Here is a 57,671-nt window from a genome sequence, read left to right as displayed (position 1 = left end):
TGGGCAATCAGAGATTAATATCATGAGCAATGATTCCGATAAGACATTTTTTGGCGGACGTCCTGGGGGAGGAGATGATCGAACAGTCATCGTCCCCATACCTGGCGGTCGTCCTCAGCCTCAGTCCAGACCCGCGCCTGCTCAACCGCAACAGGCCGCGCCGTCACCGATGTCCATGCCTCAGGGGGGCGGGCAGGCAATGGATATTGATCAGGGGTTAAACCCACTGATTGCCAGTGCCACAGAATTGGTCGCCCTTCTAGGCGAAATTCGTCAGACTGTCCAAGTTCAGAACGCTAGTCAACTCCGTTCCCAAGTCGTTACAGCGATCAAAGGTTTTGAGAAAAAGGCACAGGCAAAGGGGGTTGCTGCGGATATTACGTTGTCTGCCCGCTACATCTTATGCGCAGCACTTGATGAGGCTGTCCTCAATACCCCGTGGGGTGCTGAGGTCGGCTGGGCCAGGGCGTCACTTCTGAGCACATTTCATAACGAAACATTTGGGGGGGAGAAGGTCTTCCTTATTCTGGATAGAGTGCAAGCTGCACCAGCCAAATATATTGACCTGATCGAACTGATATATGTCTGCCTCAGTCTCGGCTTTGAAGGGAAGTACAAGCTGGATCCGCGTGGTCGGGATCATTTGGAAACCATTCGCGACAATCTGTCCAGAATGATTCAGATGCAGAGAGGAGAATTTGAGCGTGAATTATCTCCACGTTGGATGGGGTCCTCGCAGCAGAAAAAACGCATTCTTGAGTTCATTCCCATTTGGGTGATCGCCTCTGTGGTGGCTGCTTTGCTCCTGGTGAGCTACAGCGGTTTCCGATATTGGCTGGAAACCGTAACTGATCCGCAGGAACAGCAGTTACTGGATTTTGCGGAAAAATATAAAGAATAGACCATAGACCCGTTTTGTTACTTATACGACGGTCTTGTGCAGTTTCAGGGGCGATTACCCGGAAGCTAACAGGTTAGGAATACATCAGAGGACAGTATGTCGCGCTTTTTTCGATGGCTCATTCATCCATTATTTCTTGCACTGGTAGGCGTGGTCGCCATTTCATTGGTGATTTGGTTCGGGGCGGATTACGTCAAATTCGGTGACCCGGCAGAGGCTCTGTCTTCCATGGGAAGGCTGGTTGTCATTCTGGCAGTGTGGATGATTGGACTGATTATCTTCATGGTCAAACTGCTGACGCAGCGTAAGAAGAATGATGCCATGGTAGAGGCTATACAAGAGGATACAGGGCCCTCAGCCTCTGACGAAGAAGCCCAGGTGATTACGGATCGCTTCAAGCAGGCCATGGGCATTTTGAAAACGGCTCGATTTGAGGGGCGGCAAGGACGGCGGTCGGTATATCAGTTGCCATGGTATGTCATTATTGGCCCTCCAGGTGCTGGTAAAACCACAGCGCTGGTGAACTCCGGGCTGCATTTTCCGTTAAAGGAAAAGCTTGGGATCCAGCAGATTGGTGGAATTGGCGGAACCCGTAATTGTGACTGGTGGTTTACAGACGAGGCGGTCATTATTGATACGGCTGGTCGATATACCACTCAAGACAGTGATGCGACACAAGATAAATCCGCCTGGAACAATTTCCTCGGGCTACTGCGTAAATACAGAACGCGTCGACCAATCAACGGTGTCATCCTGGCGGTCAGTGTTCAGGATTTGTTGTCTTCCAGTGAAGCAGAACGACAGCAGCATGCTGAGCGTATTCGTTTACGCCTGCAGGAGCTGCCAGAGCAATTCAGTGTTAAGTTCCCTATTTATATCCTCTTTACAAAAGCAGATCTTATTGCCGGCTTCAATGAATTCTTTGAAGACCTGACTAACTCCGAGAGGGAGCAAGTCTGGGGGATGACCTTTCCGTTTGCGGACAACCAAAATGCGTCGCAGACCGCCGATTACTTTATCCCTGAATTCGATGCACTTGTTCGCCGTTTGAACGATCGGGTGATTTGGCGCGCTCATCGCGAAAGGGATACAGCCAGACGTAGCAAAATACTCGGTTTCCCGGGACAGGTTGAGAATCTGAGAGGGGTGCTGGATAACTTTATAAAGTCAGTCTTCACCACCAGTCGATTTGAGAAGCAGTCAATTCTGCGCGGTGTTTATTTTACCAGTGGTACCCAGGAAGGCCGTCCTATTGATCGTATTCTGGCAAACCTGTCTTCCAACTATGGGATTAACTATAACGTCGCAGCTACGCCTCCGGGGTCAGGTAAGAGCTTCTTTATTCATCATTTAATGAAGTCTGTAGTATTTCCTGAGTCAGAACTCGCCACTCTTAATGTTGGCTACGAAAAGAAAGTCAGATGGGTTCGCCGTGTAGCATTTGCGTTAATGGCGCTAGTGTTTGCTGGTGCAGTAGGTGCGTGGACAACAAGTGTTCTGAGCTCTCAGGCATTGATGGAAGATGTTCAAGTTGCTCTTGATGAACATAGCCGCTTGGCAACGGAAACGCCTGAACCCCAGGAATTTGAGCAGGTGATTGCCATACTGCAGCCGCTACAGAATATCCGGGTGCTGTACCAAGAAAATAACCACCCTTGGATTAGCAGTCTGGGGTTATATGACTCTGGCGTTGTGTCCAAAACAGATATCACCTATGACCGGGCTTTGCGTCATTTCTTCAGGCCTATGGTTCAACGCCATCTGGAGGGAGTTCTGGTATCCGAGTCCAGTAACGATGCCCTGTATGATGCGCTGCGAGTATACCTGATGCTGGGAGACAGCAGCGTACGTGATATCGGGGAGGTTAAAGAGTGGTTTTCTAACTATTGGGCTGAAAAGCTCCCTGGACAGGCTGGGCAGCAGGATTTGTTGAAAGGGTATCTTAACCAGATGCTGGATGAGAAGTATACCAATCTGGCTCTCCGTGACACTCTGGTTGAGCGGACTCGGAGCAAGTTGAGAACGATTCCGATCGAGAAGCGAATTTACAAACAGATTCAGCGTCAACCGGAATATGCAGGCACGCTTAACCTCAGGGATGACTTAGGGGTTGATATGCGGGCGTTGTTTAATGTTACAGGTGATGTCGGGCGTGCATTGCAGGTACCTCTGTTATATACCAAGGCGGGATACAACAGTCTTGATCTTTCACCGGATTCCGATCTTGTTCAGAAATACTCCAGCGAGCAATGGATACTGGGAGCAGAAAACCAGGAAGATTTTTCTGATAAGGATGTTGAAAACATCGTTAACAAGATCAAGGCACTTTATTTCGCGGATTATATTCAGGCTTGGTCGCAGACTTTGTCTGCGCCAGAAATAGGCAACTTCAGTAATCTGCAGAAAGCAAGAGATGCGGTAGCTCTTAGTCTGGATCGAACGGAGTCGCCGATCAACGCGCTGTTGAATCGTGCCAGTAAGGAAACTCTGCTGACACCTAAACTTCCGGAAGTGGATGCTTCGGGAAGGGCGGGGGCTGTTTTGGATGCAGCAGGTTCCGCTCTGTCAGCACAACGCCAGCCGACACCGGTCGATGAGCACTTCAGGCCTCTGCACAAACTGGTAGAGGAGAAAGACCTGGAGCGTTACACAGAAAAACTGCAGGGGCTTTTTGACAAGTTGGAGGAAATTTCACTTGCTCCAAACTCAGGGGAGGCTTCCTTCAAATATGCTCGAGGCAGATTTGCTGGATCTGGAGAGGATCCAATCAAGGCGATGAGAATCACGGCGTCAAGGGCACCTTCCTATCTTAAGGGATGGCTAGAAACCATGGGTGACCAGAGCTGGAAAGTCATATTGGGGGGAGCCAAAGGGCATTTGAACTCAAGCTGGAATCGCGAGGTATACTCTCCTTTCCAGAAGACCCTCGCCAGAAGCTTTCCGTTCGCTTCCAAATCCAGTAGTGATGCTGCTTTGAGTGATTTCAGCAATTTCTTCAAGCCGGATGGTGTTGAGGAAAGTTTCGTCAAAGCCAATATCAGGCCTTTTGTTGATAGCAGGCTAAGACCTAAAGCAGTAGACGGTCGCACGATGGGGATTAGTAATTCTTCACTGAATCAGATCAGACAGGCGGCAGCACTGAGGCAGGTATTCTTTGGTGATAGTGGAGGAGATCCATCAATCACCTTCCAGGTTAAGCCGCATCGTCTTGATAACACTGTTCGCAGATTTGATCTGGAAGTTGGAACTCAAAGGTTGCGTTATACCCATGGTCCTCAATTACGTAAAACCATGCAGTGGCCCACCTATGATAAGCCTGGAGCCCGGATTGTATTTGAAGATCTGAATGAGACTCTTCACCAGACTGCTTATGACGGTGATTGGGGGCTGTTCCGTTTGCTGGAAGATAGTACGGTTGAAGGGGGCGGGTCAGCGCGTCTGTATCAGGTTGGAGTGGAAGTCGAACGGCGTAAAGCGCAGTTGGAGCTGCTGGCCTCCAGTACCTTGAATCCATTTTCTGCAGGATGGATCAAGCAATACCGGTGCCCGGAATCCTTGTGATGAGTTGTGATCAAAAAGTGGACGTGACTCTCATTGTTTACCAGTCAAGGGCCATAGAGGAGAGTAGGGTATGACCGAAACAAAGCTCGGGTATTTTGGGAAATTGCCCTGTACTGGTGATTTTGTGCAGTTCAATCTCCCAGGCTCAATGAGCTCTACTTGGGATAAATGGCTACAGAACAGTGTGCTGGCAAGTCAGCAGGCGTTGGGAGAGCATTGGCTGGATTTCTATCTGGTAGCTCCATGGTGGCGCTTTGTTTTGCTGCCTTCCATTGTGAATGAGCAGGCTTGGGTTGGTCTATGGTGCCCCAGTGTGGATAAAGTGGGGCGATATTTTCCGTTTACTTTGATGTATCCACTTGAACCACAGGTCGCTCCTTTGGATGTGATGCTGAAGAATGCTGTGTGGTATGAATCATTGGAAGCATTGGTGGGGCAGGTGCTCGATCAGGCTATCGATTTTGATGAGTTCAGGCAGGCATTTATTGAGCTGCCGCAGCCTGATATAGACAGCCCACGAATTGGGGGGCTCGACGCTCTAAGCCTTGATGTTCCCATGACTGCGGCGGGTCCTTTTCAGGTCACGAGTGCACTGACATCCGAGCTTCTTCATCAGGCTGGAGCGAAATATAGTTTTTGGTGGACCGAGGGTTCAACCTGGGTAAGGCCTAAATTAATCAGTAGTAACCTGTTGCCAAAGTATCAAAGCTTTACTGCCTTTATCGATGGAAAATGGCAGCAATGGGGCTGGCAAGGTCTGTATTAGATAAAATAAGAAAGGCGCTTTATTCTGGTGAATGCTTTTACCTGCAAATCCGAACTTCGAACCCATCAGGGAAATGTCAGAACACATAATGAAGATTCTCTGGCGGCTCGTGATGAGGATGGTTTATGGGTCGTTGCTGACGGCATGGGAGGACATCATGCCGGCGATTACGCGAGCCAGAAAATCACATCAACCCTAAAAAATGCAAACCTGAGGGCCTATCTGGTAGATGTGGTTGAACAGGTTGAAGATAGCCTTTTTCGTTTGAATAACGAGCTTATTGGTTATGGGCAGGAAAAGTTTAATGGCAATAAAGTTGGCTCGACAGTTGCGTGCCTGGTTATCAGGTATGGGGTGGCTGTTGCCATTTGGGCAGGGGATTCTCGCATTTATCTGCTGAGAAACAACAAGCTCTATCGAATGAGTCATGATCACAGTAAAGTTCAGGAAATGATGGATGTCGGGCACCTGACTAAAGAGCAGGCAGAGCAAAGTCGTTTCAAGAATATGTTAACAAGAGCTGTGGGTGTTCATGATGAATTGTTTGTGGACATTAATGCGTTTACTGTAAAGCCCAAAGATCGTTTTCTGATCTGTACTGATGGTTTGTACAATGAAGTTAACGAAGCAAGAATACAGCAGCTTATTCATCAGTCAAAAATCCAGAAATCTTCTGACCGTCTTCTTAGTGAGGCTCTGTCAGGAGAGGCCCGAGACAACGTAAGTTTTATTCTTGTTGAGGTGCAGTAATATGTCTGCCGCGAAGTACAATGATAAGTTGATGGCTTTAAACCAGAAACAGCTGGACGAAGATGTCACTCGCAGTGATATTCGTCGTCAGCGTCGGCAGGTATTGGAGGCGGTCCTCGACGATCGTGAAAACTATAGCTATAAAGGGAAAGATGGGAAACCCCGGAGTATGGTAATGGGGTTGATTCTGTTTTCTGTTGTTGGCGTTGTTGCGGCAAGTTACTTACTGTACCTGCTTTCTATTGAATAATTCCTCTTTTCGCGCCTCTATCCTTCCTGTTTGATCCAATCCTAAATATTCCCTGATAATAAATTGGTTCTGCCGTGATGGTATGCCTTATTACCAGATTGCCAAAATAATCTGGCAAGGGGGGTATGGCGATTTCTCAAGGGAGACGCTGCAATTGCCTTTGTTGGATGTTTAAAAATTGGCGAGGTATGAAAGCAAGTGGTGGGGAAGGACTAATGAAAATATTAAGCGGCGAAAAGAGTGAGGGGGGGGAGAATTTGGGGCAATAAAAAAGGGAGAATTTCTTCTCCCCTTTTTTAGTTAGCCGTGTGGCTGACCAATTAAAGCTTCTTGCCAGCTTCCAGGTCGTAACCAACACGCTCTGGAGTAGCACCTTTGTTAGCACGGTCCGCAGCAGTGTAAGCCATTACTACTTTAGCGAAGCTCAGAGAGATTGCTTCACTAGGAGCAGAGTCGGCACCGGCAGATACAGAGTAGCTGCTAATCATTACGTCTTCCAGTTCGTAGGAAACGTATTTTTCGATCTTGTCTGCTGCAGTACGAACAACGTCGATTTGTACTTTAACGCCAGCGTCGCCAGTCAGAGATTCTTTGAACAGACCTGAAGAAGCGGTGTCCATCAGCTTGGAAACAGCTACTTCGCTGATGCTTGGACGGGTAGCTTCACGGTTAGACATGTGACCAGCTTCCATAGTGATGTGGCGTCCAACGCCGAACTGGAAGCTGTCAAGACGAATCCAGTCTTTGTAACCTTCAGCGGTTACATTACCTTTAACTTTCAGCCCGTTGTAGTTCATGTAAATTGCCATGGTGTATCTTCCTTCTGTTGTGTCAGTTTGACAGTTTAACTTGGTGTCACTTACTAAAGCGGTAATGCATTTATAAACCCGTCAAAAAAAGATAATCTTTTTTTCGACATTCTTTCCTTCCTTGTAGTCGATTGATTTTAAGGGGAAAGTTCCTTGATGCCGGCCCCTGATTATAGATAAATCCATTTTTGTCGCACCAAAAAATACGGTGGTGTATTTCATGGATGTACGGCTGGTACAGGTACACAGGTGGACAAACAGGGGTAATCGGCGACAGTAAGTATGGTAAGAGACGATCAATCCATCAAGTCTGAAAGTGAGAACCTTTCTGTATTGTAATTGCTTGTCTGCTTTCTTCGTAAAAATAGGCACCCGCTTGTTTGGAACTATCCGTATTCGATTTCGTCAACTAAATGCCAATAGCGGGGTAGTGCGACCCTGGTTATTTGCTGGAACGAAGATCTGGTTGCGACTGATTGGTTTGAATAATGTAGGATGCAACTTTAAGGATAATCCGAAAGGTATAGGCTGTTCTTCGAATTGATCATTTATTGCTACAAGTTATAATTTTTTCGCTTTTCCCTTATAGGGTATTCCCTAGGTTGGTTGAAGCTGCAAGCTTTAGGGGGCTCGATAGAAAGTGCTTGAGGGCGGTCTGTCTGGATTTGCATTGGTTCCGCCAGAATTAGGAATGTTTTATGATGGCGTTCAAAAAATGTACTTATGTCGTTGGTGCTATATCGGAAATTAGACGACAGTGCTGTTGTTAACCCGCCTTTGTCGAGATTCGTATTTTTCCAGTCTTTAGACTGCTGAATTAAATGCCGGAGCTGGGAAATACAGGGAGCAGGCCTAATTGAAAAGGGCCTTGTCAATTAAGAGGAAGACTTTTATAAACATCATATTCGACTACCTGTCCATGCCTGTCCAAAGTACATTTCTTTGGTAGCGGTAGTTGATGTCATAAAGTGGAATTAAAGTCGCACGAGTGTCTGTTTTAAGGGTGATCCCGGAAGCTGGACTGTAGTGAGAGATAGTATTATTAAAGGAAGGAGTAGAAGAGGATGGTACTCATAACTGAAAGGCAAGGGAGAAAATTTTCCCGGTTGGTCGTTTCCGGATTGGTCTCTTTAGGGTTGGTCGCTGTACTCTCTGGGTGTCAGCAACAGCAAACAAAACCTGAAGAAGAGCTAAATATCCCGACTCAGGAATCCGAGGCAGACCTGAATAAGGAGCCCGCGTATCTTCCCAAGGCCGGGCTGACTTCCAAGCAACGGTTCAGATATGCGCTTAAAAAGCTAAATGCTAATAAAGTGGACGAGGCATTGGTTGAGTTGGAAGCCTACCAGTCAGAAAAGCCAAATGACTCCAGGGCAACTCGTATAATCAAGCAGATTAAGACGCCAGTAGAAGAGTTGTATCCGGCAGAATCTTTTCCTATTCAATTGAAATGGGGGCAGACACTTTCAACACTTTCCCGTGATTACTTAGGAGATGTGTACGGGTTTTACGGGCTTGCGAAGTATAATGGCATTCCGGTTTCCAGCAAGTTGATCGTCGGGCAATCAATTAATATTCCTGCGACAGACAGAGCAATTAAAGCAAAGAAACAGGCGGCAGAGCGAGCAAAGGCGGAAACTGAAGCTGTTGAAGAAATTGTAGAGCCCGTACCTGAAGATATCGCGGACATGGAAGAAAGTGCGGCAGTGGATATGGAAGATCAGGCAGTCGGCACTAATGAAGAGGTTGTTGTACAGGAAGATGCTGTAAAAGAGCAGGTTGTTGACGCTGCTGTCGATGAGAGTGTTTCTGAAAGCAATGCCGAAGTTACCGAAACCGGGACCGCTAAGGTTGAACAGCTTTCGGGTTCATCGAGTGCAGCATTAATCAATTCTGATACTGTTCGACAGGCCATTGCTGATGAAGACTACGTCGCTGCGGCAGAGGCTATCCATCAGTTACGTTCGGACAACTCACTTCCTGAAGATTTAAGCAGCGAAGTGCCATCCATATATCAGCGTGTGGCTAACGAGCTTGAGAGCGACGATCCTGCATTAGCGGCGAGATATCACTATGAGATTGGTAATATCCTGTCGAGTCGGGGGGATTTGGATGCAGCCCTGCCAGCTTATGTTCGTAGTGTGGGCTTGGATGAGTCTAACGAAGAGGCTCAAAGAGCGGCTGAAGAGCTGAAGGCTCAACTCGCAGCCAAATACCACCGAATGGCTACCAATGCCTACAGAAAGCAGGAACTCGATGAAGCTATTTCCCTGTGGGAATACGTTCTGGATATCGATCCTGAACACAGCGCGGCTAAAGCCTATCTGGTTCAGGCGAATGAGCTGAAAGGCAAGTTGTCTAAAATAAAGGATCAGTAAACTGTGGCATTGTGATCCCTTAAGGGGGTGAAGTGAGACTTGCCGCATCTTTCGTTAATTCGTAGTTAAAATCCAAGTCTGTTTTTCAGAGATTTTAGATATTATCCGAAAGTAGCCACACGCTATCAGAGAAGGGAATGTTATGGACTTAGTGGGCAAAAAGTTAGGACGTTACCGAGTGGAATCAGCCCTTGGCAGCGGTGCCATGGCAGATGTATATCTTGCTTTTGATGTTGAAATCAATCGCCATGTGGCAATCAAAGTACTTAAGCGGGATATTTGGTTAACCGAGAAATTTACGGCACGTTTTCTCAGTGAGGCCAAAGCGGCGGGCATTCTATCTCACTCCAATATTGTCACGATCTATGACGTCGGCAGGGTCGAAGAGGTTCCTTACATCGTTATGGAGTTGGTGGATGGGGAAACGCTCGGTAAGAAGCTGAACAGGGGAGAGCGTTTTACCACCAAGCAGGTTATCCGACTGATGCTTCAGCTGGCAAATGCGTTGGATTACGCGCATGGCAAGGGCATTGTGCATCGTGATGTAAAACCGGACAACATTCTGTTTATGCCTGACGGTGAAACTGTAAAACTTGCTGATTTCGGTATTGCTCACAGGGATGACAGTAGTGAAACCCAGGTGGGAACCATACTGGGGACACCAAGATATATGTCGCCCGAACAGGCATGCGGTGAATCTTTGGACGGCCGCTCTGATCTTTTTTCTCTTGGCGTGGTCATGTATGAGTTATTGACTGGTCAGAAAGCTTTCAAGGCAGATTCAATGGGAACGGTTGTGGCTGAAATTATTAGCAAACAGCCTGAATATCTCAAGAAAATGCCCGAGGGTATGCCTCGAGGGCTGCATAATATTCTGCGGCGCCTGCTGGAAAAGAAACCCGGTAAACGTTTTAACAGCGGGCGGGAGCTCGTAGATGCTCTGCATTGGGAGCTGGATGCTCTTATCGATCAGGAAGAAAAAACCAAGCAACGTTATATGCCATTGCATATTAAGTGGACTGCCATTATGGGCGGTATTGTTGCGGTGGTTCTGACGGTCAGTATTCTGATAGTAAACAGAATACAAAACCAGGTCTTGATCGAGCAATCGGTTGATGGGGGCGTTTCTCTAGCGAAATTTATTGCATCGGAAAGTGCGATACCGGTTCTTGGAGAGGACTGGAATACCGTTGAAGCCCTGGTAAAGGATGCCGGCGAGAGAAATACTTTTGAATATCTGCTTTTGCTGGATCAAAACAAGGAAGTGCGTGCAACGACTGATCAGGCAATGCTGGGTAAAGGTTTGCCTGCATCTACAGGTGAGGTGATCTATCAGCAGGACAAAGTCGTTGTTACCAGTATTGCTGCAGAAGAAGGCGGTGCAGTTTTTGATTTTGAAGCACCAATTTTCTTTGGAGATACCTCTGTTGGTTACATTCATCTCGGTTTGAAGCAGGACAGGTTGGAAGAGGTTATTGATATTACGACCTATCTTCTGATTTCTGTGGGACTGATCGCGCTTTTGTCGGTTGTCTTCATTTTCTATGGATTTGGTCGGCGCATGGGAATGCGAGTTCGCCTGCTTAAAAATGCGATGACAGGTTTGGCGGAAGGGCATTTTAACCGGCGTATCCATCAGGAGCAGAATGATGAAATTGGTGATCTCTGTCATAGCTTTAATGATATGGCGGCCAAATTTCAGGAGCTGCTGCAGCCGGAATGTGAGCACGAGTCTGAAGATGTCCACCACGAGTCGCCGATAAGTGAATCAAACGAAGAGCATCACATCCACTCTGATGCCACCGTCATAGCTTCTGATCTGCTTGAAAAGCCTGATTCTGAGGGAGTTGATGAGGCTCAGGATGAAGTGGGTGATAAAACCATGCTCAGTCCCATGGAGGGTGATTTCTTCCCGGATCGTTCGGGAATTGATATTGATATGGCTAAATACAAGCCCAAGCCAAAGAAAGACAAAGAGATCAAAGAAGCCAACGACTGAAGGTGGAAGGCGTTGTGTTGAAAAGGATGTTAAAAGCCCTGGTCATTGCTCTCGTGGGAGTAATGATCGTGGGTTGTCAGTCGAGAATTCCAGGCATATCCATGCCGATCAATACCCTTGAGGTATATGACTATAGCCGGGATTATCTGATTATCAAATCGCAAGAAAAAGATAGTTTTGAAGCTATTTCCGCGCGCTATTACGGAGATGCATCGCAGTCATTTCGAATAAAAGAGCTTAATCCAACCTTAGAGGCAGAGGGTGAGCAGCTTGTAGTATTGCCTCTAAGGAATATTAATCCAACTGGGGTATACCCTGGTTACTACAAGACCATTCCGATCTTGTGTTATCACCAGTTTACGGAGGCTTCCTCGTCTTCGCATCCTCTGGTTCTGCGCGAGAGAAAGTTTCGCCGTCAAATGCAGTATCTCAAAGATAACGGATATCAGGTGTTGGGACTGGATGATCTGGATGACTACTTTACCGGTAAAAAGCCAATTCCCGATAAGTCAGTAGTGTTAACCATCGATGACGGGTACCGAAGTATCTACGACGTGGCGTATCCGGTACTTAAAGAGTTTGGCTATCCTGCGACGGTATTCTTATATACAGACTTTGTTGGAGGTGGGGCGGCTCTTTCCTGGAATCAAATCAAAGAACTTCAATCCAGTGATTTGATTACCTTCCAGCCTCACTCCAAATCCCACACTTCTTTAGCAACGTTGGATGATCCTGATCAAGCTAAAGTTGACTTTATTCGAGCTGAAGTGGCTGAGCCAAAGGCGGTTCTGCAAAGCAGAATTGGTGTTTCATCGCGCCACTTTGCCTATCCCTATGGCGACAGTAGTCTAACGGCTGTCAGTGTACTTGAAGAAGAAGGCTACCAACGTGCCTACACCGTCCAGGCAGGTGGAAATCCGACATTCTCGGACCCGATGAGAATGCGGCGTGCCATGATTTACGACTCTGATTCGCTCTCGATATTCAAACTCAAACTCACCACCAGGGAAAAATTCAGGCAGTGATACATGCAGTTCAGTCAGTGCAAAGCTTTAATATTTATTGCGAATTTATCGAGTTGTAATTCTGTCCCATCGAGGGAGCGCCTCGTTGCTATGGGTGCTAATGTTTGGAAGAAAGTCCGATCGGCTCAAGTCAGGATTTTGAGCGGTATTTTTCTGTTCGCCGCCATGTTGCTGGCAGGTTGTAGTCAGGCACCTGTTTCACCGGCAAGTGATTCCAGTGTCCGGGAGTTTTCCCGGTATCACCATCAGATGGCACAACGGTATATTGATTCGGGAAGCTATTTTCAGGCGCTTCAACATGTGGAAATGCTGGCAATAGTGGAGCCCTATAACAGTAGCTATCAAAAGAATATTGAAGCATTACGCAGCAGGATAAAGAAGAAAAAACAGCAGTTGGTGGCACAAAGCGAAGCTTCCCGAGCTAAGGGCGACGATCAATCAGCCTATTATGCCCTGCTTCAGGCCCTCAGTCTTGACCCGGAAGATGCATCACTGTTGCCTCCGCTTCAGCAACATTATGCCTACACCCTTCGTGGTGAACAGGAAAGAAAGCAGGCTAATTATGTCGCTAAATCAAAACCTGTAGAGAATAAGGTCAAGACCTCCAAGTCAGGGAGGAGTGGTGGTGAAGGCCGGGGGAGGGTTGAGCGGGCTTCATTAACTAAGCTAAATACAAGTGAATCTGCAGACCCACTTAAGAAGCTTCGGGAACTCTTGAAGCAAGAAAGCTACAGGGAGCTGATTTCAGAGGTGGAAGCATCCACTGGTTCAGTGAAATCAAATGCAAAGGTGAAAGAGTGGTTGGCAATGTCACATCTAGCGTTGGCAAAAGAAGAGTTTAAGGCCAATCGTCTGGATGCCGCGACTTGGCAGATTGATAAGGCCCAAAACTATATGTCGCTTTCCGGCCGTTTAAAAGGAGAGCTTAAAGAAGTTTGTCGAAGTATCGCGCTGGCCTTATTGGAAGAGGGGAAAGGATTGTTGCGCACTGATCTTGAAAAGGCTGTTGATGTACTGGAGAAAGCCAAAAAGCTCGATGAACAAGATGGCGGTATTCAGCTGGCTTTGGAGAGGGCATACCGTCTGAAAGGGAATTTGGACAGAATAAAAGGGAATTCAGAATAGAGGATTGAGTCTGACTCTTTCATACTGTTAGTCTGCTAAAGAGTTTTTTAAACCAAGCAAAAAGCAGTAATTATGATTAACCTCAATCCTCACCGGCAAATTAGAGCAGTTTATACAGATAAAGTGATTCGTGTTTATCAAGCGTACTCTGACGCTATAGCTGATAGCGCGATAGCTCATGGGACCTTTGTTTCTCTGCCATTTAAAATGGAACGTATGACCTGGATTAAGCCCTCATTTCTCTGGATGATGTATCGCTCTGGTTGGGGGAAGAAAGATAGTGGCCAGAATCGAATTCTGGCCATAGATATTAAAAGGGATGGATTCGAATGGGCGCTAGAGCATAGTTGTCTAAGCCACTTCATTGACGGGTGTTACACCTCGAAAGAGGAATGGTTGGCTGTTAAAAATAACTCTCCTGTGCGAATTCAGTGGGATCCAGAAAGGGATTTGCACTTGCAGCCGTTAGGCTACCGCGCGATACAGGTTGGTTTGTCAGGGGAGGCGGTTGATCTTTATGTGAATGAATGGATTGAAAGTATCACGGAAGTTACCGAATTGGCTGACACTATCTGCGCTCTCGTTGAGCTCGGAAAACTGGAAGAGGCTCGTTTACTACTGCCAAAGGAGCAGGTTTACCCTACCAGTGAAGGGCTTGCTAAGAAGATAAACTGTCTCTGACTTGTGGAAACTTCTACAAGCTATGGTAACTCGGAGAGGAGTTCCTCCAGCCACACCTGGAGATCTTGCTGAGAATCAAAATCTTCTTCCGTTAGTTCCTCATATTCCTGCGGTGAAATAAGCTCTTTTTCGATAGCTTCCTTCAATTGGCTCTTGAACAAGTTGATATCATACGGAAAACCCGTTTCTGTGATCATCGCCTCTCTGATGAGTAAGGGGTCATAGCATTCGACGTGACAATATTTCCGCAGTATTCTTTTTAGAGGTTCCTTTATTTGATTCATCTAAGCTCGGTAAAAGTTGTCTGAATCATTATTTAAAGGGCTCATAGCTCTTCAGTCCTAATTCTGTCGAAATGCGCTTTAGATCATCCATCAACCCTTGTTCCAGCATGTATTGTGGAATGTACCAGTCGTGACGAGCTCTGCGCGAGATGTAGCTTTTTCTGCTGGCGTTCCAGAATGAATATCCAAAAAGGTCTTCGGCGCAACAGTTGCGCATTGGATTAATTCCCAGTTTTTCACCCTTGATAACTGTTACCTCATTGGTTTTGCCTGGTAACGCGTCGGGATCGGGCTTGTGATTCCAAAATTCATTTTCTATGGTATCGATAAACCAGGGTAGTGCTGCCAGAGGGTATTCTTTTTGAGCGCTTGTATACTTTTTGTGTATTGGGCTGTAGGAGCTTTCCCACAGAGCTAAGTATTGACCTTTTTTAAATAGCTTTACTTTGTCATCTGGGAACATGTCATATTTTATATCTATCAAAAACAGTTCGTCAGCCTTTAAATGATCAGGGGTTATTAGTCCCAGGGCGATTTTCATAATTAATTTAGAGGGAGTTAAACCTCTCTTTCCTCTACAGAAGTATTGAAGCTAAATTTGAGCATGAAGGTTGTGTGCGGCAAGTGAGTTTGTCACTTTAAGCTGAGCTTTATAGCGCTTCTAGGGTATCATTGATTAGCTTTGTGGGAATCAAAATTTCAAGCTCTGTATAAGATGAGGCTCTTTCCAATAATCTCATTTTGTCCTCGTCAACCCTTAACCCAGATATACGAAACATGCCCCTGACGGCTTCGACTCTAACAAATAAGTCTTCATTACTGTCGTTAAGGATGCTGTTCAGTTGCTCCATAACTTGCTTGTCTGCGTTATGATGATTGATGCAATGAATGCCAAACCTGAAAGAGACTTTAAACTCAGGAACATCATATCCATGATCGATAAACTCATTGCGCCATTTGTTGACGTCGAGAACCCACAGATCTCGATCACTTCGGAACCAGCGGATTTTTCCACGATAACGAATTGCAATAACTACTTCGTTGGTATCTGAACTATTCATCTGTGGTCATGTCTTCAGTATTTATTCTAAAGCTGTTATTCAGATCCTGTCAGTGAAATATTTGAGAGACTGTTCGGCTTCCAGTGCTACGGCAGGGTCCTGGTTTTTTGTATATGTGTTTAGTAGTTCGAGGCTTTCTTCACTTGGGTAATACTTTAGGGCTTCAGCAATATTGGCTTTGGGGTTGGGCGTAGATGCTGGTAAATTTGTAAATTGCTGAATTGTCTGCCAGCCCTTATCTGGATCTAACTTTGTTAATACCGGTAGTAGCTGACTAGCCTGATAGGTTTTTCCTAGAGAAAGTGTATTGTTAATTGCCTTTTCAATAAATGGGATGAGTTCAACAAAATCGTTGCTTAGAAGTCCGAGCTTTAGCTTGGATTCGAAGTAGTAATCCGGATAAATCGCCAGTATTTTTTTAAAGGCTTTCAGCATTCTTTCCTTGTTGCCTTCCGACAAGCCATATAAGTGAACGGCATATGATAGCTCGTCATATACGTTGTCTTCACCTGTGATTCGATTTGGTGAGAAGCCTTTGTTGGAAATGTCTTCTTTGTTTATATATTCTTCCAGCTTGTCCAGTGCGATATCTTTTCCCCAGGCCGCTAATACCAATGTCGATTGGTATGAGAGATATGGATCCGAGGAATTTAGCATTTTAGATAGAGCAGGAACCCGTTCTTCCAAAGGGGGGTCGAGAAGCTGTACTTCATCAAGTCCAACATCTTCTCCATATTCATCCGTATAGAGTAGGCGGTATTCTTCTGAGTTAATTGGTGGCATCCTATATCAGTTAACCCCTCTCTTTAGAGAGTTGAAGGTGTTATGGGCTGGGGTCGTTGTTAATTCAAAAGTTATCTCCTGGCCGAGACGAAATCAGCGGGCTTTTTTCTTCAATTATCAACATAGCCTTTACTTGATGACAGCTCCTTTCATATCTGCTATTTCTCCTGGAATGGTGCAGTCATGAAAGTAGGTATTGCTGAAAACTGCGGAGCTGAAGTTTGCTTGCGTTAGGTCGCAGTTGTCAAAGTCAGTACCAACTAGAGATGTCTCGATAAAGGATGAGTTGTTAATTTCGGAATCGCTAATCTCTGCTCTGACTAAGTTGGCTTTATCAAATTTTACATTTAGAAACTTGCAGGAGTGGAAGTCTGATTTGCTCAATTCCGCATTATAGAATGTGGTTTCTGATATTTCGCAATTACCGAATTGTGCGTGGTTTAAGTCTGTGGAGTTAAATGTGCAGTTTGATATTTTCGAGTCATGCGCGCACAGGTCAGAGAGATCCAGATCGCTAAAATCAGCATTTTGTATTATAAAGCCAGATAAATCAGTGAGGCGTACGCCAGATTTTCCGCCGGAGATCTGATGTTCTCTGTGTTTGCTGATTAACGTTTTTATATTTTTGGCGGATAGTTCAACTCTGACTGACTCTTTCATAAGCGCGGTGGCTTCCATCTGTTGTCTGGCTAGTAAGAGTCATCGTAATAAGATTCTTCACCATTTGCTAACTTCTGTAAAAGATCTTGGAACTCTATGTTCAGTTTTTCTTTATCTAAGCTTTTTGGATTGAAATAGTTTTCAATTTGTTGTTTGACATGGGATGCAAACTTTGACGTGGTAAGCGAGCTCTGTACTGTCTTACATAGTGAATATGGGATGCATCCCATACTCCATCAGAGTATGTTTTAGTTGGAATTACTGGCTTTTTAGTTGCTACATCTTTGATATTGCTCAGCCATTCATCAACGACAATGCATGATTGCATGTAGTCGCTAATTAGTACTGAATCCTCTTCGCTAAGCGCATCTTTGTTTTGTAGTAAGATTATTGCACCAGAGAATTTGGTGCCCTTTTCTTCCTTAAAGTAGGGAAGTGCTTTCATGTCAAATTTTACGCGAGATGGTTAAAGAGTTGTGCTTATTTAAAAGGCTCATATCTCTTTAACCCTAACTCTGTCGAAATGCGCTTTAGTTCATCCATCAACCCTTGTTCCAGCATGTATCGTGGAATTTGCCAATTCTGAGGAGGAGTTCTTCCTATATAAGGTGTTCTACTTTTGTTCCAAAAAGAATAACCAAATAGATTCTCGGCACAGCAATGCCGCATGGGATTTATGCCAATTTTTTCACCATTGATGTTCGTCACTTCATTGACTTCACCAGGTAATGAGTTCGGATTAGGTTTATGGTTCCAGAACTTGTTTTCAATAGTATCAATAAACCAAGGTAGCGATTTTAAAGGGAATTCATCTTGGTTATGTCGCCTGTTGTTTGTAAATAAGCTGGTAAAACTAGTCCAAACAACTAGATGGTTTGCTTTTTTAAATAATTTTACTTCCTTGTCGGGAAACATTTCGTAATGAACGTCTGCCAAGAATAATTCATCCGCTTTTAAGTTATTTGGATCAATTAAGCCTAAGGGTTTTTGTGTTATGTCCATATTTACATGCAACTTTTATCTATAAAGGTGTTAAGTCTAAGGTTTTTACAATGTTGTCGTCTTGTAGTTCGGATAGCTTTGGTAAGTGTCTCTCTAGGGATAATGTTTCTACAACACCGTACTTTCCACCGCCAGCGGCAGTATTCGCAGTTAATCCATTGCCAGTAAACTCTGAGTTTGCGCCAATTTCAGTACGTATATTGTGTCTTGCGCTAAAAAGTTTTTCTTCATCGATGTTCATCTTATCTGAAAATTCGAGTATTTGCTCGGAATCAAACTCATTACCTCCCGCATCCCAGAACTCTTGCATTTTATTTGCGTATTCTGCTTGATATTCTGAGTTCATCGTCTGTCTGATGATATCGGGTTCATGTATTCCGCCTAGTTCACGTACGCTAGCGTCGGCCAGGTTATCCCAGCTTGGAACTATGGTGTTTTGGCCAAAATTTTCCAGGTTTTCCCCTCTATCGACAATATGCATCACATAGTCTTTGCTTGGATCGAAGTTGGATTCTGCTCCCAGGACCTGATGGATTAATTTGGGGTCTGAATCTGCCGCCTCAAGTTGATCAAATGATGTCGTCCAGGTGGGAACAAGCCCGCTATCGCGTTGGTATGACAACTTTGCGTCGGGATTGGTGTTTTTCGGCTGTATGCTGACGAGGAAGCGCTCATTGGCGGTGGCTCCGGTGGCAACCATTTCTAATAATTGATCATCGGAATACTTGGGTTGGTAAGGTGGCAACCCTGCAGCTTTTCGTTCCTCTATAGCTTCCCGAGCCCGTTTTAGACGAGCTTCGGCTTCTTTTATAGAACTGACCGGTTTGGACGTTGGAGCTTTGCTATCAGTTGCTTTCTCGGGAGTGTTCGGTTTCCTCTTCGGTGCCTCCTCCTTAATCTTAATCGGAGGCGGCTTGGGCTTGCTGGGCTCAGTCGTTGCGCTGCTGGATGGTTTGCCGGTTCTTCTGAACAGGCGGTGTTCCGGCTTGACGCGTTTCTTGCGTTTAGCCAGGCGTCGGCCCAGGTCGACGAAGTATTCGCCGAGTTTGTTGAGGATACGGATGTAGCGAGCTTTGCTGGCTGTGATGGCGATGATGGCTGCGCCACCGGTCAGGAAGGTGAGGACGGCGCCGAGTATCAACTCAAAGGCAGCGCCGCCAGACATCTCGGTCAGTTCCAGGGCATGTTGTGCCCGGATATAGCCTTCCACAAAATCCACCAGCTTTCGATGCAGGCTTTCGTCTTCCCAGATGACGGCGGCAATGTCGAAAGCCTCATTCAGCATCTCTGGGGTGATCTTGGTGGGATCAAAGCCGATAGCTTCCACCAGTTCTTTCTTTTCCGCTTCCCGATAATTGCGTTGAAAGATCTCGTACCAGGATTCTGGATTGTCTGCGGCCCAGCCTGCGGTCACTGCCGCTTTCAGCAAGCGCTGCATGCGTAATCTGGGAGAGGCAACGTCATAAGTTTCTTTGACGAAGCTCATCATTGACCAGACGGCATTGCCCAAGCCGACACCGAAGGCTTTGGCGTAGGCGGCGGCTTTCTCCAGTGAATTCCGCTGGCCATGTTTCTGCTCAATCGCCTGGGCTTCGGCCTTTTCAATCTGAATAATGTCTTTCAGGGTCCGGTCTATTTGCTCGCGAATCGCTTGTTCTGCCCGCGTGTCCGCATCGGAGATCACCGGGGCCTGATGGCGATAGACTTTGAGGCTGCCTCGGGTGAGGGCATCGGCCAGTTCATCGATACGATGAATGGAGCGAGGATCGGCTCCGGCGCCCCAGTCACGTCCGGGGAAATGCAAAAGGCCGTAGAGAAGTCTGTACACCTGATGGGATTGTTCGGTTTCCAGTCCCATGACAAAACCATGGGCATTAAAAGGATTACCTGGGCCAAACAATAGCTGCTGTAGATGCTCGAAGGTGTCAACGAGAGGCCTGGTGATGATACAAAGGCCGTAGCTGGGGTGGTTAAGCGTAAGGTAATCCATTTCTGACAATCGTTCCCGGATTGAGGTTCCTGTATCCCTTTGGCCACAACTGGCTGGGGAGGGCCTGGAATTGTATTCCTGGCAGCTTTTGTAGAATGTCGAGCTCTGTCTCAGTTTGCTTATAGAGGCTCTGAGAGGGGTGGGTAACGCGACATCTTGTCTGTATAGGGTGGTCGATTTTAGTCTGAGGAATTAAATTTTCAATCATCCAAAAGGTATAGGGGGGTATATTGAATAAGTCGATAGGTGATTGAATAATTAGGGGGTTTTCCTATTCGGACGCTCTTCGGTATCCTTGGAATCTTTATGTACGGAATTGAGCGGTGATATTCATAAATAAATTGACTGGTTTGATGAAAAAAAATCGCTTAAGCAGATAACAGGAAGGTTTGTACTTAGTGTACGATCTATTATTTATGGAGTGTCTCGCGAGTTGTAACTTCGTCACGAGGTATGCACAGAAGGCATTGAGTCGTTCAAAGGTTGATATCCAGCCAACACGATGAAGCAGGACTATAAGGTTTCAGGTTATGTCGATTAAGCAAGAGAATCAGGTAATTACAGTGTCTTCGCCACTGGGTGCGGACGTTCTTCTCATGAATCGTTTCCATGCTACCGAAGCGCTGTCATCGCCATTTTCCATTACGCTGGATGTACACAGCTCTGAAGAAAGTATTGATCCAGCCAAAATTGTCGGCAAGTCTGTCACAATTAAAGTCTCGTCGGACCCTGATAATCCCCGTTATTTTAACGGCATTGTATCCAGCTTTATGGCGGGAGGATCGCAGGACAGACGAGTTCGTGATTATTTCCTGAAACTGGTTCCCTGGTTTTCACTCCTGCAATTTCGTCAGAACAGCCGGATATTTCAGGATAAAAGCGTTAAAGACATCATCACGAGTATTTTTTCGGAAATGGGGTTCAGCGATTTTGAGTGGAAACTCCAGAAGAGCTACCAGCCCCGAGTGTACTGCGTTCAGTACCGCGAAACAGATTTTAAATTTATCAGCCGACTGTTGCAGGAAGAGGGGATCTTCTACTACTTCAAGCATGAAGATGGCAAGCACACGATGGTCATTAGTGACTATGCCAAGGGTTACGATTCAGTTCCTGCATCGTCATTAGACGTGGTGGATGGTTCTCATACGGATTTTACGATCAACGGATGGAAACATGGCTACCACTTTGTCAGCGGGAAGGTCGAGCTGACTGACTACAACTTTGAAACCCCTGCGACAAGCCTGACAGCCTTCCAGAAAAGCCTGGTTAAGTTACCCAATATCGATAAATTCGAAGTTTATGATTATCCCGGTGAGTATGGTCAGAAAACTGAAGGTGACAACTATGCCACCACTCGAATGGAGGCCTTGGAAAGTGCCTACTCCAGTGTCGATGCGGGAAGTAACTATCCACCTATGACCGCTGGCTTTGTTTTTACTGTCGGTGATCATCATGATAAATCAGAGAAGAAAGCCAAATATGTTCTGACCCGAGTGGAGCACCACGGTGAAGAAGGTGGGTATCGTGCTGGTAGCAGTGGTGGCGGAACCTACTCGAACAAATTTACCTGTGCACCTGCGGCAACAGTCATTCGGCCTTCAGTCACCATCGATCGACCAATTATCAGTGGCACTCAGACCGCTTTGGTTGTGGGGCCTTCCTCCGAAGAAATTTTCACCGATGAATACGGTCGGATCAAAGTTCAGTTTTACTGGGATCGTGAAGGCAAGAAAGACGACAAGAGTTCCTGTTGGATTCGGGTCGCTCAGATCTGGAGTGGTAAAAAATGGGGGGCTCAGTATATCCCCCGTATTGGTCAGGAAGTGGTGATCTCATTCTTGGAAGGGGATCCTGACAGACCACTGGTCATCGGTAGCGTGTATAACGCTGAAGTGATGCCTCCGTACGATCTGCCTGCCAACAAGGCGCATAGTGGTGTCAAGAGCCGCTCCACCAAAGAAGGCGGCAAGGAAAACTACAACGAGATCATGTTCATTGATGAAAAGGGCAGTGAACTGGTTCGGGTGCATGCGGAGAAAGATCGCAATATCACGGTAGAAAATGACGATACAGAAAGTGTCGGCAATGACCAGAGTATTGCTGTTGGCAAGAACCAGACGGAAGATGTTGGCGAAAATCGGACGACCAATATCGGTAAGGACGATTCCGAAACGGTTGGCAATAATCAGAGTATTACAGTCGGCAAAGATCAGACGATCAATATTGACAAGAACAAAGTTGAAAATATCGGTGGCAAATCCAGCCTGGCGGTTGAGAAGGAAGCTGAGATCAGTATTGGTAAAGACCTAACGGAGTCCGTCGGTGGTAAATACACCGAATCGGTTACCAAGGAATATGCTCTCGATGCCAAGAAGATACAGTTGACTGCCGCCGATGAGATTAGCATTAAGGTTGGTAAAGCCAGTATCACCATGAAGAAGAATGGCGATATTTCTATTAACGGCGCTAAGATTAACGCCAAAGGTTCCGGGGTGATTACGATTAAGGGTAGTCAGATCAAAGAAAACTAGGATGTATTGGCAGTAAGCTGAAGGGTGAATTACGATGACTACCGTGGCAGAGTCAAAGAAAAGTTATGACAACTTCAAAGCCAAATGGAAGAAGCTTGAGGAGAAAGCCAAAGAAGAAGGCGAAGAGTCCGAACACTTAAGTGATATGGCTGCCAATCCCGGAGTTTATGGGCGGGGAGGCGCTTACGCGAAAAATGGCTATCACTATATTAAAAATAAGGCTGATCGCAAGAAGGTTTATGATTCAACCAATGCTAAGTTGAAGAAGGCGTTGGAAAGCCGTTTTAAAAGAGCTCAAGGGACGACTGTCGGCTCATCTGAACATATTAGTCGTTACAAGTATGTATACAGCAAGACTACATCCGCTGGAAAACAATTCAATTTTCATAACCAGAATATGCCATACCAAAGTGAAGCACACCATATGCTTCCAAATGAGGTGTTTTCAGGAAAGAAAGCAGAGTTTAATGAAAGTCAGTTGGAATTGCTGAGAAAGGTGCCTTACAACCTTAACCATGGTGAAAATATAATATTCTTGCCAAAATATGAGTCTGATTGCGTCATTCACAGTCTCCCTCAACACAATGGTTCGCACCCTAAATACAATAAGAAAGCAGGCTCGGAAGTTAAAAAAGTAAAGTCCAAATTAGGTAAGAAGAAAGCAGAGCCTTGTAAGCCAACTGAAGTTGTTGTGGAAGAAATACTGACGGATTTGATCTCGTATCAGCAGTCGATGTGGGATTGGATTATCAAGCAAGGGCCCGGAAAATTAAACGATCATTCAGATGATGGAGGAATATAATAATGTCCGCCCCTGAGAGGGAGTATTATTGTTGGGTTAATGATAGCGAAAGTGATAGCTTTGCTGAACTTGGTGAACTACCAGCGGAGCTGGAGGAGCATTACTGGAAACTTACTGATGGAGTGGCATCCAAAGACTGGTTTCCAGAAGGGGTTGTTTTTGATCTGGATCCCAATGAGGGTATTAAGCTTGCGGACTCCATTCCTAATACATCTCATTTAAAAGTGATTTCTGAGCGGATGAAGGATCTATTGGAGCAATACAGCTCTGAATTTGAGTTTTTTCCGGTTGCTATCCGAAATGCCAAGGGTAAGCTTGTTAAAAAGTCTTATTTTCTTGCCAATTTATTGAAGTCAATTCCAGGGATTGATATGCAGCAGTCTAAAGTACGAACTTCTGCTCTTGATCCTTCACAGGTTAATAATATTGATAAACTAGTACTAAACGCAGCTGCGACTAAATCAGGCTCGTCCATATTCCGACTGACTGAGTACCCTTATTTGTATGTCGTTACCAAAGAGTTGGCGTTAGATATACGGAAGGCCCACGGATGTGATGGGCTCAGGTTTATTCCAGTTAAAAACTATAACTCAATTGACTATTTTTAGCTCCCTTAGATGCATGCCATTAAACAGCGGGAAAAATACCAGAGAGTACATCTCTTTTTAGGTTGGGCGAAATGACTGAGCATGGTTTGATCTCTAAGGAGCTGGCGATAAGAAATAAGCGGGAGAATGGGTGTACTGGAATGCTGTTCGTCTTTTTAAGCAGCTTCTCAGGTTAGCCTACTTTAAGGTTTGTAGAGTTATGCTTTATTTTCCATGGGAACACAGTGATGATGAAGACTTGGCGGTGATACCCCGAATTCTCGGTGAACTCGATCTGAAGGAGTGTCATGCAAAGTATGAAGGCTAGAAGGGGTTGATCATTGGGAAGTTCCATCGTTGAAATCGACGTCTTAACTGAAAATCTTGAGTTCAGACTAAGCCAATATCGGGACATCTTGACCACTGGGGCTCGCGATGAGGGCTATTTCAGAGCTCTGGCGGATTCGGTTGTGAGGCTGCGTTGGCTCGGGATTTGCCAGTTGTTGGGGCAAACAAATGTCAGTGGTTTTTTTGCGCGGAATGTAGAAGCTGCACGATTATGTAAGCAGTTATTTGATGAGACAAAATCTCATGTGGATTTCGCTAAGTTTGGATTGGTCAGTAATTATCTGCCAATGTTAGGTGCTTACATTGCCGGTGAAGAGAATCTGGCTATTCAGATTGCCACGTATAGTGATCGCGCATTCCAGGAGGACTATGAGTACCAGGAAGATTACACCTACGGAAAGTTCTTTGCTCAGTGGCTGAAATTTGGTTCGCGGTTAGGCAGCTTTATAGATTTGACATTAAATGAGCTTGAAGCGTTGGAAGAATCCGGTAGTGCCCGGTTTGCGCTTATTTCGGCGTTGAAGATAAAGAGCTCTGATGATTTTAATGATGCGATGCAACAGTTTATGAATGAGCATGAGGAATATTATGCGGGCATTGAAGGAACAATGTCTCTGGACAAGGAAAAGTTTACCGCTGAGCGAGCGATCAGCGTTGAGGCTTTGGCCTGGCTGAAGATTGCTCCGGCCGCCGGATTGGATGTTCGAAAAGACTACATATATACCCCTCAGATCCTGACAATGGCGCTTTAGAATGTCTGATGCTACATACGTGAAGTTTACCGCTAAGGGTATGGTTAGTTCGCTGGGGGATGTTCTTAATGGTTGTGCCGCCGCCAGGGCTGGATTGAGCAGGCCAGCGGAGCTTTCCTTGGCTGTCACCCTCGCCGACGAAATTATGCCCGTATCGCTTAACGGATACCCTTGCCACCAGGTTCAGGGTTTTCAGGAGTATGGAAGGCTGAGTTTTCTTGCTTACCTTGCGGTGGCAGATCTGGTGAAGCAGTTTCCTCGCGCTGCTGTTGGCGAATCGTCGATTATCGTTAATCTTCCAGCGTCATGTGAGCGAACTTCCCTGGATCGTCAGTGTGCAAGTACCGGTAAGTCTGGCCGGAAACTGTTCAGTGAGTGTTTCAGCAACTTGTTGGAAGCCAGGCCGCTGAAGCTTTCAGGTAGATCTGTTTATATTTTTGAGGAAGGTGGGGCAGGAATTGGCAAGGCGCTGGTGTCTGCACAACAAATTCTCACTCAGGGAAAATCCCGCTCTTGTCTGGTGATCAGTGTTGACAGCTATCTGGATGAAGTCACGCTTGAAGACTTTGTGCTATCCGGCCGCGTTCGGACTCCAGATGTTTCTCAGGGTTTTTTGCCGGGTGAAGGTGCCGTTGCAGTGTTGCTTGAGACATCAAAGTCTGAAGCAGAGCCCTTGGCATATCTCTCGTCGATTGCTCATGATGTTGAAGATTATGAGTTCCCTTTGCCGTTTGAGCTGTTCGTAGAGGAAGAATCGCTGGTGGATGCTACCAATGATGATTCCGAAGAGTTAGAAGAGCCTCCCGTGCTGGATACGCCGGGACGGGTGTACGCCAGAGTTATTGAATCCGCCGTCGCGCACTTGGCTCCGGAAGGTAAGTGGTTGATGATTAATGATTTAAATGGCGAAGTGCTCAAAGCGAATGAGTGGGGGCAAATGATGGCTCGCATTTCAAGTAATTATGATTTTGTGCGTGAGTCTGAATGGGATACCCCGGCGCTTTATTTTGGTCATACGGGCAGCGCTTCTATGGGGGTGGCTATTTGTATGTCTCTGCACGGTGCAGTCAGAGGATACCTGAAAAATCATAAGGCTCTCATATGTGGCGGTTCTGATAGAGGGCTAAGAGCAGCAATTACGTTGCAGTTATAAATCGCAAAGGCTTGTTTTTATGCCAGATTTGCGTCTTACGAAGGGCTTCTGCTTCAGGAGGAAATCAAGCCCTTTTCTCGAGACTCATTAGTATCCCTCTATTGGTTTGCTGAAATTGTTCAGCCGGTTTGGGATCTCTCCCAAGGATACCCACCGCTTTATTCCGGATGTTCTGGTATAGAGCTTCGCGCCATTTCGAGTGGCATCGCTGAATTGGTGGTTTGGCGTTATTTGAGGTCGATTTAGATGAGTGGTATTAAACAAAAAAGGGCTGCAGGTGCAGCCCTTTTTTGTTGGGGGCAATGTTCAGGTGCTTAAAGCTCGTATCTCACACCTACGTTGATCTGATAAGCGGAGGTATCTTCATAGCCCAGAATCTGGCTGTAGTCACCATACAATGACCAACCTTGAGTCAATACGGCAGAGGTGCCCACTCTGAGTTGATAGAAGAGGCTTTCCTCGCCATCGGAACCCAATTCAAATGACTGTTGCGTCGGGTCATTAATGAAGGTGAAAGACACTGTGCCATAGTTGCCGGTGCTTTCGCTCGCTACGCTAACGCCTGCGTAAGGTACCAATACCCCCCATTCCTGGCTGATGGCATAAGAAGCATCCAAGCCGGCTTTGAGTGTGTATTGATTCAGTTTCTGCTTGTCGATAGCCAGCTCATAGCCTTGTCCGCCGGATTCCTCAAACGCATCAATTTCAATCGAAACATAATCTGCGCGCAGGTAAGGGGTCAGTTCCAGGGCGTTCATGCTAACAGGGTAATCGACCTGCAGGCTGGAAAAGTACTGTGTAGCATCGGTGTTGCCCTTGATGCTGCTGGTGAAAGTGCCGGCGGGTTCCTGATAGGTCACATGGCGACGGGTATCAAAGGAGCCTCTTTCAGTGCCCACCTGAAAGTTGAAGTTTGCGCCTTTCCAGTTTGCGGTGGAGAACAGAATCACGGAGTACAGATCAGAATCGGTTGATCCGGCGTTTTCCACATAATCCAGTTCGTGATTTGTCCAGCCAACAGCAAGGCCCGCGACCACAGATGAACCGAAGCGGCGGTCAACACCCACTGTCAGCCCGGTTGCCGTGTAATCATAACCAGCTTCCAGGGAAGTTTTGTCACGCTCTACGTCGGAGTAATGTGCACTGGCAAACAGGCCAAATTCAGGCATGTTGTTATCGCCGGCTGTTCCGCCGTTCATGGGAAGGTCATAACCATTGAGCGACACAGAAACAGGCGAGTGACCTGATTTGCGTTGTTGCATGTGACGATTGATGATGTCCATCTGCATTCTGGCAGAGTCAGAGGTAACCCGTTTCAGGGCCAGGAACTCCTCTGGAGCGATTTGGGTCATGATGTCGTCCAAACGCTCTGGGTTATCTGCAGCAATGTCTGAAAGGGCGTTACAGCGATCGACCAGATCATTGGTGACCTCAGAAAGGCCAAGTTCATCACAGGCTGTGTCCAGGCTGGCTGCTACACGCTTGTTGGTAGGGCCGCTAACCTCGGATTCTAAGTCACTGAGCTCTCTTTCCACAGGCTCTTCCGGTTCCACGGGTTCTTCCGGTTCGGCCGCTTCAACAATGATTGTTACTGTTGCTGTTGAGCCGATTTCTTCTTCTATAATCAGGCGGGCGGCTGATGGTGGAGGGCCTTCTTCCCCTAAATCTTCCCCGCCATACTCGGGTAAGGAGTCAATGGTATAAGTAAAGCTGTCAGTTCCAGAAAAACCATCTTCTGGTGTGTATGTGAAAGTACCATCGCCGTCAAAGTCAATTATTCCATGAGCAGGATCTGAGAAATTTTGAATTTCAATGATATCGCCATCAGGATCAGTATCATTGGCCAACACGTTGATCGTGACGGCTTCTCCTTCCATGGTGGTAGCGTTGTCGTTCTCGGCAACGGGATTAATGGCAAGGGCGTTTCCAGCCAAGGCCGTGGTGAAAATAACGTAAGGGATTCGTTTATCCATTAACATGACTTTCGGTTCCATTTTGTGGGATGTGAAAACGCGACAATTCTATAGGTTTCGCTGTGGAAATCTACAGGCGGAAATGGAAAATCTGCCAATTTTTTGTAATAAGAATCAAAGAGTTGACAGGGGTCTCGTTATCATGACAAATGTTTCGGTTGTCGCTTAGGCCGAATGGGATATGAGTATCTAAACGAAAGGGTTGCCTGGCTAAACGAAAGATTAGTTGGCGATAGATGTTGGTAGAGAAGAAACAAATGGGGTAAGTAAAGTTTTGGGTAAAGTTTTATGCGCCTGGGAACTTGGCGGCGGCAGAGGTCATCTGGCTGTGATATCAAACTTAAACAGGGCATTGCTCGAGTTGGGTTATCAACCTGCAGTGTCTCTGAAAGACCTGCATCAGGCTCATCAGTTTTTTGATCTGGATGCGGATACTCTAGTTCAGGCTCCTGTCTGGCAACCGCAGTATAAGACGAAATATCCGGTGCGTTCTCTGGCTGATGCTTTGATGCTCAAAGGCTACCGGGACGTCGGTACACTGAAAGCGATGGTCATGGCCTGGAGACATCTCATGGAGATGTTTCAGGTTAATGTACTTTTCTCGAACTATGCTCCCACCGCGCAGTTAGCTGCCAGATCATTGGGGCTGCCGATTATTACCGTCACTAGCGGGTTTGCGCTAGAGCCAGCAGGAAAGCCTTGTATCTGCTGGCAAACGTTTGAGCCATTGGTGCAGAACGGGTTGTCCGCGAACGAGGAAAGATGCCTGGATACGGTAAATCAGGTGCGATCAGACCTGGGAATGCCGGAGCAGGCATTTTTGAGTGATATCAATCTGGCCGATGTTCATATTTTTCACCACCTTGCAGAGTTGGATATATATGCGGGTTTCAGATCAGGGGAGGCTATATACCAACCTTTCTCATCACCTCCAATAAATGAGTCAATAAGGGTAAAAGATGGGTCGAAGGGGGCGGTGATTCTTGCCTATCTTGTCTCCTATTATCCCAAGTTGGATATCGTGCTGGAGGCACTGTGTCGAATTAAGGGCAAAGTGATTGTCTCCTGCCCGGGGTTGCCGGTAAGTAAAGTGGCTGAGTGGCAAGAGAGGGGATTGGAAATTTATAACCAGTTGTTGAATCTTGATGTGGTCTTGCCACAAGCCCAGTTAGTGATCGGAAATGGCGGTATAGGCATTGTTTCCCAGGCTTTGTCTCATGGTGTACCTTTTTTGGGATTACCGTTTCATATGGAAAACCTTTCGAACTGTAAGGCAGCTCAGGGCGCAGGGGTTGGTGAATACCTCGCCCGGGTTGAAAATCCCGATGAAGTGGCAGCGTTTGTGATGCAGTGCCTGAAAAATACCTGTATCAGAGAACAATGTGAAAAGCTCCGTGATCAAAATACGGATAAAATCAACAAACCTCTGACAGAATCATTGAAACAAGCGATCAGCATGCTCCCCTGAAGATCTTTGCCGGTTGTTCAGGGGATACAAAGGAGACAATAAAAATGAAATATCCGAATTTGTATGGGAGATGGAAAGTGCCTGCTATTAAGGGCCTGCAGGCTATTATCTTGATTTTGATTCAAGGGGTGATCATCGGATGCGCGTCGACAGAGCATAAGCCGGTTGTTGCCATGTCTCAGGACTTATCGGCTGATCGATACTCCGGATTTGTGATTGAGAACAGCAGCCAGAGAGAAGGGGATATTTATCTTCTGCTAAACGAAGGAATACAAAAAGTATTCACTGAAAAAGGTTATCGGCCAGCATCAGATGAAAATGCTTCGATGCGTATTCGATATCTTCTGTTGGTGGAAAGAGGCCAGCGGCTTGTTGAGCAGGTGGTTCCCACGGGGAAAGGTGATTTGACCAAGCATTATATGGAACCGGTCAATGAAGCAAAATTCCTGGTGAATATTGTCGATATGGACAGCAATCAGGTTGTCTGGAAAGCCTCAACGGTGAGGGATATTTCAGGAAAGTCTCTACCCTCTCAAGTGGAGGTCGACGAAAAACTGGCAGCATTTTTTGCGACATTCCCTGAAAAGAAATAATGAACAAAGATTGATGGGGAAACTGGTGAAAGTGTATTGGCGCCTTTGAATAACGGCTGTCAAAGGACGCGAATTTTTAGAAGCTATGTGAGAAATATCGACTCTATTGAGCGGAAAACATCCTAAGGTCTGCTAGGTTTAATAGTACTGCTGTTTCTATAAATTGTGAAAACAACGTCAAGCATCAGTTACTGGAGAACACTATGTCGATGTCCAAGTTAATTTCTGCCCTTTTATTCATCTGTCTGGCCAATTTGACGCAGGCTGATACTGTCAAGCTGACTTCACTGGACTGGCCGCCTTATACCGGAAAAAGCCTGAAGGATAGTGGTGCAAGCGTCGCGGTGGCCAAGGCAGCGTTTGAAGCGATGGGGCATACTCTGGTGGTGGAGTTCTACCCCTGGAAACGTGCGGTGAACCTGGCCAAGGATGATCCGGGTTATGATGGCTACTTTCCTGAATATTATGCTGAAGAGCTGAAGCAGGACTTTATACTTTCCGAGCCTATGGGAAGCGGTCCTCTAGGATTTGCTGAACTAAAATCAAAACCCGTGACCTGGAATTCGCTTGACGACCTCAAGAAATATCGCGTGGGGGTGGTCAGTGGATATGTGAATACAGCCGATTTTGACGGGATGGTGGCACAGGGACAGATCAAAGCCAGTGAGGCCACAGATGATTCCAAGAATCTGCTTAAACTGGCTGCAGGTCGAGTCGATTTGGCGGTGGTCGATAAGAATGTGCTGAGTTACCTGATGACTGCTGATCCACAACTGAAATCTGTGGCGTCAAAACTCCAGTTTAATTCTCAGCTACTGGAGGATAAGAGTCTTTACATCTGTTTCAAGAAAGGCCCAAGAGGCGAAAAGCTGGCAAAGGATTTTAATGAGGGGCTGGGGAAAATTGATGTAAACGCTATTATGTCTAATTATCTGGCTCAATAAGCGTCACTTGACCGGCTGCAGGACTCTGAAGTCGGTCATAGCTTTAAGTCTTGCTCTGGAGACTTGCTAAGAGCCGTGCACACTAGTGTGCTATGAGATACGCCGACAAAACGGCAATGCAAAGCACGTTGACCAGAACTCCGCATTTAATCATGCGTTTTTGAGTGACCATGCCGGTACCGTAAACTAGAGCGTTAGGTGGCGTAGCTACGGGTAGCATAAAGGCGCAGGATGCGGCCACCGCGACACCAATTGCCAGTAGCTCCGGAGGCAAACCGGTTTGTTCCTCGGGCAGCGAGAAAAAAATAGGTACCAAGAGTGCTGCGCTGGCAGTATTGCTGGCTAATTCCGTCAAAAATACCATCATGGCGATCGATAGTGTCAGGAAGATCCAGGCGGGAACATTCTGAAACCAACTGACCAGCGCGTCTGCCAGGAATAGGCTGGCCTGTGTTTCCGACAATACAACACTCAGTGTAATGCCTCCCCCAAAGAGCAGCAGTACTCCCCAATCGGTGGTACGAGCAAAATCTTTCCACTCCAATAGCCCGCTTCCAACGAGTATCACCACGGCAGCCAAAGCAACGAAAGAATCGAAATCTTTATCGATACCCATCAACCTTGAAACGGGCTCACTGAATAGCCACAAACATACAACTATGGCGAAAATGACCAGAACGGTTTTAGCCCGAGGATTCCATTGCATCTTGAATTCATCAATATCTTTGTCTGCAGAGGTGGTGGTTTCCGGGAACTCCGGTTTCAGTGTCAACCACAGCAGGCCTATCGTTAAAGGCAGTAATAAAACGACAGCCGGTATCCCTATTTTCAGCCAGGACGCGAAATCCATGCCCAGGATTGATGCCGCAATTGCATTCGGCGGACTTCCGACCAGCGTGCCGATTCCGCCAATGTTGGCGCTATAGGCAATGCCCAGCAGCATAAATGTTAGTGTGCTCTCATGACGTTCCCGATCAAAGCCACCCAGCAATCCCATCAATACTGGCAGCATCATGGCGGTCGTCGCGGTATTGCTGATCCACATGCTGATAAAGGCAGTGGCACCAAACAGGTAAAATATCGCCAATTTTAACTGGCCACGAGCAAAGCCGACGACTCGGCGTGCCAGCCACTGATCCAGATGGTGGGCTTTCAGAGCGGCTGCCAGGGCAAAACCTCCCATGAAAAGATAGATAATGGGGTTTGCAAAATTGCTTAGTGCTTCTTTGACCGAGAGAATACCGGCAGCAACAGCCAGAAGCGGGACCAGTAAAGCTGTGGCGCTGATATGAATGGCTTCGGTGAGCCAGAGAACCGCGACAAAAGTCAGAATTCCAAGTCCTTTTGATACATTGGCATCGGCATCAATGATCCCGTAGACGAGAAACCCCAGTGCTGTAGCAACAAGGATTGTGACTGGGCGGCGTAGGCGAGCGTTCATTCTTCTCCCTTTGATTTGTTGCCCGTAAGTGATTCGTTGCCCGTAAGTGATTCGTTGCCTGTCATCGCTTTTATCATCGTACCGGACTGTTAGCTCTAAATGAAATCCATGATTTAAGACAGACTAGCCAAGAAATGTTTTCTTGCCTATACAGTTGCTGGCCGATATCAAGCTTACTTGAGCTAAATCAAAGGTTTGGTCATAGTTATGTAAGCATTTCTCATTTAAAATGGACGGACTTCACTTCGTTGTGACCGGAGCCCGCCCATGACGTCCTCAAACTCAGCTTTATCCCATCCAGTTCATGATTTTCGTGCAGAGCTGGCGCGACTGTTCAGACTATATGGTGGACAAGGCTATGGTGAAACCTGCACGCAATATGAGCATATGGCTCAGTGTGGCTGGTGGGCTGAACAAAAAGGGTATGATGCATCAACCATTGTGGCGGCCTTTCTTCATGATATCGGGCACCTGATTGCTGAAGACCAGGACATACCGGGCAGGGATCGGTGGGGATATGTCCATCATGATTCACTGGCTGAAGAATGGCTGAGAAAACAGGGTTTTTCCGAAAATGTCTACCAGCCGGTCGGTTTACATGTGCAAGCAAAAAGGTATCTGGTTGCTGCCAAACCCGGGTATGCTGAGGGATTGTCTCTTGCGAGCCGAACGACGCTGGAACAGCAGGGCGGGGCATTCACCAAAGAAGAATGCCTGGAATTTGAACGATTGCCTGGTTTTGTCAACGCTATCCGCTTGAGAGAACTGGATGAACTTGGGAAAGCCGAGGATTTTACGCTGCCTGAGCTTGATTACTGGCTGGATAAATCCTGCAGTCTCTTAAACACTGTGGAATGAGGTCACTGTGGTATATGTTAAAGCTAAGCTATCTCTATCTGTTGATCGCCATCATTTTTGAAGTCATCGGTACTACGGCGCTGAAATATTCGGAGCAATTTACCCGCCTGTGGCCAAGTGTTCTGGTCGCGTTGTGCTATGGTGCAGCCTTCTATCTCCTGGCGTTGTCGCTCAGGCAGCTGAATGTGGGGGTTGCCTACGCAATCTGGTCTGGAGTGGGCATCGTCTGTATCGCTTTGATTCAGGTGATGTGGTTCCGCCAGTGGCTGGATATCCCAGCGATGGCAGGAATCACGTTGATCATCACTGGTGTCGTGGTAATCAATGTGTTCTCGAATACAGTGACGCATTAGGATTTATTGAGACAGGCTATCTGGCGGGAAACCAGCAGGAATCGTACCTCCCGGTTCCCGCCTCTGGGTGCATCTAGCGCAGTGATATCGTTTCCCAGCCGCGTTCGCCGGCAATATTCTTCAAGACCGGGTCAGGATCTACCGCAACCGGGCGGCTAACGGCCTCCAGTAGCGGTAGATCATTATGTGAGTCGCTGTAGAAAGTGGCATTTGAGTAGCTGATTCCCCGCTGTTCCGACCATTCTGCAATCCGCTCCACCTTGCCATTACGGAAAGTGGGGATGCCAATAATTTCGCCTGTGATATAGCCGTCGACAAATTCAATATCTACGGCTAATGAGTGCACCACTCCAAATCGACGGGCGATCGGGTGCACCAGATGTGATCCGGTGGCTGAGATAATGACGAGCTCGTCGCCCGCTTTTTTATGGTCTTCCAGTAATTGTTGGGCTTTGGGCAGAATCATGCTTTCAATCACTTCGTTGACAAACAGCTCTATCACCCGGTGGGTCTGCTCTGGCTTGAGAGTGGACAGGGGGCTGAGGGTATACTTCATATAAGCGCCCAGATCCAGGCGGCCGGCTTCATAGTCTTCCATATAGGCGTGGTTGGTATCCAGAAAGTTGGCCGGGGTCGTGATATCGCTGGCAGCAAGAAACTCGGAAAAAGCCTGGGCGCTGTCGCCGTTGATCAGGGTGTTGTCTAAATCAAATAACGCAAGGGACATGGTGGTTTTCTATTCTCCAAATTTACCCGTCGCGTATCACCGTGAGCGGGTCTTAAAATTTTGCCTGACTTCGAAATCTTGTTTAGCCGAGTGCCACGGCAATCAGACCGCAAAACGTCATCAGAACACCGGTAATTTTCGGTAAATAAAGCCGCTCACCCAGACCGATAATGCCCATCATCACACCCAAAGGTATGCTGACCTGCCGAAAGGCGACCACATAACTGACGTTAGTGACGAATGCCATGCTCATGACTACGAGCGCATAGGTGCCAAACATTAAAACTGCCGTGGTCAGGTAGCTGTTGAAGGTTGTTCTGGCCAATGGAATAACGGAGGCTCTGGCGGTGGGGTTTGCCAGTGTCATCAGGGCCATCCAGAATGTGGATGTGTATCCCTGTAAAACCACATAACTCATTGCAACCTCTGCGGGTGTGGCGATGGCAGAGCCGGTTGCAGGGTCACTCAGAGCCCGGATCATTGCTGTTGCTCTGTCATCCACTAACGAGTAACCGGAGGTTGCAAAGGCTGCCACCAATGCAAAGGCTGTTGTGAGGTTAAGATAGTTCGATAGTCTCAGGTCGCGAAAGCTGCGCATAGGAATGAGCAGGCATCCAGCCACGATAATGACAATACCGATGATTGCCTGTGCTGAGATGCTTTCTCGCTGGCCCAGAAAAAACGCTGAAATACAGACAATGATCAGCGGTGATGACCGAGCAATCGGGTAAGCAATGGACATTTCACCAGATTGATAAGCTGAGGCCAGCCCCCACAGATAGACCGCCTGGAACAATCCGGTTAACAGCAGTAACCCAACGATTTCGCTATTGAAAGCGCTAATCAGGTCACGTTGAAAGAACAGGACAGGGGTGAACAGGAGCGAGCCTGTAACCGTTACCAGGAAAAAGAAAGCCAGTGTGGGACTGGCTTTCTTTCCTGTGAAATTCCAACCTGCATGTGCGACTGCTGAAATCAGAACCAGGATAATGGCGGTCAGGGTCACTGAGGAAGGGCCTCTCCCGGCGCGATGGTGACACCTGCAAGGCCTGGCGTTTCGGGGCCATACCCCTGTGCCAGCCATTGTTCTACCTGAACAACAGCGTGGGGGAGGTCAGCGATTGAATCGATGATGATATGGGCACCGCCATGGCGGAAACGGCGATTGGCTCTGGCGCGCACCTGGTTTTGTTCGGTTTCGTTAAGGGCAGACCACTCCGCTTGGGTCTTCCCGGTCTCATTGCCGGAAACGGCGACCCCAACAGTCCACATACCTGCCGCGAGACCCTCTTCAATGCCGGGTATGGTATCGTCGATCTTAATACAGGCGCGTACATCGCTGATGCCGATTTCAAGTGCATTTTTCAGACTCATGTGAGGGTACGGGCGCCCCCTTTTAACGTCGGTTGCGCACACGTTGCTCACCGGGCAGAATCCGTGCTCAGCCGCAATCGCTGCCAATGTATCCAACATTTCCCGGTTATAACCGGAGTTAGCACCGATCTGAATGCCGCGTTCATCAAGCCAGGCGACGGTATCCATGAGTCCGGGTATTGGCTGTGCGCAAGTCTTGATCGCGGCAATCTGCATGGGCAAAAAAGCTTGGTATAATCGATCGATATCCTGCTCTGTAGCCGGGAGTCCATGCTTCACCTGCCAGGCCTGTGCCACTCTGGGCATATTCAGTATACGGGTAATATGTTCACGCTTTTCGGTGCCCATGGGCTCTCTGGCTTCTGCCAGGGTAATAGGGACACCTTCACCGGCAAACAGCTTCTGAAAAGCCTTGATTGGGGCCATTGATCCAAAATCGTAAGTGGTTCCGGCCCAGTCGCAGATGACTGCTTCCACCATGCCGCGATAATAACGTTGGTAAGCGTAGGTCATTGTATGGTCTCCTCCGTGTTGCTCATATCGACATTCATGACAGCGAGAACGTCTTTAATGGCGGTTAGCAGTTGATTGATCTGTGGGGTGTCTATTTGTCCGATACATCCGATGCGGAAGCTTTCTGTCTGAGTCAGCTTGCCCGGATAAATCACAAAGCCCCGGTGTTTAAGCTCTTGATAGAAGTGCTTGAACTCAAATGCCGGGTCTTCTGGACTCATAAAAGTCACGATGATTGGGGACAGCCATTGATCTTCCAGGAGCGTCCTGAATCCCATATCTCTCATTCCTGCTACCAACTGATCACGGTTGCGGGTGTAGCGTGCCAGGCGACCGCTGGTGCCGCCTTCGATCTCATGCTCGCGCATGGCCTGAGCGAACGCTGCAACGGCATGGGTGGGTGGGGTGTAGCGCCACTGGCCGGTTTTTTCCATGTAGATCCACTGGTCGTAAAGGTCCATACTCAAGGAGTGGGCGTTGCCTTTGCACTGTTTCAATAACCCTTTTCTGATCAGGCTGAAGCCAAATCCGGGCACTCCTTCAAAGCATTTGTTGGCGGAGGAGATCAATGCGTCAAACGGTAGTTTGGAAGCGTCTACAGAGAGAGCACCGAAAGCACTCATTGAATCAATGATCAACCTGCGGCCAAGACTTTGAGTAACTTCAGCAATGGCCTCTACGGGATTCAGAATGCCGGAACTGGTTTCGCAATGGACGATGGCGACAGTGGTGATGCTAAGGTCGTTTTCCAGTATCTTGCGAACGGCTTCCGGATTCGGGGGAAGGTAGTCACCGGTGTCGATGGTGGTATAGGGTCGTCCAAGATAGTCGCAGATTTTGGCTATTCGTTGCCCGTAAGCTCCGTTCATCAGGATCAGAAGCTTATCATCCGGCCCCAGTAATGTTGCTAATGTGGCTTCAACGGCAAAGGTTCCGCTGCCTTGTAAAGGGACACAAACATGGGAGCTTTCCGCATTGGCGGTTTTTAGTAACTTGGATCGAATCTCTTGTGTTACCTGATTGAAATCATCGTCCCAGGAACCCCAGTCCTCCAGCATAGCTTCTTTCACCGAGGCTGTGGTGGTAATGGGTCCGGGGGTCAGTAGGAAGTATTTGGGTTGACTCATGATGTCGCTCCTTCAGTGACTCTGGTTCTCCAACGTTGAGTTTTCTGCAGCAGAATGGTGCTGATAACCCAATGAACCAGCTTTGCTACCACGCAGGTCAGCATGATCATGACAGCCATGGCGGCAGCAGGAGCAATATCACCCGCATCGTCCATGTTCAATACTGCGACAGAAGCCAGCATGGTGTTGTAGGAATACAGGAATATGACCGCAGATACCGTGGTCATGGCGTTTACGAATAAATAGATTCCAATCTCCAGAACCGCTGGCAGGCAAACCGGTAAAGAGACTCTCCAGAAAGTCACAAACTGGGGAACTTTCAGAGAAGCGGACACCGATTCAAACTCCGGGTCGATCTGTTTCAGCGCAGTGACGGCGGTCAGATGACAAACCGTGTAGAAGTGACTGATGGTGCAGATCACCAGAATCACCATGGTTCCATAAATGCCATTCAAAGGATTCGAAGGTGAGTTGAAGTAAAAGATGTAAGCCAGTCCCAGCACCAGACCGGGCACTGCCAGTGGAAGTATGGCCATCAGGTGGAACAGGAACTTTGCGATGCCGAAGCCTTTGAGTTTTTCTACCAGGTATGCGTTAAAAAATATAAAGAAGGTTCCGAATAACGCGGTGTATGTGGCCATGCGTATGGAGTTCCAGTAAGCCTCCCAGCCGCCACCATCCATCAGGTCAAACTGATAGTTTTTGAAAGTCAGGTTCAGGTTGTAGGGCCAGAACGTCACCAGTGATGCATAAATAGCCATGCCAATCATGCCGAGTATGATGATCGATAGCAGAAGAAGGATTCCGGTAAAGAGATTATCTGCCAGAGGACGCTTTTCCGGTGTCCATGGTACTGCCTTGGACGTCAACATGGCTGATTGTCGACGTTGTACCCAGCGATCGGCAATAAATGTCAGGAGTGCCGGTAATAGCAGGATGACACTGACAGCGGCTCCCATTTCAAAGTTTTGTTGTCCGATGACCTGCTTGTAAATGTCTGTTGCCAGTACATTGAACTGTCCTCCGATGACTTTGGGCACGCCGAAATCGGTAATCACCAGCGTAAATACCACAAAGGCGGTGCTGATCAGGCCATACTTCACACTGGGAAGGGTGACGGTCAGGAAGGTTCTGAACGGAGAGGCTCCCAAAACCTTGGCGGACTCGTACAGTCGCGCATCGGAATTGGCGAGGGCGGTCAGCAGAATCATCAGAGCATGGGGAAAGGTCCAGAAACAGGAGCCGATGACAATGCCAATGGGACCATAAATGGATTCGCCCATCAGCATTTCTTTTAAAATTCCCTGATTACCAAACAGGTACACCAGACTGATAGCGGGGAGCAGGGAGGGAGCAAGAATCGGCAGTACCAGTATGGTTCTGAACAACCCTTTGCCCGGCAGCCGTGTTCTGGTGATGGCGTAAGCGGCGCAGAAGGCGAGTGTTGTCACGATGAGTGTACTGAGGAGTGCCACAGTCAGTGAATGACTGATGGAGCTAACCAGGCTGGGTGTGGAAACGTAGGTGGCAAAGTTATCCAGGCCGACAAAGTTGCCGTCATGGTCCTGTACACTTTTGGACAGCAGCGTATATAGCGGAGCAACCACGGCGACAGTCAACGCGGCGATACCGATCAGAAGAATGCCACCCAGCGCCCATTCATCCGGACTTCGCCGGGACAGTAGATGATGCCTGTGCATTTGCTCGGGCTGGCCTTTGGCAACTAGGGAAATGTTCATGATGCTGCCTTTCCGAAAAGCTGTAGGCGATCGCGGGGCAGTTGAATATCCACGTTCTGGCCGTTTCTGAGTTCAAGCTCTGTCAGCTCGTTCATGGAAATGTCTGCAATCAGGATCTGATCATGTCCTTTAACGGCGACTCGCGAGCGAGCCTTGGAGCCCAGAAATTCAAGGTCAAGAACAGTGCCGTTCAGAACGTTGTGTCGATCACCATTCAGGCGTAATCGGATGTCTTCAGGGCGTACTGCGACGCGAAGAGGGGAGTCAATGCTGAAGCTACCGGTTTGGCTGACGTCCAGTCGAATGGACTGGGACTGGACTTGAGAGTCATTGCACAGGAATCCATCCAGGAAATTCATTTCGCCAACAAAATCAGCAACGAAGGCTGATTGAGGCTGGCAATAGATTTCTTCTGGTGTCCCGATCTGTTCAATAAGACCGTGGTTCATCACCACGATACGATCCGCCATCGTCAGGGCTTCTTCCTGGTCGTGGGTCACCATGATAGTGGTTACTCCCAGCTTCTCCTGCAGTTGTTTGATTTCGTGGCGGAGGTGGGCGCGGACCCTGGCGTCCAGTGCGGATAAGGGTTCATCCAGCAATAACAGGCCAGGTGAGGTGGCCAATGCCCGCGCCAGAGCGACTCGTTGTTGTTGGCCTCCCGAAAGTTGTGAGGGATATTTTTGTTCACTGCGTTCCAGTCCGACAACGGACAGGAGTTCCCTGATCCTGGCAGTTTTGTTCTGCCGCGATACGCGACGAGATTTCAGGCCATAACCGATATTGTCTGCCACACTTAAATTGGGGAACAGGGCGTAGGATTGAAACACAATGCCGAAATCGCGTTTGTTGACTGGCGCATAAGTGATGTCCCGGCCGGCCTGCAGAATTTGTCCTGAGCATAGTGAATCAAGGCCGGCGATTACCCGCAGCAGTGTGGTTTTTCCGCAGCCGGAAGGGCCCAGAAAGCAGACAAATTCGCCTTCATTAATGGAGAGTGATACTTTCTTCAGGGCCTGAAACTGACCAAAATACTGGTCAATATCGATCAGTTGCAGGTACGGGTGGGCAGTCATAATTAGACTCTCGTTACGGTTGGGTTGCGATATTGCAGTGAAAAACTGAATCCTGGCCGAAACTTGTCAGCCCCGCCGAAGCAGGGCGTATCCAATAGACCTTGATTATTTTTCTGCTTTATTATTTTGCTTCGCTTTTTCCGTCAAAACGCTTTTGCCACTCTGCCAGAATTCTATCGCGGTTGGCGGCAGCCCATGAGAAGTCGTTATCGATCATCAGATCTTCTGCATTCTCAGGGAAGTATTCGACTGGCTTGGCGATACCCGGCATGGCAACAACTGCATAACCTTCGTTGTAGGTTTCATTGGCCTTGCGCGAGACAGTCCAGTTAACAAGCGTCTGTGCCGCTGCCAGTTTCCTGGTGCCTTTGACGATAGCGGTCGCTTCCATGTCCCAGCCCAGTCCTTCAGACGGGAAGATGATTTCCAGTGGTGCGCCGGCTTTCTTGGATTTTGCTGCCCGGAAAGCGAAAGAAATACCAATGGGAGTTTCACCTGCTGCAGCCAGTTTGCAGGGCTTGGAACCGGAGTGAGTGTAACGACTGATGTTTTGGTGCAGGCCTTCCATATATTTCCAGCCTTTTTCTTCACCGAATAATTGCAGCCAGCTGCTGACGTCGAGGAAACCGGTACCGGAGGAATTCGGGTTTGGCATGATGATATGGTTTTGATAGATCGGTTTGGTCAGGTCTTCCCAGGAGGTTGGTTTGGGTAGCCCCAGTTTTTCCGCTTCTACAGTATTGAAGCAAACAGCCGCCATCCATGCATCCATGCCGGTCCAGACCGGCTCAGCCTGATTATCCCTGAATTTTCTGGATAGCTTGTCGTAGCCTTCTGGCTTGTATGACTGCAGCATCTTTTCGCCGTCCAGCAGCATCAGGCTGGTGGCTGCCAGGCCCCAAACCACATCTGCCTGTGGGTTTTCTTTCTCTGCCAGCAGTTTGGCAGTAATGATACCGGTGGAGTCACGTACCCAATTGATCTTGATATCCGGGTGGTCTTCGTTGAAGCGGGCGGCATATTTTTTCAGGTCTTCCGCTTCAATAGCGGTGTAAACCGTCAACTCAGTCTGTGAAGCATAAGCGGACAACGAACAAACGGCTGCGCTCACAAGAACGGCTAGACGCTTAACAACAGCTTTAAGTTTCATTCTGGGGTCTCCTCGGATGATGTTTTGCGGTTGTATATCTGGTCTATACCAGATTTAACTTAGAGACTAAAACCTAAATATTGCAAAACTGTGACGTTTTTATGAATTGGAGACGAAATAGGAGGGAGTGTCTTTTTTAAGCTGACAGGGTGTCTGTTTACTGGCCGTGAATACCAACCTGAATAATGACTGCGTCGTGCCGCCAGTATTCGTAATCAATCTCAAGTATCTCACCGGCTTCATTATAGTTGATGCGCTCAATCTGAAGGCCGGGGAGGCCGGTTGCTATACCTAAATCGGCAGCTGCTGAATTGGGTAGGGCGGTGGATTTAAACGTGAGATCCATTGCATGGTAGGTTTGACCGAACTTGGGCAACATACGTGTCAGGGATTGGGAAAGATCCTCTTTTTCTATCCCTGACAATAAATCGACGTTCAGAATCATATGCTCGATCAGGACCGGGCGGCCTTCTATGGATCGGCGCCGGTGCAGCTTCAACAATGGAGTGCCTTTTTGGGTCTGCATTTGTGCCGCAAGCTGTTGATCAGCGGATATGATCTCCTGACTGATCAGTTCGGTATGAGGGAATAGTCCCTGCTTCGATACATACTCAATAAAGCTTTTTCGCTGAGCCGGGTTGTAGGCAACCGCGGGAGGGGATACAAACCATCCACGGCGATTCTGGCGATATATCAGCCCCTGGGCTTCCAGTGTTTGCAAAGCTTGCCGGACCGTTATGCGTGTGAGCCGGAACTGCTCACCGATTTCCCTTTCTGAAGGGAGTTTGTCGCCTGGCTGCAACGCTTTTTGATGAATCAAATAACGGAAGTGTTGTTCCAGGTGGCGATAATGGTTGCCATTACGGTCTGTTGTCGGGCTGTTTGAGGTCAAGTGATATGGGACCGTAGTTAATGAGTGGTCTAGTCCAGTGAGTAACGTATTCTGCTAATATTAGGCGACAACTTTATGACAGTACAGTGACAGATCGCTCATTATTATTGAAGTCACTGTCACCGGGAGTGTTTGAGGGGGCAGTTCAGAAGTGCTTGCGGGCCCGGTTTAACGAACAAAGCTTGCGAAATAAGGCCCTCAAGCCGAGATGGAGGTCAGCCAGCGTAACTGCCGGCGAACCGGGTCTGTGATAGAAAAACTCTTCAAAGAAATTTTGTGATGAATGGCAAGTCTATCAGCAATACCCTGGCGAAGGGCAGGCGGTAATCTGGCAAAGCCCAAAGCGGATACCAGAGCCTGTTTGGATTGAGGGTGGCCCAGAACATAGCATTGCTGGATATCAAAGCCTCCGCGGTTTTCGCGGAGCCAGTTGCGCCACACTTCAGGGTCGGGGTTAATGATTTCCATGTTTTCGCCGTAGTCCTGGCCGGCAGGATGCTTGGGGGATTCGCCTTTCTGGAATGACTCCAGTTCTTCAGGAAACAGATCCTCTTCTGCGAATTCTTCCTTGATGAACACGTCACCATATAGATTGGCGCCCAGGATTAGTTGGCATGCCGTCGCCGCAGCAGGGGCGAGTTCTTCATTGTACATTGCCAATACCAGAGGTTTGACTGCACTGAGTTCGCCGGAAAGTCCGAGCGCGTAGAGTTGTTCTTCCGTCGCTTCTTCCGGTTTCAGGTTTTCAATCAGCTTTGTGATCGATGCATGGTCTCCTGCCAGTGCCAGCGGTAACGCGTAGCTTTCAATATCGTTCTGCAACAGTGGCAGAACCTCGGGGCTGCCGAGCTTCAGTAGAGCAATTGCGGCTTCTTTTCGAAGATCAATGTTTTCATGCCGGAGTAGGGGAGAGATGAGATCGATCATTTCCGGTTGTCCACTGTCCCCAAGCAGGCGTATAGCCTTTGGCCGGTGCCAGGACGGTGTATTGGCGAGGAGATTGGCGGCGCTTTGAAGATCTATGGAGTCATTCTCGCAGGCGGTTTCAGCAATGATCGGCAGCAGGTTCCGGTGCTGGGTGTTCAACAGCTTGGCGAGTCTGGGACGCCATTTGGTCGGATACTCTTGGCGCAATGCCAGACTGATCGCCTGAAGTTTGGCAATCAATTCTTCGTCAGGTTCTTCTTCCTGTTCTTCCTCGTCCTGCTTGTCCTCAGATGACCCGGCGCTTTTTTCTTCGGGGTCCCCGATCAGTGTTTCCCATATTTGTCCTATGGCGGCTGCATCTTTGTGGCGACACAGTACACAGGTGATGGTGAACAGGGTGCCGGGGTCTGCATCTTCAAGTGTATCCATCAAGAATGTGCGGGCTGTTTTCCCGCCGATGACCAAGGCATCCAGGTGGGCCTCGAATCTTTCTTCAAGGTCAAGGCAATCCTGCCAGGAGCCTTCCGGGTCCAGGCGCCATGGCGTCAGGCACTCATAAAGATAGGCTGCTTCCTCCAGGTGTTCAGCGTAGAGCTCCTGATAAAACTGAGACAATGAAACCGCCATGTATTATTCGCCCTTCTTCTTGGGTTGTAATACCTGGACGCCAGGTATTTTGATATTGAGTTCAGCCAGGTCCAGGTGGCCGCCCGGACTGGGTACGATGGCTCGCCAGAACATGATGAGCTGGTGGTTATCGGTATTAACAATGACCGTATCCAGATTGGTGCCAGCCACAATTTCATCATTTCGGTGAAACTTCATCTGAAAGGCTGGATTGGGGACGCCCGGCAGCTGAAACGCAAGCCTGCCTCTTTCGGAGGCGTTGACGATAATCACCTCTTCATTGCCCTGCAGATACCCCTGAGCCTGAAGAGCTGAATCTGCCGCACTGAAAAAGCGTCGATTGAAGTCAGTGGGAAGCAAAGGCTTGCGATTGGCGTCCCATTGTTCGTCATAGGTGCCGGCGTACTGACAGCGTGGTTGCCAGTGTGGCGATACAAAACCAAAACCGCATGGAGCTGGTCTGTCTTTCCAGTCCTGTATCAGGTGATTTGGGTCTTCGATATTGGGCAGCAGGAGATTGTCGGGCAGCCCAAGTTTTTTGTCTGCATAGCCTTTGCCAACAGGGTTGCGTGCTTCAAAGCTGGGGAGATCAGGCTCGACCACGCGCAGATCGCGGCCGCCAAATGCGTTTTCCCAACACAAGGGCATTTTGTCGAATGGCTGGGGCAGGCTGGCGGTTGGGTTTGACCGGTTTTCCCAGACTCTGTCTCCAAACACTATGGCGGTTTTCTGCAATGAACCCAGGCGGATACCGACTTTGGTCTGCCGGTGCTGGGGGGATTCTGGGTAGGCATGTCCTACCAGGACCACATCAGTGCCCAGCTTGGTCAGGGTACATTCCGGCTCATATTTAAGGCTGGTAGTTTCCGGATCACCATAATATTCACCGGCAAGAATCAGAGGGGCCTGTTCCTCTGCTAGTCGCAGTTGTGCTGTGTCGATAATATCGTAAGTGGCTTTCAGCAGGACTGTGTATACCGGCCGAAAGTTTTCGTCGTTATGAGGTATGGCTTCCGCGACAAATGGTGTTCGATTGTCTATCTCTGGATGCGACATGTAATGGTATGATATCCCCGGATTTAAAGAGTTTTATCGCAGATAATACACTTTATAGATTCCATCGAGGGAATGGAAATGATTGGTGCCTGTAATACCGGGAACGGTGGCGTGTTTTTGTCATTGTGCAGCATGATGTCAAATGCCCGGGGTACGTTTTTGCCTTCGAACTTCACATCAAATGAATACAGCACGAATTCCGCTTTACCCTTGGTTTTTGAACTTGCCACACCGCCACCTGCGGTGCCGGCTTCATCCCCGGTACTCGTCTTGAAGTTTGAGTCTTTGACACAGACCGGGTTGCCATCACACTTGACCTTTTTTGTGCCTTTGGCCGTGTCGGAGGACATGGCAATATTGGGGTAAGGGATGGGGACAGGACCACCAGGAGTCGGCGTTTTGCATACGTCTGGAAAGGCAATGGTGACGCCGCCGCTATCCTTGTGAACGACTGACATCTGGTTTACACCAACAGTAACTCCCATGTAATGATCTCCCGATTAGTTGATACCGACTCTCGCGCCCTTGATTTTATTACTTTCCTGGGCGCGATTAAGAATATTCTTTCCTTTGATGACCACTTTGCCGTCTGCGCGCAGCAAAATACTGCTCTTACCGCAAACCAGCTGGATTTCCTGCTTTGCGTCAAAGCGGACTTTTTTGCCGTCGATGACGGCTGCATCTGGCACACCGTTTGGCAGGGTGACCGTTTGATCTGCGTTTGCGACCAGACGATCGCTGACGATGCCGATGATCACTGGTTGATCATATTGGTTATCTTCAAATACCAGCATCAAGCGCTGGCCTTCAATTGCCTGACTCGGGGGGATGGTAATCGTTGTGCGTGCAACTAACGCTCCCTGAGTGTTTCCCTTGAAGTCGACAATGGCTCTTCCTTCGTCATCAACCTTTACCAGCTTTCCGACCATTGGGGTAGGAGAGGCTTCAGGTTCCGCTTTGAATAGTTCGTTGATTTCACCCATGCTGTCGTCTCGTTCAGGTTGAGTTCCGGTCATTACATGCTACGACCCGGATGTGTGTATCGCCTGTGAAATGATGCTGTCTTCTTTCCGGGTGAATTTGTACCCGGGAGCAGGAACCAATACCGCCAAGGGTGCAGTCGTATGTTGGTGAGTGCGTTATAGGCGGTTCAAGGCTCTGAAATGACAACGGCAGGCATTTACATTCCTTGGTGTCGTTAAATTATAGCGACAAACGTCACAATAAACCTTCATTGAAATGCGGAGGTTTGTGCTGCTGCGACATAATGCATGAAATCCGCGCCAATTTCATTGCAGGTTTCAGGGACGTTGTCTGAACTGTGTTAATCTTTGTTTGATGGATATTTCTTAAAACAATAATAACGGTTGGTCGTAAAAAATGAACTTTGACAGCCAATTCATCCTGCTGGCATTAGGGCCGGTATTTATCAGTCTGATTATCCTGGAAGCCATCTATTTACGCGGTAAGGAGTCACGCTACCCCTTGGCGACCTATAGCTGGAGAGACGCTGTCTCGAATGCCTGTCTGGCGTTAATGCACCAGGGCACTGATGCCTTGACTGCTGTAGGAATCATTACGATCTACCAGTTTGCTTTTGATTACAGGATCTTTGATATCCCCGATGCCTGGTGGAGTTTCCTGTTGCTTTTTGTGGCTCAGGACTTTCTGTATTACTGGTTTCACAGGGCGCATCACCGTATACGCTGGTGCTGGGCTGCTCATGTCGTCCACCATTCCTCGGAGCACCTGAATCTGTCGACAGCTTTTCGTCAGAGTCTGATGTATCCGGTATCAGGAATGTGGGTGTTTTGGTTGCCATTGCTGATTCTGGGGTTTTCTCCCGAACAGACCGTTGCGATTGTCATGCTCAGTCTGGCTTACCAATTCTTTATTCATACCCAGGTGGTGGGTCGTCTGGGCTTGGTTGAGTACGTTTTCAATACGCCCTCCCACCATCGGGTTCATCATGCACGCAACGAACAATACATCGATAAAAACTTTGGCGGTACATTGATTATCTGGGACAGGTTGTTCGGCACTTTCGTTGAAGAATCAGAGCAGGTACCTTGTGAATACGGTATTGTTAGGCAAATACATACACATAATCCGTTACGGTTGAGTTTTCATGAGTGGCTGGATATGTTTCAAGATGCATTCGCCAAAAAAATATCACTGCAATGCCGACTGAAGCTTTTGTTCGGTCCCCCGGAGTGGAAGGATACTCGGGATAGCGCTATTGGGGCCGCGGCTATTGATGATCCTGTGTCGGGTGCTCAGGAAAAGACTCGCGTGATATCGTCATCATAAATTTCCCAGGCCTTCTACCTGAAATGCCAGGTTGGTGGCGATTATGGAGGCTGCTATGCAGTTGGAAGGATCTTGTCATTGTCAGAAAGTCAGGTTTACCCTGCAATCAAAACATCCTTATCCCTTTAATCTCTGTTATTGCTCTATTTGCCGCAAAACCGGAGGTGGCGGAGGATATGCTATTAACCTCAGTGGCGATTATGAAACGCTTGAGGTTCAGGGTAAAGAACATATGAGTGTTTATCAGGTAAAGCTCAATGACAGGGAGCAAAGCCCGGCACGCAGACATTTTTGTCAGCATTGTGGCAGCGCATTGTGGGTGTGGGATTCTCGCTGGCCGGAGTTGGTTCACCCATTTGCCTCGGCGATAGACAGTGATCTGCCGATACCGCCGGAGAAAACGCATTTAATGGTGAAATATAAAGCCAACTGGGTGGAGCCTGCCTTGGGCTCCAGCGACCGTCAGTTTGACAAATATCCTGATGAATCTATTGCTGATTGGCATCAACGACTGAATCTCGAGGAGTAAACGTCAACCCTGTAATTCTGATGTAGTCTATTGAAATGGGCGGGGCGTTGCGTCTGGATTGGTTGATATGGTCGAAGCGCCGGGATGCTGTCTCCCAAGTGGTGATTTTTCGTGATATCGCCCGACCGTCCAGCTAAGAACAGCAAAGCAGAGTAATGACCAGATCAGTTCCCACGAGTTGAATACCCAGGCTCCCAGAAGAACGACAATGCAATCGGCTGCAAACAGGGTTTGTCCTGCATGCAGGTCATAGCGATGTTCAGCCCAGACGGCAACAATGTTGACCCCGCCCAGTGATGCACCATGGCGCATGATCCAGGTGAGCCCTGCCCCGATCAATCCGCCGGCGATAATGCCTGCCAACCATTGTGGAAGGGTGGCTACCGACATAATAGCGAGCAGGCTGTCGGTCAGGGCGCTGACAAACGCTATCGAGCATAATGAGGTAAAGGTGAATCGTCTTCCCAGTACGAACCAGGAGAGTAGAAAAAAGGGGCAGTTCAGAAGAAAGAACGTCGTGCCGAAACTTAAAGGCAGCCAATGGGTCAAAATGATTGACCAGCCCGCCACTCCGCTGACCAATAGGTGAGCGCTGTTAAGAAAGAATAAACCCAAAGACACCAACCCACAGCCTTCAATGATCGCCAGGGTTTTCCTCCAACTTGAAAACATAAAATACTCCGGTTGTAGAGGATCTCTCTCAGGGCCGACATGCACTATTCATGCTTTCATTGCCGAACAACGGGGTCAGCAATCAATATACAGGCAGAAATCTATATACAAGCAGAGTGCAAGCAGGCCTCAACCAGTCAGCGGGTGTTTTGGGATCACCGAAATGTCCCCGCCGACAACTTGTGAACCGGAGAAGCAACTTTATTGCCAAGTTGGTGTTGGCTCTCTATTTTTCTGATGAAGATTAAGCGCCCATGATGCCCAGGCCGCATACTCGCAGCGTTTGACCTGTGACACCGTATGCGCCTGGGGAGGCCATAAATGCAATAGCTTCTGCGACATCCCGAGGCGGTCCGCCCTGAGACAGGGCATTCAGTCTACGGCCTGCTTCGCGGGTTAGTACGGGCATGGCGGCCGTCATATTGGTTTCAATAAATCCCGGTGCGATGGCGTTGACGGTGATTCCCTCTGCGATGAGGGCTTGAGCCTGGGCTTTTGCATAACCCATTAGCGCAGCCTTGGTTGTCGCATAATTACTCTGACCGAAATTTCCTGCGATTCCGCTGATGGAGGAGAGGCAGATGATTCTGCCTTCAGGCTTTATCAGTTTTTCTTTGATGAGATGTTGATCAATTTTTAGGATGGCGGCCAGATTCACGGAAATAACAGAATCCCAATAATGCGCCGGCATTTTGGCAAGGGATTTATCCCGCGTAATTCCTGCGTTATGCACTATAACATCCAATCCATCAGAGTGTTGCCTGATAAAGCTGGATAGTGTTTCTATTGCATCCGGCTGAGTAATATCCAGAGGGAGAGGAATACCATTAATTTCATTGGCCAGATGATTAAGGGAGTCTTCAACCGCCGGAATATCCAGGCAGATCACCTGACAACCTTCCTGGGAAAGTCGGTGGGCGGTTTCTGCTCCAATCCCCCCGGCGCACCCTGTGACCAGTGCCATTTTTCCGGACAGGGTATTGGTGAGTGGCAGAGCATCTGGTTGTGCGAGCTGATTGTTGAGTCGTAGTGCCTGGCCACTGATAAAGGCGGAGTGGTGGCTGCACAGGAATCGGAGGGGCATTTCCAGGTGTGAGTCCGTTCCTTGATTGACATAAATGAGGTTGGCGGTCGAGCCTTTTTTGCCGATCTCTTTGGCGAGAGATTTGGTAAACCCTTCCACTCCACGTGACAATGCGGCCAGCTCAGGATCAGTTTCAGAAGTGAAATCCCTTGCCAGGAGAACGACTTTGGCATTGTGTGAAAGTCTATTCGTAAGACGGTGAAAATGGTCGTACAGAGACCGATAGTGGGAAACCTCCCTGATCATGGTTCCGTCGTACACAATGACCTGAAACCTGCCCTGGCTGGTCTCTTCTTCGTAGGCTTCCAAAGGGCTACGACTTTCCTGGTCAGCGCCGGCGTTGGACAATATCCTTATCAGCTCCTCCTGGCAGGGCGAGCCTTCAGGAGATAAAAGTAATGTTCGCAGTTCATTCAGAGGTTTGGGAGCAAAGCCGCCGTTTTCCCTGGTCAGTCTGGTAGGCGAGGGAAGTCCCAGGGTTTTTAGTATTCTGGCTGTCCCTGGCCTATTTGCCAGGGTTAATAGTAAGTCTGACATTGTGTATACCCAGGTGTGAAATTGCCGGCAGGTTGGCCAGTCGTTACATGGTGTCTGGTTGTTAGTTGTTGTTGCTGAGGAGATCGCCGGACAAGGCGAATCCTGGGGAGGATGCCTGTCCGGTGAACGCTAGAAGCGTTTCAGATCTCAAAGAGAATCAATGGTTTTCTGTATATTGGCCAAGCGGTCAGAGTTTGACGGGTGTGAACTTAAAAAGCCTCCATCGCCACCGCCGGATTTGGATTGTAAAGTCTGGATTGAGCGTTTCATCGCGTAGGGGTCGCGGCCGAGTTTCTTCAACGATTTTACCGCGTAGGTATCTGCCTCATGTTCGTCACTTTGAGAGAAGCGGGCATTGACCGCTGCATGAGCCAGTTGACCCAGTTGCGACTGAGTCAGGTCTCCGATGGTGCCACCAACTGACGCGACAGTCTGGAACGCGGTATCGGTCAGCAGTCTTTCCCGCATTTGGTTGTAGCTGTGTCTCAAGGCAACGTGCCCGATCTCATGCTGCATTACTGCAAGGACCTGATCATCCGGCATAACATCCATCAACCCTGAATACACCCGCACAGTGCCATCCGCCATGGCGAAGGCATTGATCTGTTCTGATAGGTACACTTTATAGTTCAGGGTGATGCCATTGATAGACGATTGCCCTTTGGTCATATTTGCCAGCCGCTTGGCATAACTGCTGTTGGCCGGGGCGACTTTGTTCTTTTTGTCCATTTCAGCGGCTGCTGCGGCCGAGGCTTCGATCACCTGGCCTTCGCTCAATGTTGTGGCCTGGAGGACTCCCTGCCCAAGCGTGAGGGCAGACTGAGTGTATTGTTCCGTGTTCTGACAGCCGCTCAAAATGAAAGTCGATGCGATAACGGGAATAAAGATCCTACGCAGCATATTATGATCCTTTGCTATGGTTGAAATTGCTATGGCTGAAAAGGCTATGCGAAAAAAAGTCGAAAGGCCATGCCTAAAACAGCGCTTATATAACTTGTCCGCTCAGGAAACCGGACTCTCCTTGGCAATCTTGGCTCCCAGTCCTGCCAAAAACTCTTCCAGAGCGATTAAGTGTTCTTCAGGCAACATGAGATGAATGTCCACCTCCTGGCTGTAGTTTACATCGCTGATGACACCCTGGTGTTCGTCGACCCAAAGCCTGATCAACTGTTCGTATTTGAAGTCGCAAGTGACTTGTGTCGGTGTCAGAGAAATCTGTTCAACAGTTGCGAGTTGCTCCATGGTCTGCTGGGCTGAAGCAGAGTAGGCTCTGACCAATCCGCCTGCACCCAGTTTAATGCCGCCGAAATAACGGGTGACGACCATCATGATATCGCCGACATCTTTATGCTGGAGAACATTCAGTATGGGTTTGCCCGCAGTACCTCCAGGCTCTCCGTCATCGGACATGGCTACGCTGGACGGGGATCTTGGGTTTCCAAGGATATATGCCCAACAGTGATGGCGGGCATCCGGGTAATCCTGTTTTACCTGATCCAGAAATGCCATTGCCTCTTCCCGCGTTCCGGCATAGCCTGCACGGGCGAGAAATTTGCTTTTCTTTATCTCGTATAGTGACTCTAGAGGTGTTTCAGGAACGGGATAGGACATTAATCTTTCTGGCAGGTTAAAGGTGCATGAGGTTCTGGATTATAAACGAATATTCCCAAAACGCTTAACTGGTGAGATAATTACTCGTCCTGTGCCGGGGCGTCCTGCCTCATTCCAGGTACAGGTTTCTTTAACCAGGTTATGTACCGCCGCTTCTTAGCCGGGGAGCTCACCGATTGCCTTTCCATCGTATTGTGGAGAGGTGGCGGGTTGGTGGTGCTGTTTGATAACTGCCAACCCAGGAAGCGCTGGTTGTTGTGCACTGTTGTGTAGGGCAAGGAGTGTTATGAACCCCTGTATTAGCTGTGGCGCTTGTTGTGCCGCATTTCGAGTGTCTTTCTATTGGGCTGAAGCCGATCCTTTTGCTGGCGGAAGCGTTCCCTCGGAACTGACGGAGAAAATTTCTCCATCCCTGGTCGCGATGAAGGGGACAAATCAGTCAGCTACCCGGTGTGTCGCACTGGAGGGAGAGATAGGTGGTGATATCCGATGTAATATTTACGAACAGCGATCCAGCACCTGTCGAGAATTTGAGGCGGGATCCGAGGCATGTCTTCGGGCTCGTCGCAAGCATGGTCTGGATGATGTGCTCATCCCGACGGTGGCGGCCTGACAGACCGCATCATGGCAGATTCAAGAGTCTGTTCTGTTTTAAAAAAGCTTTGAACTGCGTCACAAAAAGGACTAGTTTATAGTCAATGTGTTCCTCGGGGTGTGATGATGCCGAAACGTCTGCACACCCTGACCAATAATAAAAATGATAGGGGCTTATAAGGTGTTTCGGCGTTAGCAGTCCGGCAATGAAGCATCATAGTCCCCCCAGAGGAGTGACTATGGACACGACCTTAACTGCAGTCATTTTAATTGCCAGCGTCGCGCTGGTTCTGAGCGGAATCGGATTGTTCTTCGGTGGCATGCTGGCAAACAGCAGTGGTGAGGCTCGCGCTACCGGGATTCACGTTAACTTCAGTCCTCAGACCGCTGTTCTGCTTCTGGCGGGAGTGGGGCTGTATTTTCTGCCCAAGACAGCTGTTGACCCCATCTCAAGTTTTGAACAATTACCTGCGCCGGCAGCGGGAATATCCGCAGAATCCTCTTATTCGGGGGGCACGCTACCGGAAATCGGGGGGTTGGAAGCCTGGTTGCTGGATACTTCCGGAGCCTTTCGGCTGGAAGTCTTTTCCCTGGGAGACCGGCAGTATGACCTGGTCGGCAGCATGGACCTCTTTCCGCTGGGAAATCATCAGTACCAGATGTTTTTGGATATTCACCCGGAAGGTTCATCCTCTCTGAATGATTCCCTTATTGGCAGTGGCCGGCTTTATCTGGAAAGTGAGCAATGGTATCTGCTGTTCGAAGAGGGTAGCCCGGCAGTGGAAATTACCGGTCAGGCGATACCTGTCACTCTTGAGCGGCAGGAAAACTTCCTGGTTTTGCAATTCAAGGACAGTGCTGACCGTACTTATCGTCAGACCTGGCGACAACTCTGATCTAATCATTTTTTTGGGTTTCTCACTTTATTCAGCAGAAAGTTGTGTAATTTTCTGCTGAATATTTGTCATTTGCACATGACCTTTTTATCCTACGCACCTTGATGGTTTTCCGCCTTTACCGGGCTATTGAAGTTTCGGTATTAATGCCGGAGTTACCGTCTGTCATCTTTTTATCGGTACATTCTTATTTCCAGTACACTGTTTTAGTCAGTACACGTTCTAATCGGTACGTGTTTTAATCAAAAAATAGGCGAGCGCGATTTTGAGTCTTCCAGAATTTATTCCCGGACAACGTTGGATTAGCAACACTGAACCTGAGTTAGGTCTCGGCATTATTGTGAAGTTTGAGAGCAGGCGAGTCACTATCAGCTTCCCGGCGGCAGTCGAGGAAAGGGTGTATTCAGCCAATAATGCTCCACTGAGCAGAGTTCGCTATCACGTGGGTGATAAGGTTTATGACCATGACGATCTGCCTTATCGGGTCACTGGGGTTGAGGAGCTCAAAGGGGTCATCATCTATATATGTGAAGACATGCTCGGTGAAACGGTCAACCTTCCTGAGTTGGAACTTAACAGTGCCGTACATTTCTCCAGTCCTAAAGACCGTCTGCTGGCAGGGCAGGTGGACAAGCACTCCCGCTTCAAGCTGCGCTACCAGACTCTGAAAAACTGGGGAGGGTGGTATCAATCCCCTGCTCGCGGGCTGCTGGGGCCGCGGGTGCAGTTATTGCCTCACCAGTTGTATATCGCCAACGAAGTAGGCCGCCGTCACGCTCCCCGGGTATTGCTGGCGGATGAGGTCGGACTGGGTAAGACCATAGAAGCGGGTCTGATTATTCACCAGCAATTGATGACAGGCAGAGCCAATCGAGTGCTGATTGTGGTTCCCGAAAGCCTGGTGCACCAGTGGTTGGTGGAAATGCTGCGGCGTTTCAACCTGAGCTTCACCATTCTCGATGAAGAACGCTGCCAGGCACTGGAAGAGTCCAATGATGGTCAGAATCCGTTTGAATCGGCGCAATGTATTATTTGCAGTCTCGGCCTACTTGAACAGCACGAGAAACGTTTTACCCAGGCAGAAGCGGCCAATTGGGACATGCTGGTGGTGGATGAAGCCCATCACCTGGAATGGAGTGTTGAAGCTGCCAGTGCGGCTTATGAGCGTATCGAGGCCATCGCCCGCAAGAGTGCCGGATTGCTGTTGCTGACAGCCACGCCGGAGCAGCTTGGCGTCGCCAGCCATTTTGCCCGTCTGCGATTGCTGGATCCTGATCGTTATCCGGATCTGGATAAGTTTATTGAGGAAGAACAAGGTTACGCGCCGATCAATCATTTGATACAGCAATTAATGTCAGATGACGGAGTGGCAGCGCTAAGGCAGGCAGGCGAACTGCAGGATCAACTGAAGGAGACTATAGGGGAAGAATCTCTGGATACACTGCTTCAGGAATTGGAGACGGCTGAAGATGATGAGGTGCAGGAGGTGATTTTCAAAGCCGTGAAATCCCTGTTGGACCGTCATGGCACCGGTCGCGTTCTATTTCGTAACACGCGTCATGCGGTCAGAGGCTTTCCAGAGCGGAAACTGGTTACCTGGCCGCTGGAATCTCCTGACACCTATGCACTGGACACGACAGAGGATGTGTTGGCTCTGCTGCAACCGGAGCAAATTCTTGGTGAAGACTGGATCGCCCAGGACTCCCGAATTCCCTGGTTGCTCGAATGGCTGAAAACACGCCGCACAGAGAAGACCTTGATTATCTGTGCCCAGGCCGAAACGGCAATGGATCTTGAAGTGCATCTGAATTTGCGGGGTGGTGTGCGCTCAGCGGTATTCCATGAAGGCATGTCTCTGCTGGAGCGTGATCGGGCTGGTGCTTATTTCGCCGATCAGATCGAGGGTGCTCAGGTGCTGGTCTGCTCTGAAATCGGCAGTGAAGGCCGTAATTTCCAGTTTGCCAAAAACCTGGTGTTCTTCGACCTGCCGTTAAATCCTGATCTGCTGGAACAGCGTATCGGTCGTCTGGATCGGATCGGGCAGCAACACGATGTGGAAATACACGTCCCCTATTATGAAGACAGCGCCCAGGAAGTCCTGCTGCGTTGGTACCATGAGGGTATTCATGCGTTTGAGCGACCTTTTGCTGCCGGCCAGAAGGTGTATCAGCAATTTGCCGAGGAACTCCATGAGTGCCTGATTTCCCATGAGCAGAAGCAATTGGATACGTTGGTATCCAACACCCGCGAATTCAGTGACGCTATGGTCAAAGCTTTACAGGAGGGGAGAGATCCTCTGCTTGAGCTGAATTCCTGTCACCCGGACACGGCCAACAAGATTATCGAAGGCATAGAGGCTCATGAGTTTGATTTTGATCTGAAGCCTTACCTGGAAAAAGTATTCGACTTGTTCGGCGTAGACCATGAACCCCAGAGTGAAGATGCCATTGTGCTTCGTCCAGGGGATCACATGCACAGCGCACATTTTCCTGGTTTGCCGGAAGACGGCATGACGGCCACTTTCGAAAGACAGGCCGCGCTGGCGCGAGATGACATTCACTACCTGACCTGGGAACATCCCATGACGACGGGGGTGATGGAAATGATTCTGGAGAGCGAATTCGGCAACACCAGTGTCTGTACGCTGAAGCTGCCGCCTATTCAACCGGGAACATTGCTGCTTGAAGCGATATATCGCCTGCGTTGCCCGGCCCCCAAAGCGTTGCAGATAGAGCGTTTTGTCGGGCAGGCAATGGAGCGTACCGTGGTGGACAGTCATGGCAATGACCTGGGGCAGGTGCTTCAGGTGGAGCATCTGGACCAGCTGGGAGAAAAAGTCCCCCGGAGAAATGCTCAGGACCTGGTGCGTCATGCCAGGGATCAACTGGAATCCATGCTGGACAAAGCTCAGAATAATGTATTGCCGAGACAGGACGCTCTGATCAAGAGTGCCATCGAAGCGATGCAGTCTCAGACCGGTGCGGAAATCGCTCGTATGGAGGCCTTGGCCAAGGTCAATCCGAATATCCGTCAGGAAGAGATTGAGTTCTTGCGTGACCGGGCTTCAGAACTGGAAGCTGCGCTCAAGAAATCTCAATTGCAGCTTGAAGCCGTGCGGGTTGCGGTGGCTACCTGAGGTTAAATCAGCAAGGGTCAGGGAGAGATTTCTGACCCTTTTTGCACTCCTGGGGCAGGATTAATGTCCGGTTTTCTGGTAGTGCTCTTCAACAAGTCTCCGATACTCGTCCAGCGGCATCATATCCATTTTTGCACGGCGAAAGTCTACATTGTCTTCATCTTCGATGGGTAAAAAAACCAATTTACCTTGGATGATTTCAAGCTGAGTGCCATATAGCTGATATTGTCCTTTAGTGACCCGCACCCGGTCAGTTAATAGGGCGACGTCCTGACCTGTTATTCCTTCTCCTTTTTCAAAGGAGGCGGTTAGTAGGGGCAGCATAGATGCCTGGAAGTCGCTATCGGGAGAGTGCTGAACAATCAGGAAGATCGCCGTTATGCCTGTTTCACCGACCAATTCCTTGCCGGGCCACCCATGCTGCTTAATGATTTCCTTTAGTCTTCTGGTGTTTTTCTGATCTATGCTGAGCATCTCTTGCTGCAGTGCTACCGAAAGATTGTTCTCCTCCTCGTGGCCGATCATGCGTCTCAACTCTTGGTCGGCCAGTTCCCTTATTTCCTGATCTTTTGTCTGCATGCCGATTAGCTCTTTTTGTAGATCTATATTCAGTTGAGCCTGAGTTAAAAAAGAAGTAAGCATGAAAATTAGATAACAGAATAAACGCATGAAAGATGTCCTTGTTTAAATGCTGATCCACAAAGCGTGATTTGCCAATGCCCGAGAGCATGAATAGGCATTGTGAGGGGAATTCATAAATGCATGACATGAATTTCCCGTTGAAAAACATAACTTGATAGCTCAATGCTGTGTTATAGGAGGGGTTATTAACCATGAGCCCCAACAAAGGGGGCATCAAGAGATATCCTATGCAAGATCATAGGGGGGGCTGCCTTGGCAGTTCAGCCCCTCAAGCGCTATGTTACATCCTGGATTAATAATTTGTCCCTCAATAACTCCTCAACCGAACCCTGTTAAGAAACAGCTGACGTGGCCTAATAGAACAGACCAACCCAGTTAAGGATAATACCCCTAACTGGAGATGAAGAAATTGACCACACGAAAGAAGTACTCAAAAGAATTTAAATTGGATGCCATCAGCCTGGTTCTGGATCAAGGCTACAGTCAAACCGATGCTGCTCGAAGCCTTGGGATTACCCCCAATATGCTGGGCCGCTGGATAAGGGAACATCGCAGAGATGACGGCCAGGCTTTTCGAGGCAATGGGAAGCTAACTCCCGAGCAGGAGGAGATCAGAAGGCTCAA

Annotated in this window: 55 protein-coding genes (1 of these 55 running past the window's edge); 27 read left to right on the top strand and 28 right to left on the bottom strand. The window is 48.3% G+C overall.

Translation table 11 applies throughout. The features are described 5' to 3' along the window. The 6 genes from tssK to F566_RS0118760 form a co-directional block, all read left to right on the top strand. Positions 1-18, top strand: the end of a protein-coding gene (gene tssK / locus F566_RS0118785; protein ID WP_020408567.1) for a type VI secretion system baseplate subunit TssK. The gene continues 1,317 nt to the left of window position 1, outside the view; 18 of the gene's 1,335 nt are visible here — the last part of the coding sequence; the start codon falls outside the window, past its left edge; its stop codon occupies positions 16-18. Positions 19-22: 4 nt separating this feature from the next. Further along, on the top strand, positions 23-901 hold the full coding sequence (gene icmH, locus F566_RS0118780; protein WP_020408566.1) for a type IVB secretion system protein IcmH/DotU: 879 nt from the start codon (positions 23-25) through the stop codon (positions 899-901). A 96-nt stretch (positions 902-997) separates the two neighbouring features. After that, positions 998-4,462, top strand: a complete 3,465-nt coding sequence (gene tssM / locus F566_RS0118775; protein ID WP_020408565.1) for a type VI secretion system membrane subunit TssM — start codon at positions 998-1,000, stop codon at positions 4,460-4,462. A gap of 70 nt (positions 4,463-4,532) precedes the next feature. Further along, positions 4,533-5,228, top strand: a complete 696-nt coding sequence (gene tagF / locus F566_RS0118770; protein WP_020408564.1) for a type VI secretion system-associated protein TagF — start codon at positions 4,533-4,535, stop codon at positions 5,226-5,228. Positions 5,229-5,255: 27 nt separating this feature from the next. Further along, positions 5,256-5,978 carry a PP2C family protein-serine/threonine phosphatase gene (locus F566_RS0118765; protein WP_020408563.1) on the top strand — a complete coding sequence of 241 codons (723 nt, stop codon included), beginning with the start codon at positions 5,256-5,258 and terminating at the stop codon, positions 5,976-5,978. Position 5,979: 1 nt separating this feature from the next. Next, complete coding sequence (locus F566_RS0118760; RefSeq protein ID WP_020408562.1) at positions 5,980-6,228, top strand: hypothetical protein; 249 nt, start codon at positions 5,980-5,982, stop codon at positions 6,226-6,228. Positions 6,229-6,548: 320 nt separating this feature from the next. Here F566_RS0118760 and F566_RS0118755 read toward each other — a convergent pair whose 3' ends face one another. Continuing rightward, positions 6,549-7,037 carry an Hcp family type VI secretion system effector gene (locus F566_RS0118755; protein ID WP_020408560.1) on the bottom strand — a complete coding sequence of 163 codons (489 nt, stop codon included), beginning with the start codon at positions 7,035-7,037 and terminating at the stop codon, positions 6,549-6,551. A 1,064-nt stretch (positions 7,038-8,101) separates the two neighbouring features. On the opposite strand from F566_RS0118755, the gene F566_RS0118750 reads away from it, so the two are divergent. The 5 genes from F566_RS0118750 (at position 8,102) to F566_RS0118730 (ending at position 14,245) form a co-directional block, all read left to right on the top strand. Next, positions 8,102-9,415 carry a tetratricopeptide repeat protein gene (locus F566_RS0118750; protein WP_020408559.1) on the top strand — a complete coding sequence of 438 codons (1,314 nt, stop codon included), beginning with the start codon at positions 8,102-8,104 and terminating at the stop codon, positions 9,413-9,415. Between the two features lie 142 nt (positions 9,416-9,557). Next, complete coding sequence (locus tag F566_RS0118745) at positions 9,558-11,414, top strand: serine/threonine-protein kinase (protein ID WP_020408558.1); 1,857 nt, start codon at positions 9,558-9,560, stop codon at positions 11,412-11,414. Positions 11,415-11,428: 14 nt separating this feature from the next. Beyond that, positions 11,429-12,439, top strand: a complete 1,011-nt coding sequence (locus tag F566_RS0118740) for a polysaccharide deacetylase family protein (protein WP_157496893.1) — start codon at positions 11,429-11,431, stop codon at positions 12,437-12,439. Between the two features lie 90 nt (positions 12,440-12,529). Then, positions 12,530-13,564 (top strand): hypothetical protein, encoded by a 1,035-nt coding sequence (locus F566_RS0118735; protein ID WP_020408556.1) that lies wholly within the window; start codon positions 12,530-12,532, stop codon positions 13,562-13,564. 72 nt (positions 13,565-13,636) lie between these two features. Continuing rightward, positions 13,637-14,245 (top strand): DUF4291 domain-containing protein, encoded by a 609-nt coding sequence (locus F566_RS0118730; protein ID WP_020408555.1) that lies wholly within the window; start codon positions 13,637-13,639, stop codon positions 14,243-14,245. Positions 14,246-14,265: 20 nt separating this feature from the next. Here the strand turns inward: F566_RS0118730 and F566_RS0118725 are convergent, their stop codons facing one another. The 8 genes from F566_RS0118725 to F566_RS33400 form a co-directional block, all read right to left on the bottom strand. Next, on the bottom strand, positions 14,266-14,442 hold the full coding sequence (locus F566_RS0118725; RefSeq protein ID WP_020408554.1) for a hypothetical protein: 177 nt from the start codon (positions 14,440-14,442) through the stop codon (positions 14,266-14,268). Between the two features lie 115 nt (positions 14,443-14,557). Further along, positions 14,558-15,070: a hypothetical protein gene (locus F566_RS33410; RefSeq protein ID WP_020408553.1), complete on the bottom strand. Its 513-nt coding sequence runs from the start codon at positions 15,068-15,070 to the stop codon at positions 14,558-14,560. Between the two features lie 109 nt (positions 15,071-15,179). Continuing rightward, positions 15,180-15,590, bottom strand: coding sequence for a hypothetical protein (locus tag F566_RS35620; RefSeq protein WP_020408552.1), 411 nt, complete (start codon positions 15,588-15,590; stop codon positions 15,180-15,182). A 39-nt stretch (positions 15,591-15,629) separates the two neighbouring features. After that, positions 15,630-16,373: a hypothetical protein gene (locus F566_RS0118710; RefSeq protein WP_020408551.1), complete on the bottom strand. Its 744-nt coding sequence runs from the start codon at positions 16,371-16,373 to the stop codon at positions 15,630-15,632. A 129-nt stretch (positions 16,374-16,502) separates the two neighbouring features. Next, positions 16,503-17,051, bottom strand: a complete 549-nt coding sequence (locus F566_RS0118705) for a pentapeptide repeat-containing protein (RefSeq protein WP_020408550.1) — start codon at positions 17,049-17,051, stop codon at positions 16,503-16,505. Positions 17,052-17,148: 97 nt separating this feature from the next. Further along, positions 17,149-17,478, bottom strand: a complete 330-nt coding sequence (locus F566_RS0118700; RefSeq protein WP_020408549.1) for a hypothetical protein — start codon at positions 17,476-17,478, stop codon at positions 17,149-17,151. Between the two features lie 35 nt (positions 17,479-17,513). Beyond that, positions 17,514-18,035, bottom strand: a complete 522-nt coding sequence (locus tag F566_RS0118695) for a hypothetical protein (protein WP_020408548.1) — start codon at positions 18,033-18,035, stop codon at positions 17,514-17,516. Between the two features lie 19 nt (positions 18,036-18,054). Further along, complete coding sequence (locus tag F566_RS33400) at positions 18,055-20,025, bottom strand: hypothetical protein (RefSeq protein WP_020408547.1); 1,971 nt, start codon at positions 20,023-20,025, stop codon at positions 18,055-18,057. 530 nt (positions 20,026-20,555) lie between these two features. Here F566_RS33400 and F566_RS0118685 point away from each other — a divergent pair. The 5 genes from F566_RS0118685 (at position 20,556) to F566_RS0118660 (ending at position 26,198) form a co-directional block, all read left to right on the top strand. Further along, the gene (locus tag F566_RS0118685) at positions 20,556-22,556 is read left to right on the top strand and encodes a type VI secretion system Vgr family protein (RefSeq protein ID WP_020408546.1); all 2,001 of its coding nucleotides are present in this window, start codon (positions 20,556-20,558) and stop codon (positions 22,554-22,556) included. Positions 22,557-22,590: 34 nt separating this feature from the next. Beyond that, positions 22,591-23,358: an AHH domain-containing protein gene (locus F566_RS0118680; protein WP_020408545.1), complete on the top strand. Its 768-nt coding sequence runs from the start codon at positions 22,591-22,593 to the stop codon at positions 23,356-23,358. A gap of 2 nt (positions 23,359-23,360) precedes the next feature. After that, complete coding sequence (locus F566_RS0118675; protein WP_020408544.1) at positions 23,361-23,966, top strand: imm11 family protein; 606 nt, start codon at positions 23,361-23,363, stop codon at positions 23,964-23,966. A gap of 320 nt (positions 23,967-24,286) precedes the next feature. After that, complete coding sequence (locus tag F566_RS0118665; RefSeq protein ID WP_020408542.1) at positions 24,287-25,045, top strand: immunity 49 family protein; 759 nt, start codon at positions 24,287-24,289, stop codon at positions 25,043-25,045. A gap of 1 nt (position 25,046) precedes the next feature. Then, a complete protein-coding gene (locus tag F566_RS0118660; RefSeq protein ID WP_020408541.1) occupies positions 25,047-26,198 on the top strand; it encodes a hypothetical protein in 1,152 nt (383 codons plus the stop codon). A gap of 314 nt (positions 26,199-26,512) precedes the next feature. Here the strand turns inward: F566_RS0118660 and F566_RS0118655 are convergent, their stop codons facing one another. Further along, positions 26,513-28,171: an autotransporter domain-containing protein gene (locus tag F566_RS0118655; protein WP_245555275.1), complete on the bottom strand. Its 1,659-nt coding sequence runs from the start codon at positions 28,169-28,171 to the stop codon at positions 26,513-26,515. A 274-nt stretch (positions 28,172-28,445) separates the two neighbouring features. Here F566_RS0118655 and F566_RS0118650 point away from each other — a divergent pair, with 274 nt between their 5' ends. The 3 genes from F566_RS0118650 to F566_RS0118640 all read left to right on the top strand — a co-directional run bounded on the left by F566_RS0118650 (position 28,446) and on the right by F566_RS0118640 (position 31,176). Then, positions 28,446-29,639 (top strand): glycosyltransferase, encoded by a 1,194-nt coding sequence (locus F566_RS0118650; protein WP_026180134.1) that lies wholly within the window; start codon positions 28,446-28,448, stop codon positions 29,637-29,639. A 77-nt stretch (positions 29,640-29,716) separates the two neighbouring features. After that, positions 29,717-30,232 (top strand): DUF4136 domain-containing protein, encoded by a 516-nt coding sequence (locus F566_RS0118645; RefSeq protein ID WP_157496891.1) that lies wholly within the window; start codon positions 29,717-29,719, stop codon positions 30,230-30,232. 203 nt (positions 30,233-30,435) lie between these two features. After that, positions 30,436-31,176, top strand: a complete 741-nt coding sequence (locus tag F566_RS0118640) for a substrate-binding periplasmic protein (protein ID WP_020408536.1) — start codon at positions 30,436-30,438, stop codon at positions 31,174-31,176. An 82-nt stretch (positions 31,177-31,258) separates the two neighbouring features. On the opposite strand, the gene F566_RS0118635 is transcribed toward F566_RS0118640, so the two are convergent. Further along, on the bottom strand, positions 31,259-32,617 hold the full coding sequence (locus F566_RS0118635; protein WP_020408535.1) for an SLC13 family permease: 1,359 nt from the start codon (positions 32,615-32,617) through the stop codon (positions 31,259-31,261). 267 nt (positions 32,618-32,884) lie between these two features. Between F566_RS0118635 and F566_RS0118630 the strand changes: the two genes are divergently transcribed. Both F566_RS0118630 and F566_RS0118625 read left to right on the top strand, forming a co-directional pair. After that, entirely contained in the window at positions 32,885-33,475 is a 591-nt protein-coding gene (locus F566_RS0118630) for a phosphonate degradation HD-domain oxygenase (protein ID WP_020408534.1), read from the top strand. A 14-nt stretch (positions 33,476-33,489) separates the two neighbouring features. Continuing rightward, positions 33,490-33,828, top strand: a complete 339-nt coding sequence (locus F566_RS0118625) for a DMT family transporter (protein ID WP_026180130.1) — start codon at positions 33,490-33,492, stop codon at positions 33,826-33,828. A gap of 73 nt (positions 33,829-33,901) precedes the next feature. Here the strand turns inward: F566_RS0118625 and F566_RS0118620 are convergent, their stop codons facing one another. The 12 genes from F566_RS0118620 to F566_RS0118565 all read right to left on the bottom strand — a co-directional run bounded on the left by F566_RS0118620 (position 33,902) and on the right by F566_RS0118565 (position 46,052). Further along, positions 33,902-34,555 (bottom strand): HAD family hydrolase, encoded by a 654-nt coding sequence (locus F566_RS0118620; protein WP_020408532.1) that lies wholly within the window; start codon positions 34,553-34,555, stop codon positions 33,902-33,904. 82 nt (positions 34,556-34,637) lie between these two features. Next, the gene (locus F566_RS0118615; protein WP_020408531.1) at positions 34,638-35,561 is read right to left on the bottom strand and encodes an EamA family transporter; all 924 of its coding nucleotides are present in this window, start codon (positions 35,559-35,561) and stop codon (positions 34,638-34,640) included. Further along, positions 35,558-36,442 carry a phosphonoacetaldehyde hydrolase gene (gene phnX / locus F566_RS0118610; protein WP_020408530.1) on the bottom strand — a complete coding sequence of 295 codons (885 nt, stop codon included), beginning with the start codon at positions 36,440-36,442 and terminating at the stop codon, positions 35,558-35,560. The genes F566_RS0118615 and phnX overlap by 4 nt, the downstream gene beginning before the upstream one ends. Beyond that, on the bottom strand, positions 36,439-37,569 hold the full coding sequence (locus F566_RS0118605) for a 2-aminoethylphosphonate--pyruvate transaminase (protein ID WP_020408529.1): 1,131 nt from the start codon (positions 37,567-37,569) through the stop codon (positions 36,439-36,441). The genes phnX and F566_RS0118605 overlap by 4 nt, the downstream gene beginning before the upstream one ends. Then, positions 37,566-39,308: a putative 2-aminoethylphosphonate ABC transporter permease subunit gene (locus F566_RS0118600; RefSeq protein WP_020408528.1), complete on the bottom strand. Its 1,743-nt coding sequence runs from the start codon at positions 39,306-39,308 to the stop codon at positions 37,566-37,568. Before F566_RS0118600 ends, F566_RS0118605 begins: the two co-directional genes overlap by 4 nt. Then, on the bottom strand, positions 39,305-40,384 hold the full coding sequence (locus F566_RS0118595; RefSeq protein ID WP_020408527.1) for a putative 2-aminoethylphosphonate ABC transporter ATP-binding protein: 1,080 nt from the start codon (positions 40,382-40,384) through the stop codon (positions 39,305-39,307). Before F566_RS0118595 ends, F566_RS0118600 begins: the two co-directional genes overlap by 4 nt. Positions 40,385-40,505: 121 nt before the next feature. Then, positions 40,506-41,534, bottom strand: a complete 1,029-nt coding sequence (locus F566_RS0118590; RefSeq protein ID WP_020408526.1) for a putative 2-aminoethylphosphonate ABC transporter substrate-binding protein — start codon at positions 41,532-41,534, stop codon at positions 40,506-40,508. A 157-nt stretch (positions 41,535-41,691) separates the two neighbouring features. Next, positions 41,692-42,426: a phosphonate utilization transcriptional regulator PhnR gene (phnR, locus tag F566_RS0118585; RefSeq protein WP_020408525.1), complete on the bottom strand. Its 735-nt coding sequence runs from the start codon at positions 42,424-42,426 to the stop codon at positions 41,692-41,694. 198 nt (positions 42,427-42,624) lie between these two features. Continuing rightward, positions 42,625-43,980 carry a HEAT repeat domain-containing protein gene (locus F566_RS0118580; protein WP_020408524.1) on the bottom strand — a complete coding sequence of 452 codons (1,356 nt, stop codon included), beginning with the start codon at positions 43,978-43,980 and terminating at the stop codon, positions 42,625-42,627. 3 nt (positions 43,981-43,983) lie between these two features. Continuing rightward, positions 43,984-45,036 carry a DUF2169 family type VI secretion system accessory protein gene (locus F566_RS33395; protein WP_020408523.1) on the bottom strand — a complete coding sequence of 351 codons (1,053 nt, stop codon included), beginning with the start codon at positions 45,034-45,036 and terminating at the stop codon, positions 43,984-43,986. Positions 45,037-45,059: 23 nt separating this feature from the next. Beyond that, positions 45,060-45,521 (bottom strand): DUF4150 domain-containing protein, encoded by a 462-nt coding sequence (locus tag F566_RS0118570; RefSeq protein WP_020408522.1) that lies wholly within the window; start codon positions 45,519-45,521, stop codon positions 45,060-45,062. A gap of 15 nt (positions 45,522-45,536) precedes the next feature. Next, positions 45,537-46,052 (bottom strand): DUF6484 domain-containing protein, encoded by a 516-nt coding sequence (locus tag F566_RS0118565; protein WP_020408521.1) that lies wholly within the window; start codon positions 46,050-46,052, stop codon positions 45,537-45,539. 364 nt (positions 46,053-46,416) lie between these two features. Here F566_RS0118565 and F566_RS0118560 point away from each other — a divergent pair, with 364 nt between their 5' ends. Together F566_RS0118560 and F566_RS0118555 are read left to right on the top strand one after the other, a co-directional pair. Beyond that, positions 46,417-47,346 (top strand): sterol desaturase family protein, encoded by a 930-nt coding sequence (locus F566_RS0118560; RefSeq protein WP_020408520.1) that lies wholly within the window; start codon positions 46,417-46,419, stop codon positions 47,344-47,346. Positions 47,347-47,401: 55 nt separating this feature from the next. Next, entirely contained in the window at positions 47,402-47,875 is a 474-nt protein-coding gene (locus tag F566_RS0118555) for a GFA family protein (RefSeq protein WP_020408519.1), read from the top strand. Between the two features lie 27 nt (positions 47,876-47,902). On the opposite strand, the gene F566_RS0118550 is transcribed toward F566_RS0118555, so the two are convergent. From F566_RS0118550 to F566_RS0118530, 4 genes are all read right to left on the bottom strand, one after another. After that, positions 47,903-48,547, bottom strand: coding sequence for a YitT family protein (locus F566_RS0118550; RefSeq protein WP_020408518.1), 645 nt, complete (start codon positions 48,545-48,547; stop codon positions 47,903-47,905). 244 nt (positions 48,548-48,791) lie between these two features. Then, positions 48,792-50,168 carry a 3-oxoacyl-ACP reductase gene (locus tag F566_RS0118540; RefSeq protein WP_020408516.1) on the bottom strand — a complete coding sequence of 459 codons (1,377 nt, stop codon included), beginning with the start codon at positions 50,166-50,168 and terminating at the stop codon, positions 48,792-48,794. 147 nt (positions 50,169-50,315) lie between these two features. Then, positions 50,316-51,068: a M48 family metallopeptidase gene (locus tag F566_RS0118535; RefSeq protein WP_020408515.1), complete on the bottom strand. Its 753-nt coding sequence runs from the start codon at positions 51,066-51,068 to the stop codon at positions 50,316-50,318. A 102-nt stretch (positions 51,069-51,170) separates the two neighbouring features. After that, positions 51,171-51,779, bottom strand: coding sequence for a YigZ family protein (locus F566_RS0118530; protein ID WP_020408514.1), 609 nt, complete (start codon positions 51,777-51,779; stop codon positions 51,171-51,173). Between the two features lie 286 nt (positions 51,780-52,065). On the opposite strand from F566_RS0118530, the gene F566_RS0118525 reads away from it, so the two are divergent. From F566_RS0118525 to rapA, 3 genes are all read left to right on the top strand, one after another. Next, complete coding sequence (locus tag F566_RS0118525) at positions 52,066-52,392, top strand: YkgJ family cysteine cluster protein (RefSeq protein WP_020408513.1); 327 nt, start codon at positions 52,066-52,068, stop codon at positions 52,390-52,392. Between the two features lie 220 nt (positions 52,393-52,612). Continuing rightward, positions 52,613-53,269 carry a hypothetical protein gene (locus F566_RS0118520; RefSeq protein ID WP_020408512.1) on the top strand — a complete coding sequence of 219 codons (657 nt, stop codon included), beginning with the start codon at positions 52,613-52,615 and terminating at the stop codon, positions 53,267-53,269. 265 nt (positions 53,270-53,534) lie between these two features. Beyond that, entirely contained in the window at positions 53,535-56,405 is a 2,871-nt protein-coding gene (gene rapA / locus F566_RS0118515) for an RNA polymerase-associated protein RapA (RefSeq protein WP_020408511.1), read from the top strand. A 60-nt stretch (positions 56,406-56,465) separates the two neighbouring features. Here rapA and F566_RS0118510 read toward each other — a convergent pair whose 3' ends face one another. Next, positions 56,466-57,074, bottom strand: a complete 609-nt coding sequence (locus F566_RS0118510) for a DUF6624 domain-containing protein (protein ID WP_020408510.1) — start codon at positions 57,072-57,074, stop codon at positions 56,466-56,468. 382 nt (positions 57,075-57,456) lie between these two features. Here F566_RS0118510 and F566_RS0118505 point away from each other — a divergent pair. Next, positions 57,457-57,671 (top strand): transposase (locus F566_RS0118505; RefSeq protein WP_026179673.1); only part of this gene is annotated, 215 nt, incomplete at its 3' end.

The organism is Hahella ganghwensis DSM 17046 (assembly GCF_000376785.1).
Taxonomy (GTDB): Bacteria; Pseudomonadota; Gammaproteobacteria; order Pseudomonadales; family Oleiphilaceae; genus Hahella; species Hahella ganghwensis.
Note: the sequence above shows the minus strand (reverse complement) of the source record. Positions and strands in the feature narration are given on the sequence as shown.

Coding starts and splice junctions, on each gene's coding strand:
- icmH (WP_020408566.1), top strand. CDS start 23: ATGAGCAATGATTCCGATAAGACATTTTTTGGCGGACGTCCTGGGGGA.
- tssM (WP_020408565.1), top strand. CDS start 998: ATGTCGCGCTTTTTTCGATGGCTCATTCATCCATTATTTCTTGCACTG.
- tagF (WP_020408564.1), top strand. CDS start 4,533: ATGACCGAAACAAAGCTCGGGTATTTTGGGAAATTGCCCTGTACTGGT.
- F566_RS0118760 (WP_020408562.1), top strand. CDS start 5,980: ATGTCTGCCGCGAAGTACAATGATAAGTTGATGGCTTTAAACCAGAAA.
- F566_RS0118755 (WP_020408560.1), bottom strand. CDS start 7,037: ATGGCAATTTACATGAACTACAACGGGCTGAAAGTTAAAGGTAATGTA.
- F566_RS0118750 (WP_020408559.1), top strand. CDS start 8,102: ATGGTACTCATAACTGAAAGGCAAGGGAGAAAATTTTCCCGGTTGGTC.
- F566_RS0118745 (WP_020408558.1), top strand. CDS start 9,558: ATGGACTTAGTGGGCAAAAAGTTAGGACGTTACCGAGTGGAATCAGCC.
- F566_RS0118735 (WP_020408556.1), top strand. CDS start 12,530: ATGGGTGCTAATGTTTGGAAGAAAGTCCGATCGGCTCAAGTCAGGATT.
- F566_RS0118730 (WP_020408555.1), top strand. CDS start 13,637: ATGATTAACCTCAATCCTCACCGGCAAATTAGAGCAGTTTATACAGAT.
- F566_RS0118725 (WP_020408554.1), bottom strand. CDS start 14,442: ATGATCACAGAAACGGGTTTTCCGTATGATATCAACTTGTTCAAGAGC.
- F566_RS33410 (WP_020408553.1), bottom strand. CDS start 15,070: ATGAAAATCGCCCTGGGACTAATAACCCCTGATCATTTAAAGGCTGAC.
- F566_RS35620 (WP_020408552.1), bottom strand. CDS start 15,590: ATGAATAGTTCAGATACCAACGAAGTAGTTATTGCAATTCGTTATCGT.
- F566_RS0118710 (WP_020408551.1), bottom strand. CDS start 16,373: ATGCCACCAATTAACTCAGAAGAATACCGCCTACTCTATACGGATGAA.
- F566_RS0118705 (WP_020408550.1), bottom strand. CDS start 17,051: ATGGAAGCCACCGCGCTTATGAAAGAGTCAGTCAGAGTTGAACTATCC.
- F566_RS0118700 (WP_020408549.1), bottom strand. CDS start 17,478: ATGAAAGCACTTCCCTACTTTAAGGAAGAAAAGGGCACCAAATTCTCT.
- F566_RS0118695 (WP_020408548.1), bottom strand. CDS start 18,035: ATGGACATAACACAAAAACCCTTAGGCTTAATTGATCCAAATAACTTA.
- F566_RS33400 (WP_020408547.1), bottom strand. CDS start 20,025: ATGGATTACCTTACGCTTAACCACCCCAGCTACGGCCTTTGTATCATC.
- F566_RS0118685 (WP_020408546.1), top strand. CDS start 20,556: ATGTCGATTAAGCAAGAGAATCAGGTAATTACAGTGTCTTCGCCACTG.
- F566_RS0118680 (WP_020408545.1), top strand. CDS start 22,591: ATGACTACCGTGGCAGAGTCAAAGAAAAGTTATGACAACTTCAAAGCC.
- F566_RS0118675 (WP_020408544.1), top strand. CDS start 23,361: ATGTCCGCCCCTGAGAGGGAGTATTATTGTTGGGTTAATGATAGCGAA.
- F566_RS0118660 (WP_020408541.1), top strand. CDS start 25,047: ATGTCTGATGCTACATACGTGAAGTTTACCGCTAAGGGTATGGTTAGT.
- F566_RS0118655 (WP_245555275.1), bottom strand. CDS start 28,171: ATGGATAAACGAATCCCTTACGTTATTTTCACCACGGCCTTGGCTGGA.
- F566_RS0118640 (WP_020408536.1), top strand. CDS start 30,436: ATGTCGATGTCCAAGTTAATTTCTGCCCTTTTATTCATCTGTCTGGCC.
- F566_RS0118635 (WP_020408535.1), bottom strand. CDS start 32,617: ATGAACGCTCGCCTACGCCGCCCAGTCACAATCCTTGTTGCTACAGCA.
- F566_RS0118630 (WP_020408534.1), top strand. CDS start 32,885: ATGACGTCCTCAAACTCAGCTTTATCCCATCCAGTTCATGATTTTCGT.
- F566_RS0118625 (WP_026180130.1), top strand. CDS start 33,490: ATGTTAAAGCTAAGCTATCTCTATCTGTTGATCGCCATCATTTTTGAA.
- F566_RS0118620 (WP_020408532.1), bottom strand. CDS start 34,555: ATGTCCCTTGCGTTATTTGATTTAGACAACACCCTGATCAACGGCGAC.
- phnX (WP_020408530.1), bottom strand. CDS start 36,442: ATGACCTACGCTTACCAACGTTATTATCGCGGCATGGTGGAAGCAGTC.
- F566_RS0118605 (WP_020408529.1), bottom strand. CDS start 37,569: ATGAGTCAACCCAAATACTTCCTACTGACCCCCGGACCCATTACCACC.
- F566_RS0118600 (WP_020408528.1), bottom strand. CDS start 39,308: ATGAACATTTCCCTAGTTGCCAAAGGCCAGCCCGAGCAAATGCACAGG.
- F566_RS0118595 (WP_020408527.1), bottom strand. CDS start 40,384: ATGACTGCCCACCCGTACCTGCAACTGATCGATATTGACCAGTATTTT.
- F566_RS0118590 (WP_020408526.1), bottom strand. CDS start 41,534: ATGAAACTTAAAGCTGTTGTTAAGCGTCTAGCCGTTCTTGTGAGCGCA.
- F566_RS0118580 (WP_020408524.1), bottom strand. CDS start 43,980: ATGGCGGTTTCATTGTCTCAGTTTTATCAGGAGCTCTACGCTGAACAC.
- F566_RS33395 (WP_020408523.1), bottom strand. CDS start 45,036: ATGTCGCATCCAGAGATAGACAATCGAACACCATTTGTCGCGGAAGCC.
- F566_RS0118570 (WP_020408522.1), bottom strand. CDS start 45,521: ATGGGAGTTACTGTTGGTGTAAACCAGATGTCAGTCGTTCACAAGGAT.
- F566_RS0118565 (WP_020408521.1), bottom strand. CDS start 46,052: ATGACCGGAACTCAACCTGAACGAGACGACAGCATGGGTGAAATCAAC.
- F566_RS0118560 (WP_020408520.1), top strand. CDS start 46,417: ATGAACTTTGACAGCCAATTCATCCTGCTGGCATTAGGGCCGGTATTT.
- F566_RS0118555 (WP_020408519.1), top strand. CDS start 47,402: ATGCAGTTGGAAGGATCTTGTCATTGTCAGAAAGTCAGGTTTACCCTG.
- F566_RS0118550 (WP_020408518.1), bottom strand. CDS start 48,547: ATGTTTTCAAGTTGGAGGAAAACCCTGGCGATCATTGAAGGCTGTGGG.
- F566_RS0118540 (WP_020408516.1), bottom strand. CDS start 50,168: ATGTCAGACTTACTATTAACCCTGGCAAATAGGCCAGGGACAGCCAGA.
- F566_RS0118535 (WP_020408515.1), bottom strand. CDS start 51,068: ATGCTGCGTAGGATCTTTATTCCCGTTATCGCATCGACTTTCATTTTG.
- F566_RS0118530 (WP_020408514.1), bottom strand. CDS start 51,779: ATGTCCTATCCCGTTCCTGAAACACCTCTAGAGTCACTATACGAGATA.
- F566_RS0118525 (WP_020408513.1), top strand. CDS start 52,066: ATGAACCCCTGTATTAGCTGTGGCGCTTGTTGTGCCGCATTTCGAGTG.
- F566_RS0118520 (WP_020408512.1), top strand. CDS start 52,613: ATGGACACGACCTTAACTGCAGTCATTTTAATTGCCAGCGTCGCGCTG.
- F566_RS0118510 (WP_020408510.1), bottom strand. CDS start 57,074: ATGCGTTTATTCTGTTATCTAATTTTCATGCTTACTTCTTTTTTAACT.